The 56,719-nt window shown below is 63.1% G+C and carries 53 protein-coding genes and 2 pseudogenes (1 of these 55 cut by a window edge); 36 read left to right on the forward strand and 19 right to left on the reverse strand.

The annotated features are described in order from the left end of the window. On the reverse strand, positions 1-1,324 hold a 1,324-nt coding region (locus tag AWB78_RS24315; protein ID WP_082883416.1), incomplete at its 3' end, for a site-specific integrase. 468 nt (positions 1,325-1,792) lie between these two features. Between AWB78_RS24315 and AWB78_RS24320 the strand changes: the two genes are divergently transcribed. The 11 genes from AWB78_RS24320 to AWB78_RS49370 all read left to right on the forward strand — a co-directional run bounded on the left by AWB78_RS24320 (position 1,793) and on the right by AWB78_RS49370 (position 13,028). Beyond that, complete coding sequence (locus AWB78_RS24320; RefSeq protein ID WP_062608549.1) at positions 1,793-2,470, forward strand: GntR family transcriptional regulator; 678 nt, start codon at positions 1,793-1,795, stop codon at positions 2,468-2,470. 207 nt (positions 2,471-2,677) lie between these two features. Continuing rightward, positions 2,678-3,550, forward strand: coding sequence for an alpha/beta fold hydrolase (locus AWB78_RS24325; protein WP_062608550.1), 873 nt, complete (start codon positions 2,678-2,680; stop codon positions 3,548-3,550). Beyond that, complete coding sequence (locus AWB78_RS24330; RefSeq protein WP_062608551.1) at positions 3,543-4,499, forward strand: flavin reductase; 957 nt, start codon at positions 3,543-3,545, stop codon at positions 4,497-4,499. Before AWB78_RS24325 ends, AWB78_RS24330 begins: the two co-directional genes overlap by 8 nt. Positions 4,500-4,570: 71 nt before the next feature. Continuing rightward, the gene (locus tag AWB78_RS24335; RefSeq protein ID WP_061152442.1) at positions 4,571-4,885 is read left to right on the forward strand and encodes an NIPSNAP family protein; all 315 of its coding nucleotides are present in this window, start codon (positions 4,571-4,573) and stop codon (positions 4,883-4,885) included. Positions 4,886-4,942: 57 nt separating this feature from the next. After that, positions 4,943-5,974 (forward strand): ABC transporter substrate-binding protein, encoded by a 1,032-nt coding sequence (locus AWB78_RS24340; RefSeq protein ID WP_062608552.1) that lies wholly within the window; start codon positions 4,943-4,945, stop codon positions 5,972-5,974. Between the two features lie 54 nt (positions 5,975-6,028). Next, positions 6,029-6,910 (forward strand): ABC transporter permease, encoded by an 882-nt coding sequence (locus AWB78_RS24345; protein ID WP_062608553.1) that lies wholly within the window; start codon positions 6,029-6,031, stop codon positions 6,908-6,910. Between the two features lies 1 nt (position 6,911). Further along, positions 6,912-7,715 (forward strand): ABC transporter permease, encoded by an 804-nt coding sequence (locus AWB78_RS24350; protein WP_062608635.1) that lies wholly within the window; start codon positions 6,912-6,914, stop codon positions 7,713-7,715. Positions 7,716-7,726: 11 nt separating this feature from the next. Next, the gene (locus tag AWB78_RS24355; protein ID WP_062608554.1) at positions 7,727-8,809 is read left to right on the forward strand and encodes an ABC transporter ATP-binding protein; all 1,083 of its coding nucleotides are present in this window, start codon (positions 7,727-7,729) and stop codon (positions 8,807-8,809) included. A 1-nt stretch (position 8,810) separates the two neighbouring features. Then, on the forward strand, positions 8,811-9,596 hold the full coding sequence (locus AWB78_RS24360) for a GntR family transcriptional regulator (protein ID WP_082883417.1): 786 nt from the start codon (positions 8,811-8,813) through the stop codon (positions 9,594-9,596). A gap of 108 nt (positions 9,597-9,704) precedes the next feature. Continuing rightward, positions 9,705-11,150: an NAD-dependent succinate-semialdehyde dehydrogenase gene (locus tag AWB78_RS24365; protein ID WP_198399345.1), complete on the forward strand. Its 1,446-nt coding sequence runs from the start codon at positions 9,705-9,707 to the stop codon at positions 11,148-11,150. Positions 11,151-11,447: 297 nt separating this feature from the next. Further along, on the forward strand, positions 11,448-13,028 hold the full coding sequence (locus AWB78_RS49370; RefSeq protein WP_062608556.1) for a methyl-accepting chemotaxis protein: 1,581 nt from the start codon (positions 11,448-11,450) through the stop codon (positions 13,026-13,028). A 53-nt stretch (positions 13,029-13,081) separates the two neighbouring features. Here the strand turns inward: AWB78_RS49370 and AWB78_RS24375 are convergent, their stop codons facing one another. From AWB78_RS24375 to AWB78_RS24390, 4 genes are all read right to left on the reverse strand, one after another. Continuing rightward, a complete protein-coding gene (locus AWB78_RS24375; RefSeq protein ID WP_062608557.1) occupies positions 13,082-14,551 on the reverse strand; it encodes an aldehyde dehydrogenase in 1,470 nt (489 codons plus the stop codon). A gap of 12 nt (positions 14,552-14,563) precedes the next feature. Then, positions 14,564-15,601, reverse strand: coding sequence for an LLM class flavin-dependent oxidoreductase (locus AWB78_RS24380; RefSeq protein ID WP_062608558.1), 1,038 nt, complete (start codon positions 15,599-15,601; stop codon positions 14,564-14,566). 168 nt (positions 15,602-15,769) lie between these two features. Continuing rightward, entirely contained in the window at positions 15,770-16,588 is an 819-nt protein-coding gene (locus AWB78_RS24385) for an alpha/beta fold hydrolase (protein WP_062608559.1), read from the reverse strand. Next, positions 16,557-17,159: an amino acid synthesis family protein gene (locus AWB78_RS24390; protein WP_062608560.1), complete on the reverse strand. Its 603-nt coding sequence runs from the start codon at positions 17,157-17,159 to the stop codon at positions 16,557-16,559. Before AWB78_RS24390 ends, AWB78_RS24385 begins: the two co-directional genes overlap by 32 nt. Before the next feature lie 218 nt (positions 17,160-17,377). Between AWB78_RS24390 and AWB78_RS24395 the strand changes: the two genes are divergently transcribed. The 13 genes and pseudogenes from AWB78_RS24395 to AWB78_RS24455 all read left to right on the forward strand — a co-directional run. Then, on the forward strand, positions 17,378-17,956 hold the full coding sequence (locus AWB78_RS24395) for an amino acid synthesis family protein (RefSeq protein WP_062608561.1): 579 nt from the start codon (positions 17,378-17,380) through the stop codon (positions 17,954-17,956). After that, positions 17,953-18,825 (forward strand): alpha/beta fold hydrolase, encoded by an 873-nt coding sequence (locus tag AWB78_RS24400; RefSeq protein ID WP_198399340.1) that lies wholly within the window; start codon positions 17,953-17,955, stop codon positions 18,823-18,825. Before AWB78_RS24395 ends, AWB78_RS24400 begins: the two co-directional genes overlap by 4 nt. Continuing rightward, complete coding sequence (locus tag AWB78_RS24405; RefSeq protein ID WP_062608562.1) at positions 18,818-19,771, forward strand: flavin reductase; 954 nt, start codon at positions 18,818-18,820, stop codon at positions 19,769-19,771. Before AWB78_RS24400 ends, AWB78_RS24405 begins: the two co-directional genes overlap by 8 nt. A gap of 90 nt (positions 19,772-19,861) precedes the next feature. Beyond that, positions 19,862-20,905 (forward strand): LLM class flavin-dependent oxidoreductase, encoded by a 1,044-nt coding sequence (locus AWB78_RS24410; RefSeq protein ID WP_062608563.1) that lies wholly within the window; start codon positions 19,862-19,864, stop codon positions 20,903-20,905. A gap of 41 nt (positions 20,906-20,946) precedes the next feature. After that, a complete protein-coding gene (locus tag AWB78_RS24415) occupies positions 20,947-22,419 on the forward strand; it encodes an aldehyde dehydrogenase (protein ID WP_062608564.1) in 1,473 nt (490 codons plus the stop codon). Positions 22,420-22,477: 58 nt separating this feature from the next. After that, complete coding sequence (locus AWB78_RS24420) at positions 22,478-23,605, forward strand: zinc-dependent alcohol dehydrogenase family protein (protein ID WP_062608565.1); 1,128 nt, start codon at positions 22,478-22,480, stop codon at positions 23,603-23,605. Beyond that, positions 23,602-24,402, forward strand: a complete 801-nt coding sequence (locus tag AWB78_RS24425) for a poly(R)-hydroxyalkanoic acid synthase subunit PhaE (RefSeq protein WP_062608566.1) — start codon at positions 23,602-23,604, stop codon at positions 24,400-24,402. Before AWB78_RS24420 ends, AWB78_RS24425 begins: the two co-directional genes overlap by 4 nt. Before the next feature lie 8 nt (positions 24,403-24,410). Further along, positions 24,411-25,520 (forward strand): class III poly(R)-hydroxyalkanoic acid synthase subunit PhaC, encoded by a 1,110-nt coding sequence (gene phaC, locus AWB78_RS24430; protein WP_062608567.1) that lies wholly within the window; start codon positions 24,411-24,413, stop codon positions 25,518-25,520. Then, complete coding sequence (locus AWB78_RS24435; protein WP_198399341.1) at positions 25,510-26,412, forward strand: alpha/beta fold hydrolase; 903 nt, start codon at positions 25,510-25,512, stop codon at positions 26,410-26,412. Before phaC ends, AWB78_RS24435 begins: the two co-directional genes overlap by 11 nt. 31 nt (positions 26,413-26,443) lie before the next feature. Beyond that, a complete protein-coding gene (locus AWB78_RS24440) occupies positions 26,444-28,396 on the forward strand; it encodes an acyl CoA:acetate/3-ketoacid CoA transferase (RefSeq protein ID WP_062608568.1) in 1,953 nt (650 codons plus the stop codon). 227 nt (positions 28,397-28,623) lie between these two features. Further along, positions 28,624-30,027, forward strand: a complete 1,404-nt coding sequence (locus tag AWB78_RS24445; RefSeq protein ID WP_062608569.1) for a purine-cytosine permease family protein — start codon at positions 28,624-28,626, stop codon at positions 30,025-30,027. 52 nt (positions 30,028-30,079) lie between these two features. Continuing rightward, entirely contained in the window at positions 30,080-30,466 is a 387-nt protein-coding gene (locus AWB78_RS24450; protein WP_062608570.1) for a carboxymuconolactone decarboxylase family protein, read from the forward strand. Between the two features lie 83 nt (positions 30,467-30,549). Beyond that, positions 30,550-31,487, forward strand: a pseudogene (locus AWB78_RS24455) (aldehyde dehydrogenase family protein); the annotation flags it as partial. Here AWB78_RS24455 and AWB78_RS49810 read toward each other — a convergent pair. Continuing rightward, positions 31,482-31,586: pseudogene (locus AWB78_RS49810) on the reverse strand (LysR family transcriptional regulator); the annotation flags it as partial. The pseudogenes AWB78_RS24455 and AWB78_RS49810 sit on opposite strands and share 6 nt — an antisense overlap. Before the next feature lie 407 nt (positions 31,587-31,993). Between AWB78_RS49810 and ptsP the strand changes: the two are divergent. The 6 genes from ptsP to AWB78_RS24485 all read left to right on the forward strand — a co-directional run bounded on the left by ptsP (position 31,994) and on the right by AWB78_RS24485 (position 40,168). Continuing rightward, on the forward strand, positions 31,994-34,525 hold the full coding sequence (gene ptsP, locus AWB78_RS24460) for a phosphoenolpyruvate--protein phosphotransferase (RefSeq protein ID WP_062608571.1): 2,532 nt from the start codon (positions 31,994-31,996) through the stop codon (positions 34,523-34,525). Positions 34,526-34,556: 31 nt separating this feature from the next. Further along, a complete protein-coding gene (gene ptsG, locus AWB78_RS24465; RefSeq protein WP_062608572.1) occupies positions 34,557-36,335 on the forward strand; it encodes a PTS glucose transporter subunit IIBC in 1,779 nt (592 codons plus the stop codon). 126 nt (positions 36,336-36,461) lie between these two features. Beyond that, positions 36,462-37,364, forward strand: coding sequence for a DMT family transporter (locus tag AWB78_RS24470; RefSeq protein WP_062608573.1), 903 nt, complete (start codon positions 36,462-36,464; stop codon positions 37,362-37,364). 6 nt (positions 37,365-37,370) lie between these two features. Continuing rightward, complete coding sequence (locus tag AWB78_RS24475; protein ID WP_062608574.1) at positions 37,371-38,276, forward strand: LysR family transcriptional regulator; 906 nt, start codon at positions 37,371-37,373, stop codon at positions 38,274-38,276. Between the two features lie 115 nt (positions 38,277-38,391). Next, a complete protein-coding gene (locus tag AWB78_RS24480) occupies positions 38,392-39,030 on the forward strand; it encodes an HAD-IA family hydrolase (RefSeq protein WP_096031838.1) in 639 nt (212 codons plus the stop codon). A gap of 13 nt (positions 39,031-39,043) precedes the next feature. Then, positions 39,044-40,168: a DSD1 family PLP-dependent enzyme gene (locus tag AWB78_RS24485; protein WP_062608638.1), complete on the forward strand. Its 1,125-nt coding sequence runs from the start codon at positions 39,044-39,046 to the stop codon at positions 40,166-40,168. Positions 40,169-40,179: 11 nt separating this feature from the next. On the opposite strand, the gene AWB78_RS24490 is transcribed toward AWB78_RS24485, so the two are convergent. Together AWB78_RS24490 and AWB78_RS24495 are read right to left on the reverse strand one after the other, a co-directional pair. Then, positions 40,180-40,464, reverse strand: coding sequence for a hypothetical protein (locus AWB78_RS24490; protein ID WP_062608575.1), 285 nt, complete (start codon positions 40,462-40,464; stop codon positions 40,180-40,182). A 90-nt stretch (positions 40,465-40,554) separates the two neighbouring features. Further along, positions 40,555-41,769, reverse strand: a complete 1,215-nt coding sequence (locus AWB78_RS24495) for a YeeE/YedE family protein (RefSeq protein ID WP_062608576.1) — start codon at positions 41,767-41,769, stop codon at positions 40,555-40,557. Between the two features lie 119 nt (positions 41,770-41,888). On the opposite strand from AWB78_RS24495, the gene AWB78_RS24500 reads away from it, so the two are divergent. The 5 genes from AWB78_RS24500 (at position 41,889) to AWB78_RS47720 (ending at position 45,448) form a co-directional block, all read left to right on the forward strand. Then, on the forward strand, positions 41,889-42,569 hold the full coding sequence (locus tag AWB78_RS24500) for a dihydrofolate reductase family protein (RefSeq protein WP_198399342.1): 681 nt from the start codon (positions 41,889-41,891) through the stop codon (positions 42,567-42,569). Positions 42,570-42,695: 126 nt separating this feature from the next. Next, complete coding sequence (locus tag AWB78_RS24505) at positions 42,696-43,850, forward strand: DUF3182 family protein (RefSeq protein ID WP_062608578.1); 1,155 nt, start codon at positions 42,696-42,698, stop codon at positions 43,848-43,850. After that, positions 43,851-44,624: an alpha/beta hydrolase family protein gene (locus tag AWB78_RS24510; protein ID WP_062608579.1), complete on the forward strand. Its 774-nt coding sequence runs from the start codon at positions 43,851-43,853 to the stop codon at positions 44,622-44,624. 78 nt (positions 44,625-44,702) lie between these two features. Continuing rightward, on the forward strand, positions 44,703-45,242 hold the full coding sequence (locus tag AWB78_RS24515; protein ID WP_062608580.1) for a hemerythrin domain-containing protein: 540 nt from the start codon (positions 44,703-44,705) through the stop codon (positions 45,240-45,242). A 29-nt stretch (positions 45,243-45,271) separates the two neighbouring features. Further along, entirely contained in the window at positions 45,272-45,448 is a 177-nt protein-coding gene (locus AWB78_RS47720; protein ID WP_198399343.1) for a hypothetical protein, read from the forward strand. 52 nt (positions 45,449-45,500) lie between these two features. Here the strand turns inward: AWB78_RS47720 and AWB78_RS24520 are convergent, their stop codons facing one another. From AWB78_RS24520 to AWB78_RS24540, 5 genes are all read right to left on the reverse strand, one after another. After that, positions 45,501-45,800 carry a hypothetical protein gene (locus tag AWB78_RS24520; RefSeq protein WP_062608581.1) on the reverse strand — a complete coding sequence of 100 codons (300 nt, stop codon included), beginning with the start codon at positions 45,798-45,800 and terminating at the stop codon, positions 45,501-45,503. Then, complete coding sequence (locus tag AWB78_RS24525) at positions 45,797-46,171, reverse strand: phage holin family protein (RefSeq protein WP_062608582.1); 375 nt, start codon at positions 46,169-46,171, stop codon at positions 45,797-45,799. The genes AWB78_RS24520 and AWB78_RS24525 overlap by 4 nt, the downstream gene beginning before the upstream one ends. A 164-nt stretch (positions 46,172-46,335) precedes the next feature. After that, complete coding sequence (locus AWB78_RS24530; RefSeq protein WP_062608583.1) at positions 46,336-46,881, reverse strand: low affinity iron permease family protein; 546 nt, start codon at positions 46,879-46,881, stop codon at positions 46,336-46,338. A gap of 135 nt (positions 46,882-47,016) precedes the next feature. Continuing rightward, the gene (locus AWB78_RS24535; protein WP_062608584.1) at positions 47,017-47,451 is read right to left on the reverse strand and encodes a DUF3597 domain-containing protein; all 435 of its coding nucleotides are present in this window, start codon (positions 47,449-47,451) and stop codon (positions 47,017-47,019) included. A gap of 54 nt (positions 47,452-47,505) precedes the next feature. Continuing rightward, positions 47,506-50,238: an ATP-dependent Clp protease ATP-binding subunit gene (locus AWB78_RS24540; protein ID WP_062608585.1), complete on the reverse strand. Its 2,733-nt coding sequence runs from the start codon at positions 50,236-50,238 to the stop codon at positions 47,506-47,508. A 188-nt stretch (positions 50,239-50,426) separates the two neighbouring features. Between AWB78_RS24540 and AWB78_RS24545 the strand changes: the two genes are divergently transcribed. Further along, positions 50,427-51,008 (forward strand): hemerythrin domain-containing protein, encoded by a 582-nt coding sequence (locus tag AWB78_RS24545; RefSeq protein ID WP_062608586.1) that lies wholly within the window; start codon positions 50,427-50,429, stop codon positions 51,006-51,008. A 6-nt stretch (positions 51,009-51,014) separates the two neighbouring features. Here AWB78_RS24545 and AWB78_RS24550 read toward each other — a convergent pair whose 3' ends face one another. The 6 genes from AWB78_RS24550 to AWB78_RS24570 form a co-directional block, all read right to left on the reverse strand. Next, positions 51,015-53,333, reverse strand: a complete 2,319-nt coding sequence (locus tag AWB78_RS24550; RefSeq protein WP_062608587.1) for an FdhF/YdeP family oxidoreductase — start codon at positions 53,331-53,333, stop codon at positions 51,015-51,017. A gap of 103 nt (positions 53,334-53,436) precedes the next feature. After that, positions 53,437-53,862, reverse strand: a complete 426-nt coding sequence (locus tag AWB78_RS24555) for a CBS domain-containing protein (protein ID WP_062608640.1) — start codon at positions 53,860-53,862, stop codon at positions 53,437-53,439. A gap of 79 nt (positions 53,863-53,941) precedes the next feature. After that, positions 53,942-54,109 (reverse strand): hypothetical protein, encoded by a 168-nt coding sequence (locus tag AWB78_RS47725; RefSeq protein WP_198399344.1) that lies wholly within the window; start codon positions 54,107-54,109, stop codon positions 53,942-53,944. Positions 54,110-54,171: 62 nt separating this feature from the next. Beyond that, complete coding sequence (locus AWB78_RS24560; RefSeq protein ID WP_062608588.1) at positions 54,172-54,672, reverse strand: CinA family protein; 501 nt, start codon at positions 54,670-54,672, stop codon at positions 54,172-54,174. A gap of 105 nt (positions 54,673-54,777) precedes the next feature. Continuing rightward, positions 54,778-56,094 (reverse strand): MFS transporter, encoded by a 1,317-nt coding sequence (locus AWB78_RS24565; RefSeq protein ID WP_062608589.1) that lies wholly within the window; start codon positions 56,092-56,094, stop codon positions 54,778-54,780. A 43-nt stretch (positions 56,095-56,137) separates the two neighbouring features. Beyond that, positions 56,138-56,719, reverse strand: the 3' end of a protein-coding gene (locus tag AWB78_RS24570) for a glucarate dehydratase family protein (protein WP_062608590.1). Its footprint extends 693 nt past the window's final position; 582 of the gene's 1,275 nt are visible here — the last part of the coding sequence; its start codon lies beyond the right edge, outside the window; the stop codon is at positions 56,138-56,140.

Genomic DNA, 56,719 nt, shown 5'->3' on the forward strand with positions numbered 1-56,719 from the left:
TGCCGGTGACTCGAAGCCAGTGGAGTCCGCTGGGATCGGTCTCAATCTGCCGCAGCGTCGTCCCCACGAGCTCGCCGGCCCGTAGGCCCGTCGCCACGCCGAAGTCCAACAGAAACCGCAGCCGTTGCGCCGCTGACGCGGACCACCCGTACGAATATTCCAGGCCGTCGGCGATCGCCCGAACCAGCTGCCACTCGCCTTCAGTAAAAGCGCGCGACGCATCGAGCGAAGCCGCGCGCGTCGCACCGCGAACCTTGACGCCCGAGAACGGATTGGCCAAGACGTAGCGTTGCTCGATCAACCAACGAAACAGCGCATTCAGAATGGCGAGGGCGTGCGCCGTGGAGCGCGCCGACAACGCGCCGGCGAAAGGGCGCCAATCGGGCGAACTCCGCGGGCGCAACGGGCCCACCCACCGCGCGTGCGGGGTCGGTCGGCGCAAGAACGCGCGGTACGCCACCGCATCTTCGGTCGTCAGCGAGGACAGCGCGCGGCTGCGTTCAACGATCGCCCACAGGATCAGACGCTCGGCTTCTTTCCGGTACGTGCGCTGGGTCGCCGGCGACTCGTGCAGCGAGAGCCATGCATGAACCGCGTCGTAGTCGTTGCTGGCGTCGAGCGTACAGGTGGCCGACGGTGCCCTGAAGGTGCCCGCCGACCCATCGACCTCATGGGGCAGGCTCAGTGACTCCCACGGCACGACGATGCCACGCGGTTCAGACCGGATCAACGCGCGCGCCCGCTCGGTGAGGGCGGGGTGGGACGCAAAGAATGCTTCGATCGCTTTCGCGCTTGAGGCCCCCAGGTCGGGAATGACGGTCCACCATTGACGCCGACGCGGAATACGGACGGTCAAGTCGGCGAGCGTGACGATGCCGTAGGCGTGCAGCGCGCGCACCGCGCGAGGCGAGAACCACTGCTCGACGGGGTCGACGATGTCAGGCACGGGAGGGCGCGCGTGGCGAAGCCCTTCGATCGCGTGCGCCGCGGCTTTGGCGTGCTGCTCGCGCGTTGCGACCGGGTGACGGAGTACGTCCGCGAGGTCGGCACGCTTGAGCCGCTCAGCCCGGTTGACGAGTTGGCGGCGAATGCGCCCGATCGCGCCGCGGGCCGACGTCGTCGGCTCATGTGGCAAGAAGCGTCTGACCGCTTCACGCGAGGACAGGCCGGCGGTCCACGCGCGCAGCGCCGCCAGTTCGTCGGCGGTTGGCCAATCGGGCAGATCGGGCAGATCGGGCAGATCGGGCAGATCGGGCAGGCCGGGCAGGCCGGTGGCGGCGGGGGCGGCGGGGGCGGAGGCGGTCGATGACAGACGCGTTTTCATGCCCGCGAGTTTAGCGCAGAAATAAGGCTATTAAGATAATGATAGTTATCTAAATAGTCGCATTTCCGTGCGTGCGTACATGATCTACCGTCGCTCCCGTGCTGCTTCGTATCCCGATGCGTCGCGAACGCATTGGACGCATGCCTGACGACTAGGAAGTCGCAGGCAGGAAGCGGACCGCATAACGGGGCCGGGAACTGCGAACCCTAAGAAGCTCTGATGGACGCCAGTCAGTCATTGGGCGGTCTTACCGCGTCGCGGCTGCCTTGACCGGTCGCCTGTCGAGCGTTGCCTTCGTTGCACCGGCACGCGATGAGCCATCCGAAGCGCCCAGGCTTACGTCCAATCGCAGCGCGCCTGACGCCGCACCGCATCACGAGCGGAGACGACATGAGCGATTTGAAGAGACTGTCGAGCGTTTATGGGCGATAATATGGGATACCAGTTTTGATTCGTTAAAAGGCTGAAATGTCGGATCTCAAAGTTGACCGAAACGCGAAGACACTACGCGAACTGACGCTCGAAAAGCTGCGTGAAGCAATCGTGCAGGGTTATTTCCGCCCGGGCGCGCGACTCGTCGAGCGCACGCTGTGCGACGAATTGGGGGTGAGCCGCACCGTCGTGCGCGAAGTGCTGCGCCACCTCGAAACCGAAGGTCTGGTCGATATCGTCTCGCGTCAGGGGCCGGTCGTGGCACGGCTCGATCCGACACAGGTCTCCGAAATCTACGAGCTGCGCGGTCTGCTCGAAGCCAATGCAGCTCGCGCCTGCGCCAGGAATGCGACGCCCGAGATCATCGAAAAATTGCGCGGCATCCGGCGCAAGATCGAGGACGCCTTCGCTCGCGACGCCTTCGCGGAAGTCCTCACGCAAACAGAATCCTTCTATGACGTACTTTTCGAAGGCGCGCAGAAGTCGGTTTCGCTGTCTGTCGTGCGTTCGCTGAACACGCGGATCAACCGGCTGCGCGCGCTGACGATTTCGTCGACGGGGCGTGGCGAGGAATCGAATCGGGAAATGAACGCGCTGCTCGAAGCCATAGAGCGAGGTGACGGCGATGCCGCGTTCGAAGCGTCCGCCGCGCACATCCGGCGGGTTGCGGGTCTGGCGCAACAGGCGCTCAGCCAGTCGAGCGAGCCAGAATAACCGCGCGACTGAAGAACCATCTGTCTGACAAAAAACCGCCCGAGTGGCGGTTTTTTGTTGCCTGCCGCCCGCCAAAACACCGTCTCATGGTATTCCATAATACTCTATCGAGGCTCGTGTACATAATATGGCATACCATCATCTGCCGATTCAAATACGGCGTGGGAGACAGGCAATGAAGTATCAGGACACGAAGGAGCTGGGCGCATGAAGCCGGAAGCAAGCCGCCTCGTCGCGGGCGCTATGGTGGGCGGCACGCGCTACAGCCTGTACGCGTCGCGCACGGGCAAGAGCGCCGGGACCGTCGCGCTTATCCACGGCGTGGGCATGAATCACAGCGTCTGGGCGCCGCAGATCGACGCACTCAGCGCGTACTTCGATGTGCTCGCCTACGACATGCCCGGCCACGGCGAAAGCGCATTGCCGAGCGCGGAACCGACGCTCGCCGAATACGCGATGCAGCTCTTCGCGCTGCTCGACGCGCTGAAGATCGAACGCGTGCACGTCGTCGGACATTCGATGGGCGCGCTCGTCGCGCTCGAGTTCGCGCTCACGTTTCCGGCTCGCACGCAGAGCGTTGCGGCCCTGAACGCCGTCTACGATCGCACGCCGGAACAAAGCGCCGCCGTGATGAACCGCGCCTCGACGCTCGATGCGACCGAAACCGGCGCCGGCGTCGATGCAACCATTGCGCGCTGGTTCGGCGAGCCGGTGCCCGCGCATTTGGCGCAGTCCGCGCAAGACCTGCGCGCCTTGTTGCTGAACGTGGACCCGGTCGGATACGCGCGCACGTATCGGCTGTTCGCAAGTTCGGACGGCGCGCATGTCGGCCGTCTCGACAGCCTGAACATTCCCGCGCTTTTCCTGACCGGCGAATTCGATCCGAACTCCAGCCCGTCGATGTCGCAAGCGATGGCGTCGGCGGCTCGCAACGGCCGTGCCGAAGTCATCGACGGCGCGCGCCACATGATGAACGTCACCGACCCAGAGCGCGTCAACGAGCGGCTCGTCGCCTTTCTGACGCAAGCCGCGACCGCGCAACCAATCCACGCAACACAAACAGGAGCACGTCATGACTGACACGATTCAAAGCCAGGCGCTCGATCTCGCTGAGTTTCGCCGCGCGCTCGGCGCGTTCGTGACCGGCGTGACGGTCGTCACGACCATTCAACCCGATGGCTCGCCGCGCGGCTTCACGGCGAATTCGTTCACGTCGGTGTCGCTCGATCCGCCGCTGGTTCTCGTGTGCATCGCCAAGACGGCGTCGAGTCACGCCGTTTTCTCGGCCACGGATCACTTCGCGGTGAGCGTGTTGGCGGAAGGCCAGAAGGCGGTGTCGGGCGTGTTCGCGTCGAAGTCCGCCGACAAGTTCACGCAGGTCGACTGGCACACGCGCGCGACCGGCGCACCGCTGATGAACGGCGCCGCCGCGAGCTTCGATTGCAGGACGCACGATGTCATCGATGCGGGCGATCACATCATCCTGATCGGCCGCGTCGTGGACTTCACGCACACGACCTCGTCGCCGCTCGGCTATTGCCGCGGCGCTTATGTGAACTTCAGCCTGTCGCAGGAAGCGCTGGCCGCCGCCGGCTCGCGCGCCAAAGTCGGCGCGATTCTGGAACTCGATGGCGGCGTCGTTCTGCTGGACACGCCGCAAGGGCTGGAGTTGCCGTGCGGAGTCAAGCTCGAGCCATCGAGCGATGCAACCAGCTTGCGCGGCGTGCTCGCCAAGCTCGGCCTCGACGCGCATCTGGACTTTCTGTTCGCCGTGTTCGAGGAGAGCAGCGGCCATGCGCCGGGCGTGCACGTGTATTACCGCGGACGCGTGTCCAGCGATGGCCTCGCCGTGCCGTCGGCGCGTGTGCGCGTGGTCCCGCTCGGCGAGATTCCGTGGGACCGCATTCGCGACGACGCCGTTCGTTCGATGCTGCAACGCTACGTGCGCGAACGCAGCGAAGACGCGTTCGGCATCTATGTCGGCGACACCGCGACGGGCAAGGTTCAATCGCTGGCGACATCGCACTGAACGCCTGAGCAAAAATTCGCGCAGACGATACCGATTTTTTATCCCTTCGTCATGCGCTGAACGGAGAACCCATGTTCTACGAAATCCGGACTTATCGAATCAAAACCGGCGCGGTTCCGGCTTATCTGAAACTCGTCGAGGAAGAGGGCATCGAGTTGCAGAAGAAGTATCTGCAGGACCTCGTCGGCTATTTCTTCTCGGAGATCGGACCGCTTAACCAGATCGTTCATATCTGGGCTTATCCGTCGCTCGATGAACGCGATCGCCGGCGCGCCGCGCTCGCAAACGATCCGGCGTGGCAGGCCTTCGCGCCGAAGATTCAGGCGCTCATGGAAGAGATGGAAAACAAGATCATGCGGCCGACGAATTTCTCGCCGCTCAAATAAACGACAAACAGACCGCTGACAACGCGGCTTCACTCACACATCAGGCAGGAGACAGCAATGAACGCGAGAAAGAGTCTTTTTGCAGCGAGCTTGATCGCCGCCAGCGCGGCATGCGTATTCGGCACGCTCGCGCAAGCGGCTGAACCGATTGTCTTCACGAGCTGGGGCGGCACGACGCAATCGTCGCAGCAGAAGGACTGGGCTCAGCCGTTTGCACAGGCGAACGGCATCAACGTGCTGATGGACGGACCGACCGACTACGGCAAGCTCAAGGCAATGGTCGAAAGCGGCAACGTGACGTGGGACGTGGTCGATGTCGAAGGCGACTTCGCTTATGCGGCGCAGCAGGCGGGGCTCGTGGAGCCGATCGACTACAACGTCGTGAAGAAGGACGAGCTGGACCCGCGTTTCGCGACGCCGTCCGCGGTCGGCAGCTTCTATTACTCGTTCGTGCTCGGCTATAACAAGGCCAAATTCGCAAGCGCGCAACCGGCCAACTGGACCGATCTCTTCGACACGAAGAAGTTTCCGGGCAAGCGCACGCTCTACAAGTGGTCCGCGCCGGGCGTGCTCGAAATCGCATTGCTCGCGGACGGCGTGCCCGCGAACAAGCTCTATCCGCTCGATCTCGATCGCGCGTTCAAGAAGCTCGACACCATCAAGGGCGACATCGTCTGGTGGAGCGGCGGCGCGCAGTCCCAGCAATTGCTGGCCTCCGGCGAAGCGCCGATGGGCGTGTTCTGGAACGGACGGCTCCATGCTCTCGCTCAGACGGGCGTTCCCGTGGGCATCTCATGGAATCAGAATCTGACCGCGGCCGACATGCTCGTGGTTCCCAAAGGCTCGAAGCATAAAGCCGAAGCGATGAAGTTCCTCGCCTACGCGACCAGCGCTCAGGCTCAAGCCAAGTTCGCGACCGATACGAACTACGCGCCGATCAACGTCAAGTCGCCGGCGATGATGGCCGCGGATGTTGCGAAGCAGTTGCCGGATCAATACAAGACTTCGCAGATCGATCTCGACATGAAGTACTGGGCGCAGAACCGCGACGCAATCGCGAAGCGCTGGTACGCGTGGCAGTCGAAGTAAGTCGTCGCTCATTCGCGGAGATCGCGGGCAACACAGCCTGGATTGGGAGTCACCATGCCGAACGTCCTCAGTACCGTTGCACCTCCCGCCGCGAAAGCGCGGCGCAAACCGGACTGGCGCAGCATGCGCCTTCTCGCGCCCGCGCTGCTGTTGCTCGCGATCTTCTTCGTCCTGCCGGTGTTGTCGCTACTGCTTCGCAGCATTCTCGATCCGACGCCGGGCCTGCAAAACTATGCGGAGCTGCTCGGCTCGACAACCTATCTGAAGGTCTTCGGCAACACGTTTCTCGTCGCGACCGTGGTGACCATCGCCACGCTGGTCATTGGTTTTCCGACCGCGTGGCTGCTCGCCATCGCACCGCGCAAGATCAGCTCGTTGCTGTTCTCGATCCTGCTGTTGTCGATGTGGACCAACCTCCTCGCGCGCACGTTCGCATGGATGGTGCTCTTGCAGTCGACCGGGCCGATCAACCGTTTGTTGATGGCGCTGCACATCATCAACGAGCCGCTCGCGCTGGTGAACAACCTCGTGGGCGTCACGGTCGGCATGACCTACATCATGCTGCCGTTCCTCGTGATGCCGCTGCACGCGACGCTGCGCAGCATCGATGCCTCCACGTTGCGCGCAGCCGCCGTATGCGGCGCGAATCGCTGGCAGGCGTTCTGGCGCGTGCTCGTGCCGCTCGCGGCGCCGGGCATCGCGTCGGGCGCGCTGATGGTCTTCGTGATGGCGCTCGGCTACTTCGTGACGCCCGCTCTGCTCGGCGGACCCTCGTACATGATGCTGGCCGAACTCATCGCGCAGCTCGTGCAAGGGTTGTTGAACTGGGGCCTGGCCGGCGCCGCTGCATTCGTGCTGCTCGCGGTCACGCTTGCTCTTTTCGCGTTGCAGCTGCGCTTCACCGGCGGTGCGCGCGCAAGCATGGGAGGTCGCTGACATGTTGCTCGATTTCGATCGTCTCGGTTCGATGAAGTGGGTGTTGATCGCGATTGGCAGCGCCGTCGGACTCTTTCTGCTCCTGCCGATTCTTTTTATCGTCGCGCTGTCTTTCGGCGATTCGCAGTGGCTGATCTTCCCCGCGCCGGGCTGGACGCTGGAGTGGTATCGCCAGTTGTTCACCGACTCCGGCTGGGTGGATTCGCTGCTCACCAGCGCCAAGCTCGCGGTGATCGTCACGGTGCTGTCGGTGGTGCTCGGCCTGCTTGCATCGCTTGCGCTGGTGCGCGGCAAGTTTCGCGGACGCGGCGCGGTGCAGGCGTTCTTCCTCACGCCGATGGTGCTGCCCGTGGTCGTGCTCGCGGTCGCGCTTTACGCGTTCAGCCTGCGCGTCGGACTCAACGGCACGACGACGGGCTTCGTCATCGGCCATCTGATCATTGCGCTGCCGTTCTCCATCATCTCGATCAGCAACTCGCTCGCGAGCTTCGATACGTCGCTCGAAGATGCGGCGCTCGTGTGCGGCGCGTCGCCGCTCGAAGTGAAGCTGCGCGTGACCTTGCCCGCGATTCATCTGGGCATCTTCGCGGCCGCCATCTTTTCGTTTCTTGCGTCGTGGGATGAAGTCGTGGTGTCCATCTTCATGTCGAGCCCGACGCTGCAGACCTTGCCGGTGCGCATCTGGTCGACCTTGCGCCAGGATTTGACGCCCGTCGTCGCCGCGGCTTCGTCGCTGCTCGTCGCGCTGACGACCTTTTTGATGCTGGCGGCCGCGGTGTTGCGCCGTCCCCGTTCCGTGAAGTGAGGTAACGCGCCATGACATTCCTTCAGATCCAGCGTTTGCGCAAGACCTACGATGAAGTCGTCGCCATCGACAATGTTTCGCTCGACATCGAACGCGGCGAATTCATGACCTTCCTCGGGCCGTCCGGCTCGGGAAAGAGCACCACGCTTTATATCGTCGCGGGCTTTCAGGAACCGACGGAAGGGCGCGTCCTGCTCGATGGCAAGCCGCTGCTTTCGGTGGCGCCGAACAAGCGCAACATCGGCATGGTGTTTCAGCGCTATACGCTGTTTCCACATTTGACGGTGGGCGAGAACGTCGCGTTTCCGCTGCGCGTGCGCCGCCGTCCCGATGCCGAGGTCAGGAAGAAAGTCGACGAGATGCTCGCGCTCGTGCATCTCTCGGACTTCCGCGACCGCATGCCCGCGCAGATGTCCGGCGGCCAGCAGCAACGCGTGGCGATCGCGCGTGCGCTCGCTTACGACCCGCCCGTGCTTCTCATGGACGAGCCGCTTTCCGCGCTCGACAAGAAGCTGCGCGAGGAGATTCAGCTCGAACTGCGCCGCATTCATCAGGAGACGGGCGTCACGATTCTGTATGTGACGCACGATCAGGAAGAAGCGTTGCGGCTGTCGGATCGCATCGCGGTGTTCAACAAGGGGCGCATCGAGCAATGCGGAACGGGCGAGGAACTCTATGCCAATCCCGCTTCGAAGTTCGTCGCGAACTTCATCGGCAACTCGAACTTCCTGCCCGTTCGCGTGACGTCGAGCAGCACGGAGCAATCGAGCGGTGTGTTTCCCAACGGTCATGCCGTGACCGCTGCCGGCAATGCATCGCTCACCGCGGGCGATGAAGGCACGCTGATGGTTCGCCCGGAACAGATCCGCATTCGCGCGCTGGGCGCGTCGAACGCATCAGCGGGCTTGCCCGTCACCGTGCGCGACATCACCTATCTGGGCGACGCCATGCACTACGCAGTGGCGACGCCCTGGGAGCAGGAAATCTCCATCCGCATGCCGGCGGGCGACCATCGCGATAGCGGTCTCGTGATCGGCACGCAGGCGCTCGTCGATTGGGATGTTCGCGATGTCCGGCTCTTCACACAGGCCTGATATGGGCGACAGAGTGCCTTCGCTGAAGGTCGAGCGACCCAACATCACGCTGCGCGAGCTGGCCCTGGAGAAGATGCGTTCGGCCATTCTCGACGCACGCTTTCTTCCCGGCGATCGGCTGGTGGAACGCCCGTTGTGCGAAGAACTCGGCGTGAGCCGCACGGTGGTGCGCGAAGTCTTACGGCATCTGGAAACAGAGGGGCTGATCGCGTCGCTGCCGAATCAAGGGCAGATCGTCGCGATTCTGGATCCGGATACCGCCGCGGAAATCTACGAAATTCGCGCGTTGCTGGAAGGCGAAGCCGCGATGGCTTGCGCGCAGCATGCGGACGACGATGACGTCGCGGAACTTGCGAAGTGCATCGATGCGATCCAGCACGCGTTCGATACGCACGACCATCATGCGGTGCGCGATCACACGACCGCGTTCTACGAGCGCATGTTCACCGGCGGACAAAAGAACGTCGCGTGGGAGATCGTGCAGTCGCTGACCGCCCGGATCAATCGACTGAGAGCAATGACGATCGCCTCCGACGACAGAGGTCAGCAGGCGGTTCAGGAAATGCGCCAGATCCTCGCCGCGATTCGCTCGCGGAACGCTCTTGACGCACGCGATGCCGCGCGGGCGCATGTCGAGCGCGTGTCTGGAATCGCTCGGGATTTGCTGAGCGAAGGGCAGATCAATGCGTCCTGGAAGCGCGCCGATAGGAACGTTCGCGGCAGCGCGATCGTGCTGCAAAAAGCAGTGCCCTACGAGAAGCAACAACCACGGTTCATCAAGCCATAAGCAATCTATCACCTGTTCTGATTCGCTTTGTCAAACGCGTCGCGGCTCGCGCGGGCGGCAAGCCCGCGACGCACTTTTAGTAGAGGTATCGTTGTGCAATTGAAATCCATGCTGAAGGACGCATCGCTTCTCCGTCACCAGGCTTTTATCGACGGTCAGTGGTGCACGGCGGATTCGGACGCGACCTTCGACGTGTTCGATCCGGCGACGGGCCGCTCGCTCGGCAGCGTGCCGAAGATGGGCGCACAGGAAACGCTGCGCGCCATCGACGCCGCCAATGCAGCGTGGCCCGCCTGGCGCGCAAAGACGGCGAAAGAGCGCGCGCTGCTGATGCGCCGCTGGTTCGAGCTGATGCTGGAAAACACGGACGATCTCGCGCTGATCCTGACTGCCGAGCAAGGCAAGCCGCTCGCGGAAGCGAAGGGCGAGATCGCCTACGCGGCATCGTTCATCGAATGGTTCGCGGAAGAAGGCAAGCGCGTCGCCGGCGATACGCTCGCCACACCCGCGGCCGACAAGCGGCTCGTCGTCGTGAAGGAGCCGATCGGCGTGTGCGCTGCAATCACGCCTTGGAATTTTCCGGCCGCGATGATTACGCGCAAAGTCGGCCCCGCGCTCGCGGCGGGCTGTCCGATCGTCGTCAAGCCGGCTGAATCGACGCCGTTCTCCGCGCTCGCGATGGCGGTGCTCGCCGAGCGCGCAGGAATCCCTGCAGGCGTGCTCAACATCGTGACGGGCGACCCGAAGGAGATCGGCGGCGCGATCACGAGCAGCCCGGTGGTGCGCAAGCTGTCGTTCACCGGCTCGACGGGCGTGGGCCGACTGCTGATGGCGCAAAGCGCGCCGACGGTGAAGAAGGTCACGCTCGAACTCGGCGGCAACGCGCCGTTCATCGTTTTCGACGACGCCGATCTCGACGCCGCGGTCGAAGGTGCGATCGCATCGAAGTATCGTAACAACGGTCAGACGTGCGTGTGCACGAACCGCTTCTACGTGCACGAGCGCGTGTACGACGCGTTCGCGGAGAAGCTCGTAAATGCCGTCGGCAAGCTGAAGGTGGGACACGGAACCGAGGCGGGCGCGACGCTCGGACCGCTCATCGACGAAGCCGCCGTGAAGAAGGTCGAAGCACATATCGCCGATGCGGTCGGCAAGGGCGCGAATGTCATCGCGGGCGGCAAGCGTCACGCGCTGGGACACGGATTCTTCGAGCCGACCGTTCTGTCGAACGCGACCATCGACATGTGCGTCGCGAAGGAAGAGACCTTCGGCCCGCTCTCGCCGCTCTTCCGTTTTTCGAGCGACGAGGAAGTCGTGCGGCTCGCCAACGACACGGAATTCGGGCTGGCGGCGTATTTCTACAGCCGCGATATCGGGCGCATCTGGCGCGTGGCCGAGCAACTCGAATACGGCATGGTGGGGATCAACACCGGCGCCATTTCGAACGAAGTCGCGCCGTTCGGCGGCGTCAAGCAATCGGGACTGGGCCGCGAAGGATCGCACTACGGGATCGACGATTATCTCGTCATCAAATACCTGTGCATGGCCGTTTGAAATCGGGCGAATGCGCCGTTGTCGTGGAATTTCTATGCCTTCGCGGGTGCGGGCGTAGCCGCCGCTGCGGTTCTGGCATGGGTTCCAAACGCCGCAAAAAAATGCGTAAACCCTAATACGGAATACCATCATCTTTGTCGTTAAGCGTGCAGGAAGCGCGTTCGGGCAGATTTAAGCCCGAACGCGATCCGAATCGCTCGGTGGCTGTCATCTCTGGCGATGACTCGTCCATCAACGAAACGTTCATGCCAGGGTCATCGCACAAGTCTGACAGCCGCCTTCCAGACTTAGACGACCATGAAAAAGATCCAGAATCTGCCGATCGCGGTAAAGATAGGCGTTGCATTTGCCGCAGTCATTTTCACCTTCGCGGTGAGCGCCTTCATATGCATCTTCAGCATCAAGGCAATCGACCATAAACAGAACGAGATTGCCGCATCGGAAAGCACATTGCTTCTGCTGAAGGACGGCACGGCGGACTATCTGAACATCGTCTGGGCGGTTCTCGCGAACAACCTGAACGGCGAGCCGGGCCACAAGGCGTGGATCGACGGGCACGCCAAAGACTTTCACACGCGGCTGTCCGGCATTCAGGCGGCCGATGCGACCGGCGAGAACGCGAAGCTCATCGGCAAGGCGAGCGACGAATACGATGCGTGGCTTCGCACGGTCGTGAATCCTTTGATCGAGATGCGCAAGAAGGTCGATGCGTTCTCGGCCAGCGTGAGCGATCTTTCGCAGATGACGGAGAGCTTCGGCTCATACCTCGGCACGGAAAAGCTGATTGTCTCGGTCGACAAGCTTCAGACCTACGAGCAAGACAGGATTTCGGCGAACCGGCAAGAACTCGACGCGTTGCGCGCCCGCATCTATACGACGATCTTCGTTTCATCGATGGTCGCCGCGATTGCCGCGGTGCTCGCGGGAACCTGGCTTGCGCGCATCGTTTCCCGTCCGCTGAAACAAGCCGTGAGCGTCGCTACGCGCGTGGCCGAAGGCGATCTGACGGCGCGCATCGAGGCATCGTCGATGGACGAAACCGGGCAACTGATGGCGAGCCTCAAGTCGATGAATCAAAGCCTGTCCAAACTCGTTGGCCATGTGAGGATCGGCGCGGACGGCATCGCGACCGCGTCGAGCGAAATCGCCGCCGGCAACCTGGATCTGTCCGCGCGCACCGAAGAGCAGGCAAGCTCGCTCGCGGAAACAGCGGCCAGCATGACGCAGCTCACCGATACGGTCAAACAGAACAGCCAGAACGCGCGCCACGCGAATACGCTCGCCACAGGCGCGTCCGACTTGGCCGATTCCGGCAACGAAGCGGTTCAGAACATGGTTCGAACCATTCACCGGATCAGCAACAGCTCCAGCAAGATTTCCGATATCACCGGCGTGATCGAAGGCATCGCGTTCCAGACGAACATCCTCGCGCTCAACGCGGCGGTCGAAGCGGCGCGCGCCGGCGATCAGGGCCGTGGATTCGCGGTGGTGGCGAGCGAAGTTCGCAGCCTCGCGCAACGTTCGGCAACGGCGGCGAAGGAGATCAAGGAACTGATCGTCGCATCGGTCGAAACGGTTCAGAGCGGCGAACGGCAGGCGGCGGAAGTCGGCGAAACGATTGCGCAGGTGCGGCTGGCGATCAGACAGGTGTCGGATATCGTCGGTGAAATCGCGGCGGCGTCCGAGTCACAGGGGCAGGGTATCGAGGAGGTGAATCTGGCCGTTACGCAGATGGATCAGGTCACGCAACAGAACGCGGCGCTCGTGGAACAGGCGGCGGCAGCGGCGCATTCGCTCGAAGAACAGACGTCGAATCTCAGAAGTCTGGTCGCGGTGTTCAAGCTCGAAGATCACCGGAATGCCGCGCTGTTCGGTTGAAGCACAACTTCGACGCGGCTACGCCGGGGCGTAGCCGCAGTTTCGCGTTTGACTCAGCGCATGACGAAGGGATCGTCGATCGGATCATCCGACGTGCGCAGCCACACGGTTCGCGTCGTCGTGTACTCCAGCGCGGCGCTCATGCCGCCTTCGCGGCCGTGTCCCGACAGGCCGAAGCCACCGAACGGCGCGAGCGGCGACACCACGCGATAGGTATTGATCCACACGATGCCCGACTTGATGCGCTTCGACACACGATGCGCGCGCGTGAGATTCGTCGTGAAGATGCCGGCGGCAAGGCCATAAACCGTGCTGTTCGCCTTCTCGATCGCTTCTTCTTCGGAGACGAACGTATCGACGGAAAGCACCGGGCCGAACAGTTCCTTCGTGATGCAGTCCGGGCGATCGAGACCGCTGCAATCGAGAATCGTCGGCGCGTAATAGAAGCCGTCGCGATCCAGCGTCTTGCCGCCGGTAAGTACTTTCGCGCCCTGACGCAACGAGGCATCGACAACCGATTCGATATTTTTGCGCTGACGTTCCGTGCATAGCGGCCCGAACTCCGTTTCCACTTCGTTCGGCGAACCCACGCGAATGCGCTCGACGCGTTCCACGAGCATCGCGAGGAAGCGCTCCTTCACGGATTCCTCGACCAGCAGACGCGAACCCGCCACGCAGCTTTGACCGCTCGCCGCGAAGATCGCCGCGACCTGCGCATTCACCGCGCTTTGAATGTCGGTATCGGCGAACACGATGAACGGCGACTTGCCGCCGAGTTCGAGCGACACCTTCGCGAGATTGTTCGACGTGTTCGAGACGATGTGCCTCGCCGTCTCCGGCCCGCCGGTGAACGCGACCTTCGATACCTTCGGATGGCTGCTCAGCACCGCGCCGCATTCCGGCCCGAAGCCGGTGATGACGTTGACCACGCCCGCGGGAAAGCCCGCTTCGTGGATCAGCTTCGCGAATTCGAGCAGCGGACCTGGCGCTTCTTCCGATGCCTTCAGCACCACCGTGCAGCCCGCGGCGAGCGCCGGCCCGACCTTGACGGCGGAAAGAAACAACTGGCTGTTCCACGGCACGATTGCCGCGACCACGCCCACTGGCTCGCGTTCGAGCCAGACCTGCATGTCCGGCTTGTCGACGGGAATGTGACTGCCTTCGAGCTTGTCGGCGATGCCCGCGTAATAGCGATAGTAGTCGGCGACGTAAGCGATCTGGCTCGACGTCTCGCGGATGATCTTGCCGGTATCGTTCGTTTCGATTTCCGCCAGACGCGGCGCGGCTTTCTCGACGAGATCGGCGAGCTTGTGAAGCAGCTTGCCGCGCGCCGATGCGCTCAGGCCGGCCCATGCGCGATCGCTCAATGCGCGGCTCGCTGCATCGACGGCGCGGTTTACCTGTTCGGTGCGTGCTTCGGGCATCTCGGCCCAGACCGCGCCCGTCGCCGGGTTCACGCTGCCGAAACTCGCGGCGCCGGGTTCGAACTGCCCGTCGATATAAAGCTGAAATTGGGGATTCATGGAATCGTTACCTCACGCGAAGGCGGGCATGACGTCGCGGATCATGCGTTCGAGCGACGCCTTCTTGCGCTCGAAGCTCATGCCCGTGTCGATCCAGAACGAATACTCGTCGAAGCCGAGCGCTTCATAAGCCTTCAGACGCGCGATAACTTCTTCCGGCGTGCCGATGACATTGTTCTTGCGCATCGCGTCCGGCGTATAGAACGGATGCGCGGCGATCTCTTCCGGGCTGAGCGTCTTGATCATGCCGCGGCTGATCGGGCGCTCGTTCTTGAACCACGCGCCGAAGTAGTTGTAGAAGACGTTGACTTCGTCGGCTGCAACTTGCGCGTCGTCTTCGCTGCTCGCGACGTAGGTATGCCGGAGCAGCATGATCTGCGGACGCGGCACGTCGCTGAATTTTTCGCATGCGGCATTGAAGTGGCCGACGAGCTTTTCCACTTCTTCATCGCCCATATGCAGTGGCGTGACCTGCACGTTGCAGCCGTTCGACACGGCGAATTCGTGGCTGTTGGGATCGCGCGCGGCGACCCAGATCGGCGGATGGGGCTGCTGCAACGGCAGCGGCGACGACGTCGTCGATGGGAAATTCCAGTACTCGCCTTCATGCGCGTAGTCGCCCTCCCACAGCTTCTTCACCGCCGGAATCAGCTCGCGCATGCGCTGACCCGCGTTCCATGCGTCGAGGCCCGGCATGAGCCGCTCGTACTCGAACGAATACGCGCCGCGCGCGATGCCGAGTTCGAGCCGCCCGTCCGTGATGATGTCGGTCATGGCCGCTTCGCCCGCGAGCTTGATCGGATGCCAGAACGGTGCGATCACCGTGCCCGTGCCGAGCCTCACGTTCTTCGTCTTGTTGGCGAGATCGACGAGATTGAGGAACGGATTCGGCGCGATGGTGAAGTCCATGCCGTGATGCTCGCCGGTCCAGACGGCGTGCATGCCGCCACGATCGGCGATCTGGCACAGCTCGACCATCTCGTCGTAGAGCTGCTTCTGGGTGGTCTTGTCGGAGACGCGCTCCATGTGAACGAAAAGCGAAAAACGCATGGTGCAACCTTTTTCAAGAGTGAAGCGGGCGTACGTGAACGGATTCGCGGTGAAGCCTGCGAGTGTCCGTCGTCACGAGCGGCAGTGCGCTCGCGACGACGGACAGCCAGGCCCCGAAAGCGTCGCGAAGCTCGCGGGTAGGTTTGAAACTGTCGCCGGGCGCAAGGCTCACGCTGCCGACGGCATCGATTCTTCGTGCGGTTCGCGATCCAGCCACGCACGCAAGGCGCGATTGACCTTGTCCGGCGCGGTCAGATTCACCATATGGCGCTCGTCTTCGATCACCACGGCTGTGCCGTTGCGCGCGGCTGCGGCCATCTGCAGGGTCATGGCGGGCGTCGAGTTCGGATCGTCCGCGCCGGTCAGAACGAGCGCGGGGCAGGCGACCGTCGGCCAGCCGTCGGCATAGGTCTCGTCGCCGTTGGCGAACGCCGTGTAAGCCGCGGCGTAGCCATCGATCCCGACCGATTTCAGCCACGACTCGACCTTGCGGGCGGCGATTCGCTGCGCTTCTTCGTCGTTGAACCAGCGCCGCAACGGCGTTTCCACGTCGATGGTCCCGGACCGAAGCTCGGCCGCGCGTTCGAGCACGGCCTGCCGGGCCTCGGCTGTGCGCCGGTACACGCCGTTCAGCACGGCGACGCGCTTCACCAGATCAGGCCGCGTGACGGCGACGCCCGCGACGATCAGCGATCCCATCGAATGCCCGGCCAGATTGACGGGACCGGCGTCGAGCGCCTCGACGAATTCGATCGCCCATTGAACGAACGTTTGCAGCGTGGCGTAGGCGTCGAGCGCGTCGCTGGCGCCGTGACCCGGCATATCGACCGCGATGACGCGGAAGTCGCGCGAGAGTTCATCGATTTGCGGAACCCACGCCTGCGCCTGCATGCCGACACCGTGAATCAGAACCAGCGGCTCGCCGGTTCCGTGCTCGAGGTAGTGAGCGCTGCGCTTACTTGACAGCTGCAGGATTGTTGACGTCATTGCCGAGTTCAGCGAGGTCTTTATAACGATCACCGATGCGGTGATGCGGACGGCCACCGGTCGCGCCGCCAATGGCGATCACGAGTTCGTCGGCTGCCGGCGCATCGGGGATGGCGAACTGGAGTGTCAGATAGTGCGAGCGGCGTCCTTCGTCGTTCTTGTCCATCATCGGGATCAGCAGCGGTGAATTCGCCGGCCCGCGCGTGTTGTTGAACGCGAGATACGACTTCGCGCCGACCGCGCTGCGATAGGTGTTGCCGAAGTGCAGCGTGTGAATCAGCGCGGATGCGTGTTCCAGTTCGCCGTCCACGCCCACGATCGCGCTCTTGCCGAAGGCTTCGACGGCCTCGCCGGAACCGGCTTCGTCGAGGATGAGCTTGGTGAGGTACGCGCTGAGTTGCGGTGCGATTTCGCGAATCTCGGGCGAGAGATCCTCGACATAGCCGCGGCCCGCCCACGGATTCTTGATGACGGCGGCGGCGCCGATCATTTTCAGTGGCTTGGAGGCGTCTTTGGCGCCGTCCACGTGAACGGTTTCGATGTGAAGAATCGATTTTCGGATGAGGCTCATGGGGAGGATCTTCTCTGAAAAGTAAGAACGTGATTGATTATGGTATTCCATACTATGGGAGGCCATAAGTGTATACCCTCCGCCGCCGTAATCATGCTTTGACTGAACAATCGGCGGCGTGCCGTACTATGGAATACCATAATATATCTCGGATCACGGCCTCCGTACTATTCGTCTCATGCTCTTAACGCCGATGTCGGGCCTTTTCGGAGAACGAGATGAAACTGGAAGTGCGCAAGCTGGTGACGTTTAGTGAGGAAACGCGGATCGAAGGCGAGAAGGCCGCCGACCGCCCGTTGAAGATGTTCGGTGTCGCGGCGGTCCTTCGAAATCCGTGGGCAGGCCGTGGGTTCGTGGAAGATCTCAAGCCTGAGATTCACGCGCTGGCGTCGCCCTTGGGCGAAATGCTGACGGCAGAAATCATCCGTGCCACAGGTTCGGGCGATGCCGTCGAAGGCTATGGCAAAGCCGCGATCGTCGGGACGTCCGGCGAAGTCGAACACGCCTCCGCGCTGATCCACACGCTTCGCTTCGGGAATCACTTTCGCAACGCGGTGGGCGCGAAAAGCTATCTGAGCTTCACCAATCTGCGCGGCGGGCCGAACTGCCCGATCACCATTCCGCTCATGCACAAGCATGACGAAGGAATGCGTTCGCACTACCTCACCGTCCAGTTCTCGATCGTCGATGCCCCCGCGCCGGACGAACTCGTCATTGCGCTGGGCGCGTCGATCGGCGGCCGGCCGCACCATCGCATCGGCGATCGTTATCAGGATCACAAGGAGCTGGAATCTTGAAACCGCAAGAGAGCCAACTCGTCTCGGGCGGCAATATGGCCGGCACGTGCTACAGCCTGTACGCGTCGCGCGCGGGCGAATCCAGCGAGACGGTCGTGCTGATTCATGGCGTCGGCATGAATCACCATGTGTGGGCGCCACAAATCGACTTTCTGACGCGGCATTTTCAGGTGCTGGCCTTCGACATGCTCGGTCACGGCGGCAGTTCGCTGCCGAGCGCGCAACCTGCGCTCGATGAATATGCGGCACAGGTCAAGGCGCTGCTCGACACGCTGAATATCGAAAGTGCGCATATCGTCGGACATTCGATGGGCGCGCTGGTCGCACTCGAATTCGCGCTTTCGTATTCGGAGCGCACGCTCAGTGTCGCCGCGCTCAATGCGGTCTATGACCGCTCGCCTGAACAACGCGCTGCAATCGTCGGACGCGCGGATTCGCTGGATTCGGGCACGGCAATGGCAGGCGTCGATGACACGATTGCGCGCTGGTTCGGCGATCCGATTCCTTCTTCGCTGAAGCAATCAGCGCATGATTTACGTCACGTGCTTCTGACGGTTCAACCGGTGGGCTATGCGCGCACGTATCGGCTATTCGCGAATTCCGACGACGCGCATGTGCATCGTTTGCCTGAACTGGCGGTTCCGGCGCTTTTCCTCACGGGAGAATGCGATCCCAATTCCAGCCCCGACATGTCGCGGGCGATGGCGGCCGTGACGCCTGAGGGAAGCGCCGAGATCATCGCGGGCGCGCGACACATGATGTCCGTGACCGATCCCGACGAAGTGAACGAAAGGCTTATCCGTTTTCTATTGAATTCGTCGGAAAGAGTCAAAGCCGACGCAGAAACTAAAGGAGCGCGTCATGAATGAGACGGTAGTCGAAAAGACGCTGGATCCGCTGGAGTTTCGTCGCGCGCTGGGCGCGTTCGTCACCGGCGTGACGGTGGTCACGACGATTCAGGAGGACGGTTCGCCGCGAGGTTTCACGGCCAACTCCTTCAGTTCCGTATCGCTCGATCCGCCGCTCGTTCTCGTCTGCATCGCGAAGACCGCATCGAGTCATGCAGTCTTTTCGAAGACCGATCACTTCGCCGTGAGCGTGCTGGCGGAAGATCAGAAGTCGGTATCGGGCGTGTTCGCTTCGAAGGCCGCCGACAAGTTCGCTCAAGTCGAATGGCATACGCGAACCACCGGCGCACCGCTCATGACCGGCGCCGCCGCGAGCTTCGATTGCACGACCCATCAGGTCGTCGATGCGGGCGATCACATCATCCTGATCGGTCGCGTGGTGGAGTTCACGCATACGTCGTCTTCGCCGCTTGGTTATTGTCGCGGCGCGTATGTCAACTTCAGTCTGACGCAGGACGCGCTCACCGCGGCCGGCTCAACGGCGAAAGTCGGTGCGATTCTCGAACACGACGACCGCATTGCGCTTCTCGAAACCCCTCGCGGACTGGAGTTGCCAACGGGCGTGAAGCTCGAACCGGCTAGCAACGCGAATAGCCTGCGCGGCGTGCTTGCAAAGCTCGGCCTCGAAGCGAATCTGGATTTCCTTTTCGCCGTTTTCGAAGAACAAAGCGATCAACCCGGCGTGCATGTCTACTATCGCGGACGCGTGCTCGATAACAGCGGCGTCGCGGCAAACAGTTCGCTTCGCATGATTCCCCTGAATGAGATTCCCTGGGATCAAGTACGCGACAGCGCCGTGAAATCGATGCTTCAGCGCTATGTGCGCGAGCGGAGTGAAGACGCGTTCGGCATCTATGTAGGCGACTCGGAAACGGGAACGGTGCAGTCGCTTGCACCCCAGCATTGAACGACGAACGAAGTTATCAGGAAAAGACAGTCGGGCGCGACACGCGGTAAGTGATTGGGCACGACGTGAACAATCAGTGGAGAAGACGAGATGAAATTTTCTTTGTTTTTGCATATGGAGCGATACGACACCAAGACGTCGCATCGCGAATTGTTCGACCAGATGACCGAACTCGTGCAGCTCGCCGAGCGCGGCGGCTTCGAGACGGCCTGGATCGGCGAACACCACGCGATGGAATTCACGATCGCGCCGAATCCCTTCGTCAATCTGTCTTATCTCGCAGCGAAGACGGACAAGATTCGTCTCGGAACGGGCACTGTCATCGCTCCTTTCTGGCATCCGATCGCGCTTGCCGGTGAAGCGGGAATGGTCGATGTCGCGAGTAACGGGCGGCTCGATATCGGCATCGCGCGAGGCGCTTACTCGTTCGAATACGAACGGCTCTTGCCGGGTCTCGACGCAATGAGCGCTGGCGCGCGCATGCGCGAACTCGTTCCGGCGCTGCGCAAGCTGTTCAAGGGCGATTACGCGCATCAGGGTGAATTCTGGTCGTGGCCTTCGACCACGCCGGTGCCGCGTCCGATTCAGCAGCCGTATCCGCCGCTGTGGCTTGCCGCGCGTGATCCGAGTTCGCATGCCTTCGCGGTGGCCAACGGCTGCAACGTGCAAGTCACGTCGCTCGCTGCGGGTGACGCGGAAGTCGTGAGTCTCATGGATCGATTCAACGCCGCTTGCGCCGCGCACCCCGATGTTCCGCGTCCGCAAGTGATGATGCTGATGCACACGTTCGTCGGCGAAGATGCGGCGGAAGTCGACGCAGGTGTCGAAGATCTTGCGCGGTTCTATCGCTACTTCAGCAAGTGGTTCAAGAACGAGCGTCCTATCGAACAAGGTTTTATCGAGCAGCTCACGGACGCGGACGTCGATATGTTCCCGCAATACTCCGCCGAGTCGATTCGAAAGAATCTGGTGATTGGCGAAGCAGCCGATGTGATCGCGCGTTTGAAAAGCTATGAAGAACTTGGCTATGACCAGTACAGCTTCTGGCTCGACAGCCATATGAGTTTCGAGCGCAAAAAGAAGTCGCTGCAATTGTTCATCGACAAGGTTATGCCTGCATTCCAGACGCGATAAGGCGAACGCGAATCGTATTCTTCAAATCAGGAGCGGCCGACATGGTGCAGCGGTTTCAGCAATATATCGATGGTGCATTCGAAGACGCGAAGGAACACTTCGATAGCATCGATCCGTCCACAGGCGAAGTCTGGGCACACATGCCATCCGCAAGCGCGGACGATGTGGATCGTGCGGTGCAGGCGGCGCACCGTGCCTCCATGGACCCGGCGTGGGCGAATCTGAACGCAACCGCGCGCGGCAAGCTGCTATATCGTCTCGCGGAACTGGTCGCGCAACATGCGCCCCGGCTCGCCGAACTCGAAACGCGGGATAGCGGCAAGCTCATTCGCGAGACGCGGGCACAGATCGGCTATGTCGCGGAGTATTACCGCTATTACGCGGGCATCGCCGACAAGATGCAGGGCGCGTGGCTTCCCGTCGATAAGCCCGACATGGAAGTGACGGTGCGTCGAGAACCCGTCGGCGTGGTGGCCGCGATCGTGCCGTGGAATTCGCAACTGTTTCTGTCCGCGGTAAAAGTGGGACCGGCGCTCGCCGCTGGCTGCACGATCGTGCTCAAGGCTTCAGAAGACGGTCCCGCTCCGTTGCTCGAATTCGCGCGGCTGGTCCACGAAGCGGGCTTCCCGAAAGGCGTCGTCAACGTCGTGACGGGCTTCGGCAACGCGTGCGGACGCACGCTTACGAGCCATCCGCTCGTGTCGAAGATCGCGTTTACCGGCGGACCCGAAACGGCCCGTCATGTCGTGCGGAACTCGGCGGATAACCTTGCAGCGATGTCGCTCGAACTGGGTGGCAAATCGCCGGTACTGGTGTTCGACGATGCCGATATCGAAAGCGCGTGCAATGCCGTCGTCGCGGGTATTTTTGCGGCGACCGGACAAAGCTGCGTCGCCGGATCGCGTCTGGTGATTCAACGCGGCATTCACGATGCTTTCGTGGCGAAGCTCGTCGAGAAGGCCGAAGCGATTCGAATCGGCGATCCTCAGGATATGGCCACCGAAATGGGTCCGTTGGCCACTCGCCGACAACTCGACCATATCCAGAAAGTGCTGAAGGAAAGCGTCGAAGCGGGAGCCCGCGTGGCAACGGGCGGAAGCCAGCCTTCCGATAAAACCCGCGGCTTTTATTTCCAGCCGACGATTGTCGATTGCCCCAACACGCAAGTGCCGAGTGTGACGAACGAGTTGTTCGGTCCGGTGCTGAGCGTCGTGACATTCGATACCGAAGCGGAAGCCATCGCCATAGCCAACGACACGCGCTATGGCCTTGCATCGGGTGTCTTTACGACGAACCTGACGCGCGCGCATCGGCTCTCGCGTGCGCTGCGTGCGGGCATCGTCTGGGTGAATACCTATCGCGTCGTATCGCCCATCGTGCCGTTCGGCGGTTATGGCTTGAGCGGCCTGGGCCGTGAAGGCGGCTTCGATGCGGCGATGGAATACACGCGAACGAAGTCCGTCTGGATTCGAACCTCCGATGAACCGATCGTCGATCCGTTCGTCATGCGATGAACGTGCTCGAGCCTCAAGCTCGTTCATGCGTTCGTGACTATCTAATGGAACCAACAGAATGAAGATCAAAGCTGCTGTTTTGGAGGCTATGGGCGCGACGGCTCCCTATGCGGTTTCCCGTCCCCTGAAAATCGAAGACATCGAGCTTGCTCCACCGGGACCGGGCGAAGTGTCGATCAAGATCGCCGCGGCGGGGCTTTGCCACTCCGATCTATCGGTGATCAACGGCGACCGGCCGCGTCCGATGCCGATGGCGCTCGGCCATGAAGCCGCCGGCGTCGTCCAGGAACTGGGCGCGGATGTCACCGATCTTCAGGTGGGCGACCATGTCGTCGTCGTATTCGTGCCGAGTTGCGGGCACTGCGCGCCGTGTGCGGAAGGACGGCCCGCGCTGTGCGAGCCGGGTGCCGCCGCGAACGGCGCGGGTACGCTGCTTTCCGGTTCACGCCGTCTCACCCGCGATGGCGAAGTCGTCAATCATCATCTTGGCTGCTCTGTCTTCGCCGAATATGCGACCGTGTCGCGCCGCTCGGTCGTGAAGATCGATCCGAGCGTGCCGCTCGACGAAGCGGCGTTATTCGGCTGCGCGGTGCTGACGGGCGTAGGCGCCGTCGTGAACACCGCACAGGTTCGTGTCGGCGCGTCGGTGGCTGTCATCGGCCTGGGCGGTGTGGGACTGGCGGCGCTCATCGGCGCTCATGCGGCGGGCGCGCGGCAGATCATCGCGATCGACCTGTCGGATGAAAAGCTGGAGCAGGCCAAGAGTCTCGGCGCTACGCACGTCGTCAATGCAGGCCGCGAAGATGCGCTCGCGCACATTCGCGAGTTGAGTTCGGGCGGTGTCGAATACGCCTTCGAATTCGCCGGATCGATCCGCGCGCTGGACCTCGCGTACAACATCACGCGCCGTGGCGGATCGACCGTCACTGCGGGCTTGCCGCCTTCGACCGCGCGCTGGCCCATGCCCGCCGTGAGTCTCGTGGCTGAAGAGCGCACCGTGAAAGGCAGTTATATCGGCACGTGCGTTCCGTCGCGCGATATCCCGCACTTCATCGAGCTATACAAGCAAGGCCGTTTGCCGGTGGACAAACTGCTCACTGGCCGATTGACGCTCGACGAGATCAATCACGGCTTCGATCTCTTGCACGAAGGCCGCGCGATTCGCCAGGTGGTGGTGTTCGAATGAGCGACGCCAACGCAAACTGGACCGACGGATGGAATGCCATGCAGCAAGCGTTCTTCACGTCGATGAATCCTTCGGCGGCAGAGACCGCGAAACCGCTCATGCAGGAACAGTTCGCGGACTTGCAGGAAACGTGGAAAGAGTCCATCGAAAAGTGGACTTCCTTCGTCAAGAGCGGCGCCGACTCCGACGCGTGGACGCCGCAAGCGCTGAGCGAGATGTTCTCCCCTGCGCGATGGAGCGGCCGTGGCGCGGGCGCATTCGATGCCAGTTTGCAGCGCGTGATCGAAGGGCCCAAGTACGCGACGCTCTGGGACTTCGATCGAAAGATCGCTGAATTGCAGAAGAAGGCGAGAGAGCGAGATCAGGCTGTGCTGGCTTATCAGGCCATCGTGCAACGCGCATGGAACACGGCGCTCGAACGCTTGATGAAGTCGATGTCGTCATCCGAAGAAGGTGCGCCATCGACATGGCGCGGTCTGACCGATCGCTGGTTGAAGATCGCGAACGAAACGCTGATCGAGGCGCACCGGTCGGATGAATTCGTCGAAGCGCAAACGCGCATGTTGCGCGCAGCGTCGGATCATCGATTGAAGGAGCGCGCGATCGCCGAGTCGTGGTGCGAGGCTTATCACATCCCGACGCGCACTGAAGTCGATGAAATGCAGCGCACGATAACCGAATTGCGCCGGCAGGTTCGCCTGCTGCAACGACACAACGCGGCGCAACAAGAGACGACGACGCAGCCGGTTCGAAAGACCCGCGCGGCATCGAAGGCCACACGCCCGGTCCATTCCTGAGAGAACGTATGGCTGCAACCAAGAAATCGACCGCCGCACGGGCGCTCGCCGAATTCAGCGACTTCAACCTGAAACTCGCCCGCGGACAGCAGATGCTCGACCGGATCAAGGACGAGCACGTAGAGATCGCCACCGCCGACAAGGACGTCGTGTTTCGCGAAGACAAGACGACGTTGTATCGATACAGACCCACCGCCGAGCGCACGCTCGGGGTGCCGGTGCTCGTCGCGTATGGACAAATCGGCCGCTATACGATGACCGATCTGCAGGAAGACCGCTCGATGCTGCGTAATCTGCTCGCGCTCGGCGTCGATGTCTATGCGGTGGATTGGGGCAGCCCGACGCGCAGCGATCGATGGCTCACGTTCGAAGACTACGTCGATGTCTATCTGAACGACTGTATCGAGTTCATCTGTCGCGAGCACGGCATCTCGGCGATCAACCTGCTCGGCATTTGCGAAGGCGGCGTCTTCTCGCTGTGTTATGCGGCGCTTTATCCGGAACGCATCAAGAACCTGATTCTGACGATCACACCAGTGGATTTTCATCAGGACCAGGCAGAGGGCCGCGTCAATCACGGCTTGCTGAACCTCTGGACGCGCGGCTTGGGCGAGGATGACATCGACCAGTTGATCGAAGCGAACGGCAACTTGCCGGGCGAGCTGATGAGCCACGTCTTCTCGCAGATGACGCCGGGCGCGACCTTGTCGAAGTACAACGTAGGCTTGCTTGATACCTTCGACGACGAAAAGAAGCTGCTCAACTTCCTGCGCATGGAAAAGTGGCTGGCCGACCGGCCGCATCATCCGGGCGAGGCGGCCAAACAGTTGCTCGTCAACCTCTACAAGAACAACGAGCTGATACGCGGAGAATTCAAACTCGGCGGGCGCACTGTCGATCTGAACGATATTCGCATGCCGGTGCTCAACGTCTATGCGAAAGACGACCACATCATTCCTCCGAAGACGACTCAGGCGCTCCGCGATGCAGTGGGCAGCGACGATTATCGCGAGATCGGACTCGATGGCGGTCATGTCGGCGTGTTCGTGAGCGGCAAGTCTCAGGGCGTGCTGGGCAAGGGCATCGTCGAGTGGTTGCGCGAACGCGATGATGCGTGAGATCGATCCGCCCCTCGATGCAATGGCGCCGCGCCTCAAACAAGTCGATGTCATCGGGCGAGGCGGCTTTCACAAACTTGCGTATGCGGAATGGGGACCGTCGAAGGCCGAACGAACGGTGGTATGTGTTCATGGCGTGTCGCGCAACGGCCGGGATTTCGATGCGCTCGCCGCGTCGCTTGCCGCGCAGGGCATGCGCGTCATCGTGCCCGACCTTCCGGGACGCGGACGCAGCGAATGGCTCGCGGCGCCCAGTCACTACACCGACCGCGCCTATGTGCGCGCGATGTCGACGCTCATCGCTCGGCTCGATGTCGACCAGGTCGATTGGGTCGGCACGTCGCTCGGCGGTCATATCGGCATGCTGGTGGCGTCGGAACGCGGCACGCCGATACGCCGCCTCGTGCTCAACGACTTCGGCGCGCGCGTGTCGGCTGCGTCGCTGCGCAGGATCGGCAGCTATCTGACGCGTGCGTGGCGTTTCGACTCGCTCGAAGAAGTCGAAGCGCATCTGCGTGAAGTGCACGCGCCGTTCGGCAAGTTGAGCGATGCGCAGTGGCGTCATCTCGCTGTGCACAGCGCGGTCGATGATGGCGCGGGCAGCTTGCGTTTTCACTTCGATCCGGGCATCGGACTGCGCTTCGCGATACCGATTCTGCTCGATGTAATCCTGTGGCACATCTGGGACAAGATCGAATGCCCGGTGCTCATTTTGCGCGGCGAAGACTCCGACCTGCTGGCGCGCAGCACGGTAGACGCGATGCTCAAACGCGGGTTGGCCGCCGCCGCGGGACATGTAGCCGCGGTCGAGTTTGCCGATTGCGGTCACGCACCGGCACTGATGGACCCCGCACAAATCGATGTTATCCAGAACTACCTCTTAACCGACTAGCCGACGCTCGACCGGCGAACCCGAGACTGCCATGAATCAAGACAAGATCGTTACCGCCGATGAAGCCATTGCATTGATACGCGATGGCGATGTCGTGAGTTGCTCGGGATTCGTCGGCATTGGCACGCCCGAAGAATTGATTGCTTCGCTCGAACGGCGCTTCATCGAAACCGAAGGCCCGCGCGATCTCACGCTCGTTTTCGCGGCGGCGCCGGGTGACGGCAAGGAACGCGGGCTGAACCGGCTCGCGCACGAAGGACTCGTGCAACGCGCGATCGGCGGTCACTGGTCGCTGGTGCCGAAGCTCGGTAAGCTCGCGACCGACAATCGCATCCAGGCTTATAACCTGCCTCTCGGAACGATCTCGCATCTGTATCGCGATTCCGCCGCGCATCGCGCGGGCACGCTGACGAAGGTCGGACTCGGCACGTTCGTCGATCCGCGACAAAGCGGCGGCAAGATCAACGCGCGAACGACACAGGACATCGTGCGAGTCATGGAGATCGACGGCGAAGAATGGCTCTTCTACAAGGCGTTTCCGATCAACGTCGCGTTGATTCGCGGCACGACGGCCGACGCCGAAGGCAACATCACGATGGAGCGCGAAGCACTCATGCTCGACGCTCAGGCCGCCGCAATGGCCGCGCGAAATGCGAACGGACTCGTGATCGTTCAGGTGGAACGCATTGCATCGAGCGGGTCGCTCGACGCTCGCAGCGTGGTGATTCCCGGCGTGCTGGTCGATTGCGTGGTGCTGGCTAGACCCGAGGCTCACAAGCAAACCTATGCCACCGATTACAACGCAGCCTACTCGGGCGAGATTCGCGTTCCGGTGAACAAGATTCCGGCCCTGGCGCTCGATGAAAGAAAGCTGATCGCGCGCCGCTGTGCCTTCGAGTTACCGCTGGGCGGCGTAATCAATCTGGGAATCGGCATGCCCGAGGCGGTGGCGGCCGTCGCTGCCGAAGAACGCGTGCTCGATCACTTGACCCTGACTGCCGAACCCGGCGTGATCGGCGGCATGCCGCAAGGCGGTCTCGACTTCGGCGCGGGCATCAATACGCAGGCGCTGCTGCACCAAAATCAGCAGTTCGACTTCTACGATGGAGGCGGGCTGGACCTCGCGTGTCTCGGCATGGCAGAAATCGATCGTATGGGCAATGTGAACGTCAGCCGCTTCGGTTCGCGTCTTGCAGGGGCGGGCGGATTCATCAATATCAGTCAGAACGCTCGCCGGCTCGTGTTCGCCGGGACATTTACCGCCGGAGGAATCGTCACCGCCGTCGAAGCCGGTCAGATGCGAATCGTGACCGAAGGGCGGACCCGCAAGTTTGTCGAAGCAGTCGAGCAAGTGACGTTCAGCGGGCCGCTCGCGGCCGCGAAGGGGCAGTCGGTGTATTACGTCACCGAGCGATGCGTGTTCGCGCTTCGACCTGAAGGCCTTCAATTGATCGAAGTGGCGCCGGGTATCGATATCGAGCGTGACGTGCTGGCGCACATGGCGTTTCGGCCGATTATCGGCGACGTCGCGTTGATGGACCCGCGTATCTATCGCCCAAAACCGATGGGACTCGCTGCGGTTCTTCAGGATCTGCAACTGGCGGATCGCCTGAGTTACGACGAGGAGCGCAACATCCTGTTCGCCAACTTCGAAGGCATGGCGATCCGCGCTGACGGCGACATCGAATGTGTGCGGCGCGTCTTCGAAGGCATGTGCGCGCGCGTAGGGCGGCGTGTGGCGTTGATCGTCAACTACGACGGATTCCGGCTCGAAGAGTCGCTCGCCGACGCGTATTTCGAAATGGTCGCCGACTTACAGCGCAAACACTATTCGACGACTACGCGATACACCACGAGCGCCTTCATGCGCATGAAATTGGGCGATGCACTTGCTTCTCGACAGGCCGCCGCGCATATCTTCGAAACGCACGCCGAGGCTTCTAAATTCATTCATACCAACTCGCATGTCGCGGGCACAGTTTAAGCGTTTGTGCGGATGAAGTATTTAGGTATGCGGAGTTCTGAGTGCCACCGCGTTCCGACGCCAATAAGCCGTGTTACCAACTTGTAATCATCTGATAAAAACTAAGCGGGTTAACGCCGATGGGATGCCGTACTATGGTATGCCATCATATTCTCAACGTGCAGGGAAGCCTTTTGGGAGTTTGGAGGCCCTGCCTGGCAAATTCATTATGAGTAGATGGAGACACCATGAAAGACTCAGCGGATGACAACGCCGTTTTTTCGATCGAGAGCGACTCGATCGAGTATGTCGGCCCCGAACATCGACACGGCAAGCCGAGTGACTTGTTCACGTTATGGTTCTGCACGAATGTGGCGCCGTTGGCCGTGATCTCGGGCGCCACGTCCGTACTGGTATTTCATCTGGATCTCAAGAGCGCGATTCTCGCGATCGTGCTCGGCCAGTTTTTCGGCGCAATTTTTCACGCGCTGACGTCCGCGCAAGGGCCGCTCGTCGGCGTCGCGCAGATGATTCAAAGCCGCGCGCAATTCGGTCGATATGGATCACTGCTGGTGGTGGGATTCACGACGCTTATCTATCTCGGGTTCTTTGTCTCGAACATCATTCTGTCGGGAAAAACGCTTCATGCGGCTGTCCCCGTCGTCCCCGAATCGATCGCGCCGGTCATTGGCGCGCTTCTCTCCACGCTGATCGGGGTCCTGGGCTATAACCTGATTCATCGCTTCAACAAGGTGGGCGCATGGTTCATGGGAGGCGCGCTTCTCATCGGCATGGCGCTGCTGATTCCGAACCTGACCGCTGCGGCGCTTCATCAGGGACACTTCGATCTTGCCAACTGGTTCGCAATGTTCGGACTGTGCGCGATCTGGCAGATCAGCTTTGCACCCTATACGTCGGATTACTCGCGCTATCTTCCCAAGTCGACTGGCTTCGGCAAAGTCTTCGCGTTCACGTATTTCGGCACCTCGCTCGGGACGATCTTCGCGTTCATATTCGGCGCAGTGGCGGTGAGCGCGGGGCAGGGCACCGACGCGATGCAGGCCATTCAGACGCAAACGGGCGCGTTCGGTCATGTCCTGATCTTTCTGTTCCTGATCAACATCATCGGCCACAACGGAATGAATCTTTATGGCGCGGTGCTCTCCGTCATCACGGCCGCGCAAACATTCAGCCCGAAATGGCTTCCGGGGCGCAACGTTCGGATCGTTGTATCGACGGCGCTGCTGATTGCTTCGACCGCAACTGCATTGTGGGCGTCGAACAACTTTCTCTCGATCTTCCTGAGTGCAATCTTCGCGCTGCGTATCGTGCTGGCTCCGTGGATTGCGATCAATCTTGTCGACTTCTATCTGATTAACAATAAGACCTATCAAGTCGAAGAGATCATCAGCAGTACCGGCGGCGCATATGGATCCTTCAACTTCAAGGCAATCGGTGTCTATGTCTTCGGAATTGCGATTCAGATTCCCTTCATGGAAGAGTATTTCCATGGCGTGTGGGCAAACATCGCGGGTGGCGCCGATGTCTCGTGGATGATCGGTCTGGTTATCTCCGCGCTGGTCTACTACGCGCTTGCGTCGAAACGCCATGCTCACGCGCGTCGTGGCGCTCCCTCGCATACTCGCGCTTGAAAGTGAACACGCTGTTACTTTCCATCCAGATCCACGCTTCAAAGGAGCCAAAATGAGTGACGACGATGCGCTGTTCGAGAAGGGCATGCCAATCCGACGCGCGGTACTGGGCGCAGAATATGTCGATGCGTCGATGGCGAAAGCCGACGAGTTCATGATGTCGTTCCAACGCGCCACGACGTCGTGGGCGTGGGGATGGGCGTGGGGAGATCCCACGCTCGATAACCGAACGCGCAGCCTGATGAATCTGGCGATGCTTACCGCGACAGGACACACGGAAGAGCTGAAGCTGCATGTCAAAGGCGCGTTGAATAACGGTCTTACGGTCGATGAAATCAAGGCTGCGTTGCTTCATGCCACTGCCTACTCGGGCATTCCATGTGGACTCGGTGCATTCAAGGCGGCCCACGAAGTTCTCAAGCGAGAAGGCGCCATCTAGCGAAATGCAAGCGAGGCGGTGAATTTGCCGGCTCGCTGAAGATGCATCCTTCACATCAGCAAGGACTCGTTTTCGGCTAGCTCTCTGGCTGTCCGGTCATCGTCAAGGCGCATCCGGCACATCCGGGCACTTCAGAACTCGTCGGCCGCGCGGAGCAAAAGGCCGTCGGGGAGTGCGGGATGCCAGAAGGCACATTCTCCCTCTTGTTTGACAGCGGCCTCGAGATCGGTAGGGGGTTGGTGACGGACAGCCGCGTCAAGGCGGCCGGCTTCACCGGCTCGCGCGCCGGCGGCACGGCGCTGATGAAGATCGCGGCGGCGCGCTCTGAACCGATCCCCGTCTACGCCGAAATGGGCCGCATCAACCCCGTTCTGTTGTTCCCGAACGCGCTTAAGAATCGAGCCGAAGGCATCGCGAGAGCCTTCGTGCAGTCGCTTGTCCTGGGCGGAGGGCAGTTTTGCACGAACCCGGGCCTGGTGTTCGCCATAGATGGTCCGGACCTCGACAGGTTCGTCGCGGAGGCATCGGCGGCGCTGAAGGAAACGTCAGCGCAGACCATGCTCACACCGGGTATCTGCAAGAACTACCAGAGCGCCGCGTCGCGCGTGGCAGGACACGCGGATGTGGTGACCGCCGCGCGTGGCGTCGAAGCCCAGGGTGCCACCCAGGTCAGTCGGCGCTGTTCGTGACCAACGCCGATGCCTTTCGCAACAGCCATGAGCTACAAGACGAAATATTCGGCGCGTCATCGCTGGTCGTGCGCTGCTCGAGCCTCGACGAAATGCTCGAACGAATCGAATCGCTCGAAGGCCAATTGACGTCTGCGCTACACATCGATCAAGCAGATTACGCTGACGCGAAGCGCCTTCTGCCCGCGCTCGAGCGCCGCACCGGCCGCATCCTGGTGAACGGTTTCGGCACGGGAGTGGAAGTCGGCCACGCGATGGTGCACGGCGGCCCGTACCCGTCGACAGCGGATGGCCGATCGACCTCGGTCGGTAGCCTCGCGATCAACCTGTTCGAGCAACTGGATCTGTCGCGAGAGCGGCGGCGGCGTCATGAAGAGCCGCGCCGCGGCGCGCCCGAAGTGCAATTCCTCCGCAACAAAGCGCTCACGCATGTCGCACGGCAGCGGGGACCGGTACTGTAGGCAGATCGCCGGTATTCAAATTGACATAATACAAATTAGCGCACGATTTACGTTTAGTATGAAGATTAGAGTAAAACCGGACGTCGAGACTGCCGGCGTTCTCAACCGCATGGCGCGCTACGCATGTCGCGCTCCGAACGACTCGCGCGGCGCCACATCGCAGCCCGCAATCAACCCATCCCAATGTTTCAAAATCCGAATCAATATCGCCCCGCGCGTCGCTAATATTAATGATCCCATGAACGATCATTCGCTCAGCGAAGCACGCATGCGTTGCCTATGATTTAGCTCAGGCCCGTTCAAGTCTTCCTGCAGCGCATCGTCCAGCACGTCCTGGGTATCGACCTCAAACCGCCAAGGGACAAGGAGTCGTTCAGATGAAAGCTCCTCAGCGATTGGCGCGAATCGAGTTGATGGCGCCGCTTTCCGGCGTGATGGTGCAACTCGAAACCGTGCCCGATCCGGTTTTCGCACAGAAGATGGTCGGCGATGGCGTGTCGATCGATCCCACCTCCGATGAACTGCTCTGCCCGCTTCCAGGCAAGGTCACGCAACTGCATCGCGCGGCGCATGCGGTGACCGTGACGGGCGAAAGCGGGCTCCAAGTGCTGATACATATCGGCCTCGACACCGTGATGTTGCGCGGCGAAGGCTTCACGCCGCTCGTCAAGGAAGGCGACACGGTCACCACGGGCCAGCCGCTGATCCGCTTCGATCCGGTCGTCGTCGGTGCGCGGGCCGTCAGCCTGCTCACACAGATGGTCATCGCGAACGGCGAGCTCGTCACGCGCTACGTGCCCGCGACGGGCCTCGTCACGGCGGGCCAGGACGTGGCGTTGTCGGTGGAGTTCGTCGGCGGCGCGCGCGAGGGCACGAGCGGCGGCGCGGCAGGTGCGATTCTTTCCGACGAGGTCGAGCTGCCGAATCCGCAAGGCCTGCACGCGCGGCCCGCCGCCGTGTTCGCGGCCGAAGCCAAGAAATACAAATCCGATATCCGCGTGGTGCGAGGCGGCGACAGCGCGAACGCGAAGTCCGTCGTCGCGCTGATGGCGCTCGCGACGAAGTTCGGCGACAAGCTGCGCGTCGAGGCCGCCGGTCCCGATGCGGGCGAAGCCGCAGCCGCGCTTGCGCGCCTGCTTGCGTCCGGCTCGGGCGAGAAGCCCGGCGATGCGCCCGCCCCGGCCGCGGTCGTGCCGGAAGCGGCCGCTCCGAAGCGCACCGCGCCCGCCGACGCGAACGAGTTCACCGGCGTATCGGCATCGCCGGGGCTCGCGGTCGGCAAGATCGTGCAGTTCCGTCAGGAAGTCATCGATGTCGCCGAAGCGGGCGAATCGCCGCAGCGCGAGCGGGCACGTCTCGATGCCGCGCGCCACGAAGCGCGTCAGCAGATCGAGGCACTGAAGGCGAAGCTGACCGATCCGTCGAAGGCGCAGATCCTCGACGCGCATCTCGAACTGCTCGACGATCCCGATCTCAACGACGCGGCCATCGCTGGCATCAGCGACGGCAAGAGCGCGGGCTTTGCGTGGCGCGGCGCGTTCGAGACGCAGGCGAGCGCACTGGATAAAGTCGACAACGCGCTGTTGCGCGAACGCGCGGGCGATATCCGCGATGTCGGCCGCCGCGTGCTGGCGCTGCTCGCGGGCGTGAAGCAGGCGCATATCGACGTGCCCGGCGAATCGATCCTGATCGCCGAAGAGCTTTCGCCTTCCGATACGGCCTCGCTCGATCGCAGCAAGGTGCTCGGTTTCTGCACGACGACCGGCGGCGCCACGAGCCACGTCGCGATCCTCGCGCGCTCGCTCGGCATTCCGGCGATCTGCGGCATCGACGAAGACGCGCTGCAATTGCCCGATGGCACGCTCGTCGTGCTCGACGGCTCGCATGGCAGCCTGCGGCGCAACCCGAGCGCGGAAGATCTCGCGAAGGCGCGCGAGCGCATCGAGCGTCAGACGAAGAAGCGTGAGGAAGAAAAAGTCGCCGCGAGCAAGCGCGCCCTCACCGCCGATGGTCATCGCGTCGAGGTGGTCGCGAATATCCGGAACGCGCAGGAAGCGCGCGACGCCGTCGCGGCAGGCGCGGAAGGCGTCGGACTTCTGCGTTCCGAATTTTTGTTCGACAACCGCGATACCGCGCCCTCCGAAGACGAGCAGGCCGCCGAATATTGCGCGGTCGCCGAAGCGCTCGGCCGCGAGCGTCCGCTCGTCGTGCGCACGCTCGATGTCGGCGGCGACAAGCCGCTTTCCTACATGCCGCTGGCGAAGGAGGACAACCCGTTCCTTGGTCTGCGCGGCGTGCGCGTGAGCCTCGATCGTCCCGACATCTTCCGCGTGCAGTTGCGCGCGATCCTGCGGGCCGCGTCCATCGGCAATCTGCACATCATGTTTCCGATGGTCGCCGCGATCGAGGAAGTGCGCGCGGCCAGGCAGATCCTTCAGGAAGAAGCCGGCGATCGCATCGGCAGCGTGAAGATCGGCGTGATGATCGAAGTGCCGTCCGCCGCGCTCATCGCCGAGCCGCTCGCACGAGAGGTCGATTTCTTTTCCATCGGCACCAACGATCTGACGCAGTACACGGTCGCGATGGATCGCGGTCATCCGAAGCTCGCGAAGCAGGCCGACGCGCTCCATCCGGCGGTGCTGCGTCTCATCGGCATGACGGTCGACGGCGCGCACAAGCACGGCAAGTGGGTGGGCGTGTGCGGCGGCATCGCATCGGATGCGATGGCCGTGCCGGTGCTCGTCGGGCTCGGCATCGACGAATTGTCGGTGAGCGTGCCCGCCGTCGGCTCGATCAAGGCGCAGCTCGCGCGCCTCACGATGGACGAAGCGCGCAAGCTCGCGGCGCAAGTCATCACGCTCGGCACCGCCGCCGAAGTGCGCGCCCTGCTCGCCCCGTACGGGGAATAAACGAAATAAGCGGAACAAGCGGAGACCCGACATGTTCAAGAATGCCTTTGGGGTCGTGCAGAAAGTCGGCAAATCGTTGATGCTGCCGGTGGCGGTTCTGCCGGTGGCGGGCCTCCTGCTCGGCCTCGGCGCGACCGATTTCCACGGCTACGTGCCCGCCATCGTGCTCGCGCTGATGAAGAACGCGGGCGACGTGATCTTCGGCAACCTGCCGCTCATCTTCGCGATCGGCGTCGCGCTCGGCTTCACCGAGAACGACGGCGTTTCGGGCATCGCCGCGACCATCGGCTATCTCGTGATGACGGCGACGCTCGGCGTGATCGCCAAATGGGAAGGCGTCCAGCCCGACATGATCATGGGCATTCCGTCGATCCAGACCGGTGTGTTCGGCGGCATTCTCGCGGGCGGCCTTGCGGCGTGGCTGTTCAACCGCTACTACAAGATTGCGCTGCCGCCCTATCTCGGCTTCTTCGCGGGCAAACGCTTCGTGCCGATCGTCACCGCCATCGGTGCGATCGTGCTCGGCGGGATTCTCTCCGTCGTGTGGCCGCCGATCGGCGGCGCAATCAGGGCGTTTTCCCACTGGGCGGCAGTATCCGATCCACGCACGGCGGCGACGATCTACGGCTTTGTCGAACGTCTGCTGATTCCGTTTGGCCTGCACCACATCTGGAACGTGCCGTTCTTCTTCGAGGCCGGAAGCTTCCTCGACCCGACGACGGGCAAGGAGGTTCATGGCGACATCACTCGCTTCTTCGCCGGTGACCCCACGGCCGGGATTTTCGCGGGGGCCTTTTTCTTCAAGATGTTCGGTCTGCCAGCGGCGGCGATCGCGATCTGGCATTGCGCGAAGCCGGAGAAGAAGGTCGCAGTGGGCGGCATGATGGTGTCGGCAGCGCTGACCTCATTTCTCACGGGCATCACCGAGCCGATCGAGTTCGCGTTCCTGTTCGTCGCGCCGGTGCTGTACTTCATTCACGCGTGTCTCGCGGCATCCGCGCAATTCGTCGCGAACACGTTGAACATGCACATGGGGTTCACTTTCTCGCAAGGCGCGATCGACTTCGTGATGTTCAACCTCATCGGCAACAAGGCGACGCATGCGTGGTACGTCTTCATCCTCGGGCCGATCTACGCGGGTATCTACTACTGCGTGTTCCGCTTCGTGATCAGCCGCTTCGACATGAAGACGCCCGGCCGCGAGGACGATACCGTTGGCACTGTCGCGGTGAGCAGCAGCGCCGAAGGCGGACGCTCACGCGATCTCGTGCTCGCGTTCGGCGGGCGATCGAACATCAAGAGCCTCGATGCGTGCATCACGCGCCTGCGCATCACGGTGAACGATCCCGCGCTCGTCGACGATGCCCGGCTGAAGGCGCTCGGCGCGGCGGGCGTCTTGCGCGTGGGCAATGGCGTGCAGGCGATCTTCGGGCCGCTGTCGGAGAACATGAAGACCGACATGCAGGAATACCTGAAGACCGCGGGCAGCGACGCCGATCTGCCGGCCGCAGGCGCGCCCGCCGCTGCGACGCAAGCCGCGAGCGCGCCCGTCGTGGCCGTCGTGCAGGATCCGGCGCAACAGAAGGCGCGCGCCGAAGGGATACGCGCGGCGCTGGGCGGCGCGGCCAATATCCTGAAGCTCGAACCGCTCGCGGCCACGCGCCTGCGCGTCGCGCTCGGCGATACATCGCGGCTCGATGCCGCCGCGTTGAAAGCGGCCGGCGTGCCCGCGACGCAATCGCTTGCCAATGGCGAGATGGATCTGATCGTCGGACTCGAAGCGGCGGATATCGCCGGTGCGATGCGATGAACCTCATGCGTGTGTCGCCGGAACTCGCCTTTTCGATCATGTGATCGACGAGGCAACCGGCGACCACGCCGCCGGCGGTCGTCAGCTATGCGATGATTCGAAGCTCCGCCACGAATCCATCGCATCATGACTTCCACCGCCGCCACGCGCACGAGCCATCTTCCGCTCGCGAGCATCGGCTTCATCCTTGCCTCGATGCTCTGCTTCGCGATCGTCGATACGCTCGCGAAAGCCATCGCCATGCACTATCCGGCCAACGAGCTCACGTTCTTTCGCATGTTGTTCGGCCTCGTTCCGGCCATCGCGGCGTGCTGTGTCGGCGAGCGCTCGCTGATCGATCGCGTGAAGCGCCTCGATATCAAGGGCCAGACGTGGCGCGCGCTCACGCTGCTCGGCGCGTCCGGCTTCTTCTTCGCGGGCCTGCCCTATATTCCGCTCGGCGAGGCCGTGGCGATCGCGTATTCGGAGACGCTGCTCGTCGTCGTGCTCGCGCCGTTCATCCTGAAAGAGCGGCTGACGTCGCGTTCGGCCGTGGCGGCGTTGATCGGCTTCGCGGGCGTGCTGCTGGTCGTGCGGCCGGGCGGCGGCGAATCGAGCTGGCTCGGGCCGCTGCTGCTTCTGTCGAGCGCGCTGTGCGGCGCGTTATCCATCATCCAGATCAAGCGCATTCGCGCCACGGACGATTCGCGCACCACCGTGCTGTTTTTCACCGCGGTCGGCACGCTCGTCACGGCCAGCACGCTCGCATTCAGCTGGAAGACGCCGACGCTCGACGCGCTGTTGTTGATGGCCTTGCTCGGCGCATTGGCGACGGTCGGCCAGATATTGATGACGGTCGCGTTCCGGCGCGCCGACGCCGGCACGCTCGCGCCATTCAACTACACGAGCATCGTGTGGGCGGCGTTGTTCGCTTATATCGCGTGGGGCGAAACGATCGCGCCCCTTTCGCTCGCGGGCATCGCGCTGATCGTCGGCAGCGCGATCGCGGTTGCATGGCAGCGCAAGCTGCCTGAAGGTCCGCTTGCCTGAACCACGATGACCGATACCGCCGACATTCGCTTTCTCCTCACGATTCAACAGAGCGGCAGTCTCGTCGCGACCGGACGCAAGCTCGGCCTCTCGCCATCGGCCGTATCGCAGCGCTTGCAGCAACTGGAAAAGAAGCTCGGCACGCGTCTGCTCGACCGGTCCGCGCGCAAACTGCATTTCACGGAGGAAGGCGCGCTGCTGTGCCAGCGCGGGGCGGAACTGATCGAACAGTTCGATGCGCTCTTCGACGAATTGCAGATGCGCCGCGGCGGCCTCGTCGGCAAGCTGAAGATCAATGCGCCGCTCGGCTTCGGCCGGCGTTATCTCGCACCCGTCATCGCGGATTTTCAGCGCGATCATCCCGACGTCGATATCGCGCTCACGCTTTCCGATGAACCTTTGACCGAAACCGCCGACCGCTTCGATATCGTCGTGCATATCGGCGCGTTGCGGGCGTCGAATCTGGTTGGTCACGCGATTGCGCCGAATGCGCGTTTCGTCTGCGCGTCGCCCGCGTTCGTGAAGCGCTTCGGCATGCCCGAGACACCGCACGATCTCGCGCATCTGCCCTGCATCGTGCTGCATGAGAACAAGGAAGACGCATCGCTTTGGCACTTCAGCAAGGGACGCACGAGTTGCAGCGTGCGCGTCGAATCGAAGCTGAGCTGCAACGATGGCGACGTGATCCGGCGCTGGGCGATCGAAGGACGCGGCGTCATCCTGCGTTCCGAATGGGACGTCGCGGACGATATCCGCAAGGGCGCGCTGGTGCGGCTCCTGCCGTCATGGAAAGCGCCCGATGCGAACGTGGTCGCGCTCACGCGCAATCGCGCGGGCCTGCCGCGCAGAACCCGCGAATTCATGCAGTATCTGCAGTCGCGCTTCAGGCCGCTCGCGCCATGGCGCGGTTGAAGATTCAGTTTTTCTGCATCATGGAATCAGCGTGGCTGCATCGAAGCAAAACTATAATCGACACCATCGCTGAATGACGCTCGCAGAGGAGCAGCCATCCGTGAACGATACGTCGATGTCAACGCACTATCCGAAGGCCGTTCTCTTCGACCTTCTCACCGCATTGCTCGATTCGTGGACGCTGTGGAACGCGTCGGCGGGATCGCCCGATAAAGGCCGGACGTGGCGCGCGGCCTATCTGAAGCTCACCTACGCGTGCGGGGCTTATGTCGATTACGAAACACTCGTGCGGCAGGCTGCCAGCGATGTCGGCTTGCCGCCAGGCGCGGCGGACGCGCTGAGGCGGAACTGGCGCGATCTGAAGCCGTGGAGCGGCGCGCAAGCCGCGCTCGAACGCTTGCGGCCGCATTGCCGGCTCGCGGTCGTCACCAATTGCTCGGTCGCGCTCGGACGTGAAGCCGCGTCGCTCGTGCCGGTCCAATGGGACGTGGTCGTCACCGCCGAAGAAGCCGGTTGCTACAAGCCCAACGCGCGGCCTTATCTCCTGGCGCTGGAAAAGCTCGGCGTCGCGGCGAAGGATGCGGCGTTCGTCGCGGGATCGAGCTACGACATGCTCGGCACCGCGCCCATCGGCTTGCGCACGTACTGGCATAACCGCATCGGCCTTGCGCCGGTCGAAGGCAGCGCCGCGCCCGATATCGAATCCCCGACACTCGAAGCGCTTCCCGCATGGGCGAGCCGCTTCCATGCGTAACCGGTCAATGAACATGAATCTCGAGCAACTCGACACACCCGCCGCGATCGTCGATACCGGCAAAATGCAGCGCAATATCGACGCGATGCAGGCACGCATGAACGCGCTCGGCGTGAGCTTCCGTCCGCATGTGAAGACGACGAAATGCGTCGATGTCGTGCGCGCGCAGATCGCGGCGGGCGCGCAAGGCATCACCGTATCGACGCTGAAGGAAGCCGAGGAATTTTTCGCGGCGGGCATCACGGACATTCTCTATGCGGTGGGCATGGCGCCCGCGAAGCTGCCGCGCGCGATGGCGCTCAAGCAGCAAGGCTGCGATCTCAAGATCATCGCGGACAACGCGGCGGCGGCATCGGCGATCGTCGATTTTTGCAGGGCCGCGAACGATACGTTCGACGTCTGGCTCGAAGTCGATACCGACGGACATCGCTCCGGACTCGCGCCCGAGGACGACGCCTTGCTCGCGATCGGCCGCATTCTGCACGAAGGCGGCATCGAAGTCGGCGGCGTGATGACGCATGCCGGCTCGAGCTACGAGCTGAACGATTCCGAAGCGCTTGCCGCACTGGCCGAGCAGGAACGCGCGGGCTGCGTGCGCGCGGCCGAACGTCTGCGAGCGGCGGGCATCGCGTGCAGGACCGTCAGCGTCGGCTCGACGCCCACGGCGCTGGCCGCGAAGCATCTCGAAGGCGTCACCGAAGTGCGCGCGGGCGTCTACGTGTTCTTCGATCTCGTGATGGCGAATGTCGGCGTGTGCGATTCGAGCGATATCGCGTTGAGCGTGCTCACGAGCGTTATCGGTCATCAGCCCGACAAGGGCTGGGTCATCGTCGATGCGGGATGGATGGCGATGAGCCGCGACCGCGGCACATCGAAGCAGACGCGCGATTACGGCTATGGACTCGCGTGCGCGCTCGATGGCACGCCGCTTGAAGGCTGCGAGCTAGCCGGCGCCAATCAGGAGCACGGCATCCTCGCCGTGACACATGCGGACGATCTCGCGCGACGCTTTCCCATCGGCATGAAACTGCGCATCCTGCCGAATCATGCGTGCGCAACGGGCGCGCAGTATCCCGAGTATCACGCGCTCATGAGCGATGGCAGCACCGAGGCGTGGCGGCGCTTTCACGGCTGGTGACGCGCCCCGCTCTATTCTTCGCCGGTGACCCACTTCTTGGTGGCGTGATAGCCGCGTTTGGACGTATCGGCAATGGCGTGGCCGGCGGATTTCGATGTATCGGCGATCGCGTGGCCAGCCGATTTCGCGCCGTCGCCAATGGCGTGCGCGGCATCGCGCGCCGCGTGTCCGGTCTGGCGTCCGGCGGACTTCACGTCTTCCTTGAACTGATGCGCGCCCGACTCGAGACTCGCATGCGCTAGCGGGCTGAGCGCGAGCAGCAGCGCCGGGACGATGAGCAAAGAGGTCTTTTTCATGCCGACGATTTTCGCACAACGCGCCGCCCGGTGATCGATTCGAGAACCGGAACGGGCGATTGAAAAAAACGTCGGCAGTTCATCGAGACATCAGCACGACGTCGGTCGCAGGCGCTCCACTTCGAGCCCGAAGAACGGACGCAGCCGCGTGCCGAGCACGTTGCCGAAGAACGCGGCGACGAGCCACAGCCAGCCGTGCAGGCTGCCCGACACGATGCCGCTGAAATACGCACCGATGTTGCAGCCGTACGCGAGCCGCGCGCCATAGCCGAGCAGCAGACCGCCGACGATGGCCGCGATCAGCGAGCGCATCGGCACGCGCCACACGGGCGCATAGCGGCCCGCGAGCGCGGCGGCGAGCATCGCGCCGAGCACGATGCCGATATCCATCACCGACGTGACGTCGCGCGAAATGGGCGCGGCGAGCGCTGCCGCGTTGGCCTTGCTCATCCAGTACGGCCAGCTCGCGGTATCGACGCCGACGAGCGCGGCCGCCTTCGCGCCCCACAACGCGAATGCCGACGTGATGCCCCAGGGCCTGCCGGACAGCGCGAGCGTCGCGAAGTTGAGCACCGCGAGCGCGATGCCGCCCGCCACCAGCGGCCAGGGCCCGTGCAGCCACGGCGACGTATGCGGTGGCTGCACATGCGCGGCGACGAGCTTCCCGTGACGACGTTTCTCGATCACGACGGTCAACGCCGCGATCAGCGCGAACACGATCCAGTTGACGGCGAGCGCGGGCCCGGCGCCGAGCGCCTTCACGAGCGAAACCGGCTGCAGATGCGGCAGCGCGGTCCAGAACGGCATGTGCGCGGTCGCGATGACGGAGCCCGCGATGAACGCCGCGAGCGTCACGATCATGCGCGTGCTGCCGCCGCCGACCGTGTACAGCGTGCCCGATGCGCAGCCGCCGCCGAGCTGCATGCCGATACCGAAGATGAACGCACCCACGACCACCGACGTGCCCGCCGGCGACACGAGCCCGGTCACCGGCATGCCGAAGAGCGTGCCCGCGGCCAGCGCGGGAAAGAACAGCGCGACGCCGACCGCGAGCATCAGCATTTGCGCGCGCAGGCCTGCGCCGCGGCCATCGGCGATGAACACGCGCCACGCCGACGTAAAGCCGAACGCCGCGTGATACAGCGACACGCCGAGCAGCGCGCCGACCACATAGAGCGCGGCCTGGCGCAGGCCGACGGTTTGCCCGAGATAGACCGCGCCGAGCACGATCAGCAGCGCGGCGATGCCGAGCGGCTTCGGATCGATGTCCGCGCGGCGCGGAATCGAAGTAGCGAAATCTGACATGAGAGAAACCAATAAAAAGCGGAACAACCTGTGATTTTCTCGCGTTTTGCAGATCTTCGCAGGCGGCACGGCGCTTGCATCGTCTGCTGCAATCTGCCCCCTCTTGTCCGGAGAAAAGCGTGCATATCGTCTGCCACATGATGTCGTCGATCGACGGCCGCAGCCTCACCGATAACTGGAATCTCGATTTCGCGTCGCCCACGTACGAAGACACCGCCGCGCGCTTCAAGGCCGATGCATGGGTCTGCGGCCGCGTCACGATGCAGGAAATCTCGCACGGCAAGGACCGCGGCTATCCGCGCGGACTTGCGAAAGGCCCCATTCCGCGCACCGATCACTTCGCGAAACGCGATGCGAGCCAGTACGCGATATCGATCGATCCGAAGGGCCGCGTCGCGTGGAAAAGCAATACGGCGCTCGATTCGCATATCGTCGAAGTGCTCGCCGAGAGCGTGGAGGACGATTACCTCGCGTATCTGCAATCGATCGGCGCGTCGTATGTGTTCGGCGGCAAGGACGACATCGAACTGAAGCGCGTCGTCGAAACACTCGAGCGCGAGCTGAAGATCGCGAAGCTGATCGTCGAAGGCGGCGGGCATGTGTCGGGTGCGTTCGTCAATGCGCAGCTTGCCGATGAAGTCAGCGTGCTGCTCATGCCGCTCGTCGACGGACGCGAAGCGCACACGTCGTCGTTCGAAGTGGCGATGGACAAGTGGAAGAAGCCCACGTATCTGAAGCTCGAATCGGTCGAAAAACTGGAACACGACGTAGTCTGGTTGCGTTACACGCGCACGGCCTGACACGCTGCACCGGAGCCGTCCAGGCGCGCCTGCGGCGGCACGAAGCTTGCTCGCATCAGCCTGCGCAGGCCGGACGTAAGCCTGCCGCAACTTGGTCGCAAGCGTTTCATACCGGGGAGCGCGCGCATGAACGCATCGTCTGATGATCATGATCTGGTCGTGCTCGTCCATAGCGGCGGCAAGAAGGCCGCGGGCGGCGGGCACGAAATCGATACGCAGCGCGCACTCGCCGGCCAGCTCGCGGCGCTCATCGGCGCGCCTTTTCGCGGGGCATTCGATGCTGCGCGGCCCTGCCCGCATCGATACATCGTCCCCGACGACACGCTTTCAGCCGGCGATGCGCAACGCATGGGCATCACCGGCGAAGACGATCTCTTCGGCGGCGTCGTGCCTCATCCGTTCGTCGCGACGAAGGTGATCGCGCACGGTCTGCCGCCGAACGCGCGCGCGAAGCCCGCCGGATGGTCCGACGAACTCGGCGAGCGTGTGCGGCATCTCGTGCTGCCGGGCTATTCCGCTTTTTCGCGCGAAGACGCCCATGCCGCCGCCGCGCTGCTATGGAGAGACGGCGCGGTGAGGCTCAAGCGCCCTTCGGGCATCGGCGGAAGCGGACAGGCGGTCATCGCCGATGAAAGCGAGCTCGACGCGCAACTCGACGACATCGGCGACGACTTGCTGCGCACCGAAGGCATCGTGCTGGAGCGAGACTTGCGGGACATCGCTACGTTCAGCGTGGGGCGTATCCGTCTGCGCTCGCAAGAAGCGAGCTACTACGGCGTGCAACACCTGACGCGCAACAATCACGGGCACAGCGTGTACGGCGGATCGGATCTCGTCGTCGTGCGCGGCGGATTCGACGCGCTGGAACGCATCGACATGCCGGAACACGCGCGCACCTCGATTCGACTCGCCCGCGAGTTCGATGCCGCGATCCGCGACGCCTTCCCCGGCTTCCTCGCGTCGCGCCGCAACTACGATGTGGCCTGCGGCGCCGATGACGAGGGCCGTCATCGTTGCGGCGTGCTCGAACAATCGTGGCGTCTCGGCGGCGCGAGCGGCGCGGAAATCGGCGCATTGCGGGCGTTCGCGAACGATCCCGCGCTCGAGGTCGTGCATGCGTCGACCGTCGAAGCATACGGCGCGGACACCGACGTGCCCGCCGACGCGTGCATCTACTATCGCGGCGTCGATCCGCACGGCGGGCCCATCACGAAGTTCTATACGGTCGATACGGTCGATACGACGCGCAACGCGGCCTTCCCGAAGCAAAGGAGCGAGTGAATGGCGGCAGACCGGCAGCAGATCCAGATTCCCGTCGAACGCGGCTATCTCGACGGCACCGTCGTGACGCCCGCGACGACCATACCGGGCATCCTGTTCGTGCACGGCTGGGGCGGCGATCAGGCGCAGTACATGGAGCGCGCGCGTCAGGCGGCGGCGCTCGGCTGCGTATGCCTCACCTTCGATCTGACCGGCCACGCGCGCACGAAGGAAGCGCAGGAGACGGTGACGCGCGAAACGAATCTCGGCGACGTGCTCGCGGCGTACGACACGCTGGCCGCGCATCCGCTCGTCGACAAGACGTCGATCGCGGTGATCGGCAGCAGCTACGGCGGCTATCTCGCGGCGATCGCCACCTCGATGCGGCCGGTGCGATGGCTCGGTCTGCGCGTGCCCGCGCTCTATCTCGACGAGGGCTGGACCATCGCGAAGCGCGCGCTGCACAAGGAGCACGATCTCGTCGCGTACCGCAGACGCATCGTGTCCGCGAGCGAAAACCGGGCGCTGGGCGCGTCCGCGGAATTCGGCGGCGATGTGCTGCTCGTCGAATCCGAGCACGACGAAACCGTGCCGCATACGGTGCTGGCCAGCTATCTTCAGGCGTTTTTGCGCGCGCATTCGCTGACATATCGCGTGATCCAGGGCGCGGATCACGGCTTGTCGGATGAAGGCAGCCAGCGCGCGTACACGGCGCTCGTCATCAACTGGCTCGCGGAAATGATCGGCGGACGACGCGCGGGCAGCCGCGGCGAAGCGCCGGGCCTCATCACGTGATCGTGCCGCGCGGCCGCGCAACCGGGTCCGCGCCTTGCTGTTCACTGGGACCATTCAACTTCACGAACGGAGGACACGATGCCCCGCCAAGCCCCCACAGAGACGACTTCCGCCACCGCCCGGACCGCGCAGAGCCAGGACGCCCTTCAGATGCTCACCGAGGATCATCGCGCCGTCCAGAAGCTCTTCGAAGCGTTCGAGAAAGCCGCGAAGGACGATCTCGATGCGAAAACCACGCTGGTGCGGCGCGCCTGCGAAGAGCTCACCGTGCACGCGATGATCGAAGAGGAACTGCTCTATCCCGCGGCGCAGGAAGCGCTCGATGAAGACGACCGGCCCGATGTCGAGGAAGCCTATGTCGAACACTTTCTCGTGAAGGTGCTGATCGAAAAGTTTGCGAAGCTGAGAGCGGGCGATGCCGGCTTCGACGCGACCTTCAAGGTGATGAGCGAAATGGTGAGCCATCACATCGAAGAGGAAGAGTCGGACCTGTTTCCGAAGCTGCGCAAGTCCGGCGCCGATCTCGACGAGCTCGGCAGAAAGATGATGCAGCGCAAGGAAGAACTGGAGTCGAAGATCCCGAAGGATGCGGGCGATAACACGACGCGCCTGCATTGACGCTCATCGACACTTCCCGGAGCCGAAGCATGAAGAACCCTTGGGTGAAGAAGAATCCGTTCCTCAGCATGTGGCTTTCCGGCGCCAACGCGGTGATCGGCGCGACGCGAGGCCGCGCCACCGCGCAGGCGAAGCGGCAGGCAGCGACGTTCTGGTCGGCGGCACTCACGCCACCGAAACCGAAGAAGCGTCGCGCCCGGCGCTGAGGCTCCTTCCTTCGATGCGGACGCTTCGGCATCCGCATCGATATGCGCTGCCTCACTCGCGCAGTCCACTGAACAGATCGGAAAGCGCCCGATGCGTCGACGCGCTCAGTCCCGCGCCTACCGCCGTCTGCACGGTGCGCCGCAGTCCGAGCACGGCGACACCGACGAGCGCGAGCGCGATCAACTCGACATTCGGCGAGCGGAGAAACCACGGCGCTGTGTTCGTCGCCGGACGCACGCGCGGCGCGCGCGTGATGCGCAGCGGCGCCTCCGCCTCATACGCCGCGATCAGTTCCGCGCGCGATTCGGCCATGCGCGCGAGCATCGCTTCCTGAGCCTCGGCGTGCTTCATTGCGCGACCTCCTTGATGGCTTCCACGTCACGGCGAAACTGATCGCGCAGTAATTGAAACGGCTCGGCCGGCTTGCGCGACATCATGACGATGGCGGCGATCAGCGCGACCGCGAGCCACGCGCCCGCGACGCACCACGCCGTCAGCACCAGATGCGGCGTGCCGACGGCCGTCACGATCACGGCGATCGATACGAAGGACAGCGTGAACAGCGCACCGATCGTGAGCGTGACGAGCGCGATCACTTCGTGCAGCACGCGCTTCTTGGTTTCAGCAAGCTCGATCGGAATCAGCTCGCCATAGTCGCCGAGACGTCTCGTGCAGAAGTGGCCGATCCTGCGCCAGTTGGCGATTTTTCTCTGGATTGTCATCGTTGCTTCTCCGGCGAGTTCAGAATGATGCGCCGCGCGCCCGAGTGAGCCGCACGTAACGCCGCGCGGCCAGCACGAGCGGGCTTGAGTATGGATCGCATGGAAATTCCGATGATCGATGGATCAACGCAACGAGCAACGCGCGTACCTAACGCCCTCGCAACTCAACGCCCGCGTTTCGCCGCGCTCTTCGCCTGCGCCCTCGCGAGACGGCGGGCGATGTCCGCCGCCGCGCCGTCGTCGGGGCGCGCGGCAGCATCGTCGGGATCTTTCTCGGACGCGAGCTTGAGATAAGCCGCGGCGAGCTTGCGCAACTCTTCTTCGGTCGCGTCCTCGATCCCGATCAGCTGATTGCTCGCCGCGCGATGCGACGCCAGCAACTCGTTGAGCTTGAGATGAACCGCGACGCTGTCCTTGTTCGCGCTCTGCTGGATCAGGAACACCATCAGGAACGTGACGATGGTCGTGCCCGTATTGATGACGAGCTGCCAGCCTTCCGAAAACTTGAAGATGGGGCCCGACACGAGCCACACCGCGATGGATATGACGGCAAGCCCGAACGCAACCGGCGAGCCCGCCCATCGCGTCACGGTGCTCGCAAAGGCGTCGAATGCGCGCGTGACGGGATGCGTATTCGCGTAGGCCGGGCTGGACGTATTCGGCACCGTGTCCAGCGGCGCCGCGTCGGATATCTGCTCTCTCTTGTTCATGTCTCGCTCACTGCACACTTTCGGAGGCCCACGTCGCGCCTGTGCGGAACGCGTCGGCTTCATCGTTTTCATGCTGCTGATGCCATCGTCGGAAGACACACGCAATGCACATCTTCCGTCCGATGAAAAGCGTTATCACTTGAGCTCGTCGGGCACCTTTCCGCCGTTTTCCGCGAGCTTCTGCATCACCTGCTTGTGAAGCCACATGTTCATCGCGGCTGAATCTTCCGTATTGCCGGTGTAGTGCAGTTCCGAAGCCAGCTCCTTGCGCGCGGACAGGCTGCTGTCGAGGCCGAGCAGCTTCATCAGGTCGACGATCGATGTCCGCCAGTTGAGCTGTTCGCTGTGATTCGCCTGCATCTGCGTCAGTACTGCTTCGACATCCACTTCCTTCATCGGCGCGGCCGGTTGCGCGGGCGTGGAAGCAGCCGTCGACGTGGTGGGTGCGGCGGCAGCGTTGCCCGTGCCCGCGGGCGCGGCAGGCTGACCCGTGCTCGCGCCGTTGCCTGTGCTCGCCTGCGCATTGCCGTGATGGAAGATCTTGTTCAGGATATTGGAAAAGATACTCATGGCGCCTCCTTTTGAAGTGAGTGCACGCTATGTGCAAATGCCGTGCCGCCTGCCTCAGGGCGTGGCCGGGGTGCCCTCGCCCGGCTTGTTCGCAAGCCCCGCGCGGGTGATATCGAATGCGAGCCGCTTGTCATTCGCGTCATAACGACAGCGCACGTTTGCGCCCTCCGCGACATCGCCGCGCAACATTTCCTTCGCAAGCGGGTTCTCGATCAGCTGCCGGATCTGTCTGCGCAATTCGCGCGCGCCGAACTCGGGCCGATAGCCGACCTCCGCGAGATGATCGACCACCGATTCGTCGAATTCGAGCGATACGTCCTGGCTGTGCGCCATGCGCTGCACCTGATCGAGCAGCAGCCGCACGATATGCCGCACCTCGTCGCGGCCGAGCGACCTGAAGAGAATGATGTCGTCGATGCGATTCAGGAATTCGGGCCTGAAATGCTGGCGCAGCACGCTCATCACGCCGCTTTGCAGCGACGCGTCGGCGTCCGTCGCGCTGCTCGTGAAGCCGAGCGTCGCGCGCTTCTGTCCGGCGATCACATCGGAGGCGAGATTGCTCGTCGCGATGATCAGCGTGTTGCTGAAATCGACGACGCGGCCCTTGCCGTCGGTGAGGCGTCCGTCGTCGAAGACTTGCAGCAGCACGTTGTAGACATCGGGATGCGCCTTCTCGATCTCGTCGAGCAGAATCACGCTATAAGGCCGGCGCCGCACGCGCTCGGTCAGCTGCCCGCCTTCCTCATAGCCCACATATCCCGGCGGCGAGCCGATCAGCCGCGACACCGCATGACGCTCCATGTACTCGCTCATGTCGACGCGCAGCATCGCGTCTTCATCGCCGAACACGACTTCAGCGAGCGCCTTCGCGAGCTCGGTCTTGCCGACGCCCGTCGGCCCGAGAAAGAGAAAGACCGCGATCGGCCGGTTGCGTCCCTGCAAGCCGGTGCGTGCGCGCCGCACCGCATCCGACACGGCCTCGACCGCCTCCTCCTGGCCGATCACGCGCTTGTGCAGGCGCTCTTCCATCTGCAACAGGCGCGCGCGCTCTTCCTCGGTCAGTTGCGCGACGGGAATGCCCGTGAGCGTGGCGACGATCTCGGCGATCTGCGCGACCGTCACGGTCGATGTATTCGTGCCGATGCGCTGCTTCCACGTATCGGTGCTGTCCTGTAGCGCTTTCTCTTTCTGCGCGATCTCGCTGTCGAGCGCATGCGCGCGGTCGAATTGCTTGCGCGACGCCGCATAGTCCTGCTCGCGCCGCATTTGCGCGAGTTCCGATTCCAGTTCGAGGATCTCGGCGGGCCGCGACGTCGCCGAGAGATTCACGCGCGCGGCCGCCTGATCGACGAGATCGATCGCCTTGTCGGGCAGAAAGCGCCCGGTGATGTAGCGATCCGACAATTCCGCCGCGCCGACGATGGCATCGTCCTGAATCGTGACCTTGTGATGCGCTTCGAGCCGGTCCCGCAGGCCGCGCAGAATGTTGATGGTCTGCGCGACGGTCGGCTCGGCGATCAGCACGGGCTGAAAGCGCCGCTCCAGCGCCGCGTCCTTTTCGATGTGCTTCTGATACTCGGCGAGCGTCGTCGCGCCGATCAGGTTCAGCTCGCCGCGCGCCATCGCCGGCTTGAACACGTTGGCGATATCGAGGCCGCCTTCGCCGCCGCCCTGCCCCGCGCCGACGATCGTATGCACTTCATCGACGAAGAGCAGCAGCGTCTCGCGATTCGCGGTGATCTCTTCGACGACCTGCTTCACGCGCTCCTCGAACTCGCCGCGAAACTTCGCGCCCGCGACCATCGAATTCACATTCAGTTCGACGAGGCGCTTCTCGCGCAGCGATTCGGGCACGTCGCCGTTGACCATGCGTTGCGCGAGCCCTTCGACGACCGCTGTCTTGCCGACGCCCGGCTCGCCGATCAGCACCGGATTGTTCTTGCGTCGGCGCGCGAGCACTTCGACCATCGTTTCTATCTCGCGCGCGCGCCCGATGACCGGATCGAGATGCCCTTCGCGCGCGAGCGCGGTGAGATCGCGGCTGAACTTGTCGAGATTCGGCGTGCGCGACGGCGGGCCATCGCCGCGCGGCGGGCCGCCCGCACCGACCGTCTGCGTGGTCTGCTGCCTGAGCGCTTGCGGATCGACATTGAGCTTGCCGAGCAGTTGCCCGGCGAAGCTGTCGGGCACTTCCGCAAGGCCGATCAACAGATGCTCGGGCGCGACATAACTGTGACGCAACTGCCGCGACGCGAGAAACGCACGATCGAGCGCGCTCTTCAGGCGCGGCGACACCGCGATCATGCCGTCGGGAGGCGGCTGCGTGCCTTCGCGGCGCTGCGCGTTCGCGTCGATATAGGCGCGGATATTGGCCGCATCGATGCCGACGCTCTTCAGTATCGATTCGATGACCGCGTTGTTCGCGAGCTCGTAGAGCAGATGTTCCGTATCGACCTGCGAGCAGCCCGATTGCACCGCGCGCTCGGCGGCACGCATCAACATTTCCTTCGCGCCGTCGCTGAAATAGCGGTCGATGTTCGCGCCTTCGGCTTCATTGAGACGTGCGGCCGCGTTCTGTTCGGGCGGCGCGGCGGTCTCGGGCGCGGGCGGCTCGGCCGGTGCGCCGCCCATGAACAACGCTTCGAGCGGCGAGAGTGCGCGCTGGTGCCGCGTCAACTGCGCATAGTGAAAGTCGCATACGTCGATGACGTGACGCCGGCCGTTGCGCAGCACGGCGAGCCGCACGGTGGCGGGACGTGCGCCGCATACGTCGCACAAGTGAGCCATGTTCGGTCTCCTCGATCGATGGGCCTGCCGCCCGGAATTCAAACGAGCTGCAACCGCCGTTCCAGAACGCCGCGGGCCGATGCGGAATAACGCTTGCTAAGGCGTTGTCGTGCCAAGAAGAAGCACGATAACGCGAATTCCCCACTATCACAGCAGCCCTGCAATGCGGCTGAGGAGTCATCGTGGACATGCCATCCTGCTCCCCTTCCATCACGACGATGATCCGCATGGATCACACGCATGTGATGGCGGCTTTTCATCGCTATCACGCGGAAACTTCGTGGTGGAGAAAGCGCGCCATCGTCGAACTCGCCTGCACGGCGCTGGAAATACACGCGCAACTCGAAGAAGAGATCTTCTATCCGGCGCTCAGCGAAGCGATGGCCGGAGACGAGCGACTCACGAAGAGCAAGCCCGAGCACGACAAGATGCGCGAAGATATCGCGAAGCTGCGTTCGATGGGTCCGGAGGATGCCGCCTACGACGCCCGTTTCATGCAGCTCATGCGTGAAGTGATGCATCACGTCGCGGATGAGGAAACGGTGCTGCTTCCGACTGCCGAACGCGCGCTCGCCTCGCAGTTGTCCGAACTCGGCATGCGCATGACGAAGCGCCGCATGCAGCTCGTCGCGCAGCACCGGCCCGGCGCGATCGCGGCGAATACCGTGGGCACGTTTCCGCTCGCATCGTTTGCGTTGATGTCGATCGGCGCGCTCGCGCTCGCGCACTGTCTGCGGCCCGCTTCCGCGCGCCGCGGATATCGCGCGTAGCGGCGCTCAAGGCTCGCGCGGCGTGCCGTTCACCTCGACGATAAGAACCGGGATGGACTTCGCGCCGGGCACCTTGCTTTCCTTCGCGTAGTGCCATAGCGGCAGGAGCGGATTGCACTCGGGGTAATAGCCGGCGATGCATCCCTGCGGTATGTCGTACGGCTCGATGCGCAGACCCGCGACGCGCCGCTCGAAGCCATCGTCGGCGATCGTGCGCAAAGTCACGCGGTCATCCTTGCTGAGACCGTGGCGCGTCATGTCGGCGTCGCACATCAGGATCACCATGCGGCCGCCGCTGATGCCGCGAAAGCGGTCGTCGTGGCCGTAGATCGTCGTGTTGAACTGGCTGTCGCTGCGCAGCGTCATGAGCCGCAGCGATTGCGGTTCGCGCTCGGGCATGTCCGGGTCTTCAACGATGGTCTCGGGCACGAAGAACTCCGCCTTGCCGCTCTTCGTCTTCCACTTGCGCTCGCGTGCGGGCAGATCGCGCGGGAAGCCGCCGGGCGTCCACATTCTTTCGTTGAAGTCGTGAAAGGTCTCGGGATACGTCTTCGCGATTTCATCGCGCACGAGCGCATAGTCGTCGCGCCAGCGTTCCCAGTCGACGGTCGAGCGCTCGCCGAGCGTATGCTTCGCCAGCGCCGCGACGATATACGGCTCCGAGCGCGCATCGACCGATGCGGGCTCGGCCACGCCGCGCGAGCCGTGAATGCAGCCCGTGCTGTCTTCCATCGACACCGCCTGCGCGCCGCTTGCCTGCGTATCGATCTCGATGCGGCTCAGGCACGGCAGAATGTACGACTTCTCCCCATGCACGAGATGACTGCGATTGAGCTTCGTCGCGACATTGACCGTGAGCTTCAGACTCCGCCACGCCGGTTCGATGCGCATGCGGTCCGGCACCGAGCGCACGAGATTGCCGCCGAGATTGACGACCGCGCTCACTTTGCCGTCAAGCATCGCCTCGAAGGTCTCGACGATATTCATGCCCTTCTCGCGCGGCGGCTCGAAGCCGAACTGGCTCGCGAGCTTGTCGAGCGGCGCGAGCTCCGGCTTCTCCGTGATGCCCACCGTGCGCTGCCCCTGCACGTTCGAGTGCCCGCGTACCGGCGACGGCCCCGCGCCCGGCTTGCCGACATTGCCGCGCAGGAAAAGCAGATTGCACAGCATGCGCACGTTCTGCACGCCTTGCCTGTGCTGCGTGATGCCCATGCCGTAGTGCGCCATCACCGCGTTGGCGCGCATGTATTCCGCCGCCGCGGCTTCGATATCCGCGCGCGGCAGTCCGGCCACGCGTTCGATATCGTCCCAGGACGCGGCGCGCACGTAATCCGCGAAAGCCTCGAAGCCGACCGTATGCGTTTCGATGAAATCGACATCGAGCATGCGCGGCTCGCCGCTTTCCTTCGCGCGATCGTCGGCGTGAATGACGGCCTTGCAGAGGCCGAGTATCGCGGCCGTGTCGCCGCCCGTCTTCACCTGATGATATTGCGTGCTGATCACCGTATGCGCCGGCGTCATCATCTCGAGCGGCGATTGCGGATTGGCGAACTTGATGAGCCCCGGCTCGCGCAACGGATTGAACGTGATGATCGGCACGCCGCGTTTTCTGGCGTCCTGCAACTGATGCAGCATGCGCGGACTATTGGTGCCGACGTTCTGCCCGAAGAAGAACATGAGATCGGTCTTCTCGAAGTCTTCGAGCCTGATCGTGCCGACGCCCGCGCCGATCGCGGCCTTCAACCCGACGCTCGTGCTTTCGTGACACATGTTCGAGCTGTCGGGAAGATTGTTGGTGCCGTACATGCGCGCGAAAAGCTGGTACATGTACGACGTTTCCAGCGATGCCCTTCCCGATGCATAGAACGACACGCGCTTCGGATCGAGCGCGCGCAACTCGCGGCCGATGTCCTCGAATGCTTCGTCCCAGGTCACGCTCACATACTTGTCGGTGGCGGCGTCGTAGCGCAGCGGCGCGGTGAGACGCCCCGCGTCTTCGAGATCATGATCGTGCCACGCGCATAGCTCAGTCACCGTGTGCAGCTCGAAGAACTGCGGCGTCATGCGCTTTGCGGTCAGGTCCCACGCGGTCGCCTTCGCGCCGCTCTCGCAGAACTCGAAGGTATGCGGGTCCGCCGGCTTGGCCCACGAGCAGCTCACGCAGGCGAAGCCATCGGGCTTGTTCTGCTTCAGCAGGACCGTGCTTTCCTTCAGCGGCACCTTTTCCTGGATGAGCGCGCCCGTGACCGCTTTCAGCGATCCCCATCCACCCGACGAATACGGGTAGGCGGCGCTCTTGCGAACGCCGTTGTCTGATTCGGCCATGTCCTTTGCCTCGCACGTGTTCGATGTGTCTGAACCACGCGCGAGCAAAGGACGTACCCTTACGGGTCGCCTTCAGCAGCGGACCATCGCGCCGCAATGCCCCTCATCGATCCGGCACGGACGGGGCCGATATCGCGCCGATGGTCGAGGCCACTTCGCCATCCGACCATGCAGCGATGTCGCCGAGCGAGAGCATGCCCACGAGCTGTTTTTCGCTGTCCACGACAGGCATGCGCCGTATCTGCAAGCGCTCCATCCTGCGCATCGCGTCTTCGATCTCGTCGTTTTCGAAGCACCATTCCACCGGCTCGCTCGCCACTTCCTGCACTGCGCAAGACGAATCCTTGCCGACGGAAATCGCGCGGACCATGATATCGCGATCCGTCACGACGCCCTTCAAGCGCACGCCGTCGCATACCGGCAGCGCGCCCACGTTGAGTTCGTCCATCAGTTCGGCGGCGCGGCGAATCGTGTCGTCGGGCGCGATGGCCTGCACGCCTCGCGTCATTACTTCGGCTACCTTGGTCATGACATCCTCCTGCGATGCGCAACGGTCAGCATCCGTCATGCCGATGCGCAGCAGGCTGCACGAATAACGCACACGCGCGTCAGGCCTCGCCGCCCGGCGCTTCGAGATCGGGCGTGCCGCGCACGGGTTGCTGATCGGGTTGGAGATCCGTATCGGGCGAGGTTTCAGGCGTGCGCGCGGGCGGCGTGCCGCGTGCGAGTTCTTCCTGCTGCGGATCGGGACGGGGCGACTGGTTCGTATCAGGCATTGCGTGATTCCTCCGGGTTTATCGACGTATCGATGCCGGAGCATTGCGCATGCCGCGAACGCTCAACGTGCGTATCGGAGATCGAAGTAATGCTCCACGCGCGACAACGCATAGAGCGCGGCCGCGCGTCGCACGTCGTTGCGTTCGCCTTCGAACTTCTTCGTCTCGCTGAAGGTGACGATCTCGCCGTCGCGCGACCGGTACGACCATGCGAAGCATTGCGTGCCGGGCGGCGGACCGCCGCCTGGCGCAGCATCGGCGACGCCGGTGTTCGACACCGCGACGTCCGCGCAGCACGCTTCCTGTTGCAGCGCACCTTCGGCCATTTCCCGCGCGACTTCCTCGCTCGTCAGACCGTGCTGCTCCATCGTTTCCTTGCGCACGCCGAGAAAGCCCGCCTTGCCAGTCGGCGAGTAAGTGACGAAGCCCACATCGAGGCATGCCCCGCTTCCCGGCACCGACGAAATCAGCGAAGCGATGTAACCCGCCGTGCACGATTCTGCCGTCGCGAGCTTGAGGCCGCGCGAAGTCAGGAATGAAACCGCTTGCCTGGGGATGTCCATGTTTCACCTTCGGATGCTTCAGCGCGCCGTGCAGAGATGGGTCTCCGACCGAACCCGTTGATCGAAGACGTCCAGCACTTTGCATGCCGCTTCGCGACGTCCCGGCTACTTCTGCACGCCCGTCTGCAACGCCGCCGCGCCGCGCCCATCGCGAGGCGCCATGCGCGCCAGGAACACGACGCCGGCCGCCACCACCGACATCACCGCGAGGCCCGTCAATCCGCCCTGAATCGAGCCGGTCTTCTGCTCCAGAAAGCCGAAGGTCGCCGGCGCGACGAAACCGCCGAGATTGCCGATCGAGTTGATGAGCGCGAGCACGGGCGCCGCGATGCGCGCATCGAGATAGCCTTGCGGAATCGGCCAGAACAGCGAAGACGCAGCCTTGAAGCCGATCGCCGCAAAGCAGATCGCGATGAACGAAGCGACCGGGCCGCCCAGACCGGCCGCATACATGCCGGCCGCCGCGATCAGCAGCACGCATGCGACCCACGCCTGCTGGAACTTGACGCGCGCCGCCAGCGCCGCGAACAGATACATCGCGACGATGGAGATGAGCCACGGAATCGAGTTGAAGAGGCCGACCTGGAAGTCGTTCAGATGCCCCATCTTGCGGATGATGCTCGGCAGCCAGAACGTCGCGCCGTAGATCGTCAGCGAGACCGAAAAATAGATCAGGCAGAAGATCAGGATCTGCGGGTCGCGCAGCAGGCTCCAGGTGGACGGCTTCTTCGCATGCACGGCATCGCGGCGGCGCTGCTCGTCTTCGATTTCAGCGACGACCGCATCCTGCTCGGCGCGCGTGAGCCACTTCGCATCGCGCGGCTTCGAGTCGAGCCAGAACCACACGAAGCCCGCGAGCACCACCGACGCCATGCCCTCGATGATGAACATCCACTGCCATCCATGCAGGCCCGCGCCCTGGATCAGCATCAGCCCGCCCGAGATCGGGCCGGAGAACACCGACGCGAGCGCCGAGCCGCTCAGGAAGACGGCCATCGCCTTGCCGCGTTCATCGCGCGGCAGCCATTGCGTGAAATAAAACACGACGCCGGGGAAGAAGCCCGCTTCGGCCGCGCCGAGCAGAAGGCGCATCGCATAGAACGAGGTTTCGCCCTGCACGAAGGCCATGCCGGTCGCGGCGAGTCCCCACGTGATCATGATGCGCGTGAGCCACGCCTTCGCGCCGAAGCGCTGCATCAGCATGTTCGACGGCACTTCGAACACCGCGTAGCTCACGAAGAACAGGCCCGCGCCGAGCCCGTAGGCCGCGGCGCCGATGCCGAGATCCGCGCTCAGATGCTGACGCACGAAGCCGATGTTCACCCGGTCGATGTAATTGACGATGAACATCACGACGAAGAGCGGCAGCACGTGCCACTTGATCTTGCGAACGGCGCTCGACAGCACGCTGGAACTGCTCATGAAGGTGTCTCCTGGATCGGGGCGCTGCGAATGTATTTTTGGTTTAGAAGCGCGGGTTCTTGCCGGTGAACTCCGGCTGATACTTGCGCATCTGCGAGAGGTCGTCGCGATTGCGCACGCCGCACGTGAGGTATTGCTCGTGCAGCTCCGCAAGCTTCTCGCGATCGAGCTCGACGCCGAGGCCCGGCGTCGTCGGCACGCGCACCGCGCCGTTGTCGAACACGACGCGGCCGCCCTTGATCACTTCCTCTTCCTGCCACGGGTAGTGCGTGTCGCATGCATATGTGAGGTTCGGCACGCTCGCCGCGACGTGGGTCATCGCCATGAGGCTGATGCCGAGGTGCGAGTTCGAATGCATCGACATGCCGAAGCCCCACAGCTTGGCCATGCGCGCGAGCGTCTGCGTGGCGCGCAGGCCGCCCCAGTAATGGTGATCGGAGAGCAGCACCTTGATCGAGCCCATGTTGCAGCCGCGGCGGAAGTCGTCCATCGTCGTGATGACCATGTTGGTCGCGAGCGGCAGCTTCGTGTGCTTTTGCAGTTCGGCCATGCCTTCGAGGCCGGGGCACGGGTCTTCGTAGTATTCGAGGATCTCGTCGAGCTCGGGCGCGGCCTTGATGCTGGT

It is taken from the genome of Caballeronia calidae (genome assembly GCF_900044055.2).
Lineage (GTDB): Bacteria > Pseudomonadota > Gammaproteobacteria > Burkholderiales > Burkholderiaceae > Caballeronia > Caballeronia calidae.

Excerpts from the sequence above, each read along its gene's own strand:
- AWB78_RS24380 (WP_062608558.1), bottom strand. The coding sequence starts at position 15,601 with ATGCGTTTTTCGCTTTTCGTTCACATGGAGCGCGTCTCCGACAAGACC.
- AWB78_RS24470 (WP_062608573.1), top strand. The coding sequence starts at position 36,462 with ATGACTTCCACCGCCGCCACGCGCACGAGCCATCTTCCGCTCGCGAGC.
- AWB78_RS24535 (WP_062608584.1), bottom strand. The coding sequence starts at position 47,451 with ATGAGTATCTTTTCCAATATCCTGAACAAGATCTTCCATCACGGCAAT.
- AWB78_RS49370 (WP_062608556.1), top strand. The coding sequence starts at position 11,448 with ATGAAAAAGATCCAGAATCTGCCGATCGCGGTAAAGATAGGCGTTGCA.
- AWB78_RS24405 (WP_062608562.1), top strand. The coding sequence starts at position 18,818 with ATGAATGAGACGGTAGTCGAAAAGACGCTGGATCCGCTGGAGTTTCGT.
- AWB78_RS24495 (WP_062608576.1), bottom strand. The coding sequence starts at position 41,769 with ATGTCAGATTTCGCTACTTCGATTCCGCGCCGCGCGGACATCGATCCG.
- AWB78_RS24350 (WP_062608635.1), top strand. The coding sequence starts at position 6,912 with ATGTTGCTCGATTTCGATCGTCTCGGTTCGATGAAGTGGGTGTTGATC.
- ptsP (WP_062608571.1), top strand. The coding sequence starts at position 31,994 with ATGAAAGCTCCTCAGCGATTGGCGCGAATCGAGTTGATGGCGCCGCTT.
- AWB78_RS24485 (WP_062608638.1), top strand. The coding sequence starts at position 39,044 with ATGAATCTCGAGCAACTCGACACACCCGCCGCGATCGTCGATACCGGC.
- AWB78_RS24320 (WP_062608549.1), top strand. The coding sequence starts at position 1,793 with ATGTCGGATCTCAAAGTTGACCGAAACGCGAAGACACTACGCGAACTG.
- AWB78_RS24560 (WP_062608588.1), bottom strand. The coding sequence starts at position 54,672 with ATGGACATCCCCAGGCAAGCGGTTTCATTCCTGACTTCGCGCGGCCTC.
- AWB78_RS24355 (WP_062608554.1), top strand. The coding sequence starts at position 7,727 with ATGACATTCCTTCAGATCCAGCGTTTGCGCAAGACCTACGATGAAGTC.
- AWB78_RS24425 (WP_062608566.1), top strand. The coding sequence starts at position 23,602 with ATGAGCGACGCCAACGCAAACTGGACCGACGGATGGAATGCCATGCAG.
- AWB78_RS24395 (WP_062608561.1), top strand. The coding sequence starts at position 17,378 with ATGAAACTGGAAGTGCGCAAGCTGGTGACGTTTAGTGAGGAAACGCGG.
- AWB78_RS47720 (WP_198399343.1), top strand. The coding sequence starts at position 45,272 with ATGAAGAACCCTTGGGTGAAGAAGAATCCGTTCCTCAGCATGTGGCTT.
- AWB78_RS24540 (WP_062608585.1), bottom strand. The coding sequence starts at position 50,238 with ATGGCTCACTTGTGCGACGTATGCGGCGCACGTCCCGCCACCGTGCGG.
- AWB78_RS24480 (WP_096031838.1), top strand. The coding sequence starts at position 38,392 with ATGTCAACGCACTATCCGAAGGCCGTTCTCTTCGACCTTCTCACCGCA.
- AWB78_RS24450 (WP_062608570.1), top strand. The coding sequence starts at position 30,080 with ATGAGTGACGACGATGCGCTGTTCGAGAAGGGCATGCCAATCCGACGC.
- AWB78_RS24565 (WP_062608589.1), bottom strand. The coding sequence starts at position 56,094 with ATGAGCAGTTCCAGCGTGCTGTCGAGCGCCGTTCGCAAGATCAAGTGG.
- AWB78_RS24365 (WP_198399345.1), top strand. The coding sequence starts at position 9,705 with ATGCTGAAGGACGCATCGCTTCTCCGTCACCAGGCTTTTATCGACGGT.
- AWB78_RS24520 (WP_062608581.1), bottom strand. The coding sequence starts at position 45,800 with ATGAAGCACGCCGAGGCTCAGGAAGCGATGCTCGCGCGCATGGCCGAA.
- AWB78_RS24345 (WP_062608553.1), top strand. The coding sequence starts at position 6,029 with ATGCCGAACGTCCTCAGTACCGTTGCACCTCCCGCCGCGAAAGCGCGG.
- AWB78_RS24475 (WP_062608574.1), top strand. The coding sequence starts at position 37,371 with ATGACCGATACCGCCGACATTCGCTTTCTCCTCACGATTCAACAGAGC.
- AWB78_RS24440 (WP_062608568.1), top strand. The coding sequence starts at position 26,444 with ATGAATCAAGACAAGATCGTTACCGCCGATGAAGCCATTGCATTGATA.
- AWB78_RS24340 (WP_062608552.1), top strand. The coding sequence starts at position 4,943 with ATGAACGCGAGAAAGAGTCTTTTTGCAGCGAGCTTGATCGCCGCCAGC.
- AWB78_RS24435 (WP_198399341.1), top strand. The coding sequence starts at position 25,510 with ATGATGCGTGAGATCGATCCGCCCCTCGATGCAATGGCGCCGCGCCTC.
- AWB78_RS24335 (WP_061152442.1), top strand. The coding sequence starts at position 4,571 with ATGTTCTACGAAATCCGGACTTATCGAATCAAAACCGGCGCGGTTCCG.
- AWB78_RS24325 (WP_062608550.1), top strand. The coding sequence starts at position 2,678 with ATGAAGCCGGAAGCAAGCCGCCTCGTCGCGGGCGCTATGGTGGGCGGC.
- AWB78_RS24445 (WP_062608569.1), top strand. The coding sequence starts at position 28,624 with ATGAAAGACTCAGCGGATGACAACGCCGTTTTTTCGATCGAGAGCGAC.
- AWB78_RS24510 (WP_062608579.1), top strand. The coding sequence starts at position 43,851 with ATGGCGGCAGACCGGCAGCAGATCCAGATTCCCGTCGAACGCGGCTAT.
- AWB78_RS47725 (WP_198399344.1), bottom strand. The coding sequence starts at position 54,109 with ATGCCTGATACGAACCAGTCGCCCCGTCCCGATCCGCAGCAGGAAGAA.
- AWB78_RS24515 (WP_062608580.1), top strand. The coding sequence starts at position 44,703 with ATGCCCCGCCAAGCCCCCACAGAGACGACTTCCGCCACCGCCCGGACC.
- ptsG (WP_062608572.1), top strand. The coding sequence starts at position 34,557 with ATGTTCAAGAATGCCTTTGGGGTCGTGCAGAAAGTCGGCAAATCGTTG.
- AWB78_RS24375 (WP_062608557.1), bottom strand. The coding sequence starts at position 14,551 with ATGAATCCCCAATTTCAGCTTTATATCGACGGGCAGTTCGAACCCGGC.
- AWB78_RS24555 (WP_062608640.1), bottom strand. The coding sequence starts at position 53,862 with ATGACCAAGGTAGCCGAAGTAATGACGCGAGGCGTGCAGGCCATCGCG.
- AWB78_RS24360 (WP_082883417.1), top strand. The coding sequence starts at position 8,811 with ATGGGCGACAGAGTGCCTTCGCTGAAGGTCGAGCGACCCAACATCACG.
- AWB78_RS24525 (WP_062608582.1), bottom strand. The coding sequence starts at position 46,171 with ATGACAATCCAGAGAAAAATCGCCAACTGGCGCAGGATCGGCCACTTC.
- AWB78_RS24390 (WP_062608560.1), bottom strand. The coding sequence starts at position 17,159 with ATGAGCCTCATCCGAAAATCGATTCTTCACATCGAAACCGTTCACGTG.
- phaC (WP_062608567.1), top strand. The coding sequence starts at position 24,411 with ATGGCTGCAACCAAGAAATCGACCGCCGCACGGGCGCTCGCCGAATTC.
- AWB78_RS24490 (WP_062608575.1), bottom strand. The coding sequence starts at position 40,464 with ATGAAAAAGACCTCTTTGCTCATCGTCCCGGCGCTGCTGCTCGCGCTC.
- AWB78_RS24410 (WP_062608563.1), top strand. The coding sequence starts at position 19,862 with ATGAAATTTTCTTTGTTTTTGCATATGGAGCGATACGACACCAAGACG.
- AWB78_RS24545 (WP_062608586.1), top strand. The coding sequence starts at position 50,427 with ATGCCATCCTGCTCCCCTTCCATCACGACGATGATCCGCATGGATCAC.
- AWB78_RS24550 (WP_062608587.1), bottom strand. The coding sequence starts at position 53,333 with ATGGCCGAATCAGACAACGGCGTTCGCAAGAGCGCCGCCTACCCGTAT.
- AWB78_RS24415 (WP_062608564.1), top strand. The coding sequence starts at position 20,947 with ATGGTGCAGCGGTTTCAGCAATATATCGATGGTGCATTCGAAGACGCG.
- AWB78_RS24505 (WP_062608578.1), top strand. The coding sequence starts at position 42,696 with ATGAACGCATCGTCTGATGATCATGATCTGGTCGTGCTCGTCCATAGC.
- AWB78_RS24385 (WP_062608559.1), bottom strand. The coding sequence starts at position 16,588 with ATGACGTCAACAATCCTGCAGCTGTCAAGTAAGCGCAGCGCTCACTAC.
- AWB78_RS24420 (WP_062608565.1), top strand. The coding sequence starts at position 22,478 with ATGAAGATCAAAGCTGCTGTTTTGGAGGCTATGGGCGCGACGGCTCCC.
- AWB78_RS24530 (WP_062608583.1), bottom strand. The coding sequence starts at position 46,881 with ATGAACAAGAGAGAGCAGATATCCGACGCGGCGCCGCTGGACACGGTG.
- AWB78_RS24330 (WP_062608551.1), top strand. The coding sequence starts at position 3,543 with ATGACTGACACGATTCAAAGCCAGGCGCTCGATCTCGCTGAGTTTCGC.